The sequence below is a fragment of the Streptomyces sp. NPDC012888 genome (assembly GCF_042900645.1).
Lineage (GTDB): Bacteria > Actinomycetota > Actinomycetes > Streptomycetales > Streptomycetaceae > Streptomyces.
In genome coordinates, this window is record NZ_JBIBBM010000006.1 from 1 (window position 1) to 54,787 (window position 54,787).

The following is a 54,787-nucleotide window of genomic DNA, read 5'->3' on the forward strand; positions in this document are numbered from 1 at the left end:
TAAGCCTTTCAGCGCCGATGGTACTGCAGGGGGGACCCTGTGGGAGAGTAGGACGCCGCCGAACAATCATTGCGGGAAGCCCCGTACCGATCGAGAGATCTGGTACGGGGCTTTTCTGCGTTTAGGGTCTGGTCATGGCATACGAGCTGATCATCTTCGACAACGACGGCGTGCTGGTGGACAGCGAGCCGCTCGCCAACACCATCCTGGCCGGGTACCTGACCGAGCTGGGACACCCGACCTCCTACGAGGACTCCCTGCGGGACTACATGGGCTCCGCGGTGCACCGGGTGCACGACCTCGTGCACCAGCGGACCGGCCGGCGGCTGCCCGCCGACTTCGAGGAGACCCTGCTCGCCAGGACCCTCGCCGCCTTCGAGCGCGAACTGCGGCCGGTGGCAGGCATCCAGGACGTCCTCGCCGGCCTCCGCGACGCGGGAACCCCCTACTGCGTGGCCTCCTCCTCCAGCCACCGGCGGATCCGCGCCGGACACCGGGCGGCGGGCCTCGGCGAATGGTTCGACGAGGCCGTCCTGTTCAGCGCCGAGGACGTCGGCAAGGGCAAGCCCGCCCCCGACCTGTTCCTCCACGCCGCCCGGGAGATGGGCGTGCCGCCCGAGCGCTGCGCCGTGGTCGAGGACAGCCCCCTCGGTGTGCAGGCCGCCGTCGCCGCGGAGATGGACGTGTACGGGTACACGGCGATGACCGCCGCCGACCGACTCGCCGACGCCAACGGTCTGTTCGGGGACATGAAGGAACTTCTCGGTCTGATCTCTACCCCCCGGTAGCCACCGGGCCTACGCTGTGCCGCCATGACCATGGCCATGACCACCACGGTGATGCGGCGCGGGCGCCGGTCCCTGGGCCTCGCCTTCTTCGTCCAGGGCGTCACCTTCGCCCTGCTGGTGACCCGCATCCCCGCCATCCAGGAGCGGTACGGGATATCCGACGGCCTGCTGCCCGTGTTCCTGGCCGCCGTGCCGGTACTCGCCGGGGTCTCCAGCGTGGCGACCGAGCGGATGGTGAGGAGGGTGCCGCCGAGCGCCGTGCTGCGGTGGTCCCAGCCGGTGGTGCTGCTCTCCCTGCTCGGCGTCGGTTCGGGCTCGCGGATGTGGCACGTGGCCCTCGCCCTGGGTGCGTTCGGGCTGGCCGTCGGCGCCCTCGACGCGTCCATGAACATGCTCGGCGTCAGCCTCCAGCAGGAGTACGGGCGCAGCATCATGCTCGGTTTCCACGCCGCCTACAGCCTGGGCGGGATCGTCGGGGCCTCGGCGGCCTGGGCGGGCGCGCACTGGCGGCTGGGACTGGGCGCCTCCTACCTGCCGGCCGTCGCCCTGCTGCTGCCGGTGGTGCTGGCCGGGAGCCGGTACTACGTCGACCGGCGCCCGGTCGTGGACCAGGAGGGCGGCGCGGGCACCGGGTCGGTCGGCTTCCGGGCGCTGTGGCCGCTGTGCCTGGTGATGGCGTGCGCGTACATCGGGGACTCGACCGTCGCGAACTGGAGCGCCAAGTACCTCCAGGACGTGCTCGGCAGCTCCGAGCAGATGGCGACCGTCCCCTACAACGTCTACATGGTGACGACGCTGGCCGGGCGGGCCGTCGGCGACCTCGGGGTGCGCCGGTTCGGAGCGGCGGCCGTCGTCCGGGCCGGCACGCTGCTGGCTGCCGGCGGGTTCGCCGTGGTGGCTGCCGCCCCCGGGGCTTGGGTGGGCATGGTGGGGTTCACGCTGCTCGGGTTCGGGCTGTGCGTGATCGTTCCGCAAACCTTCGCCGCGGCCGGCCGGCAGGCCTCCGACAGCCACGGGCCCGGCGCGTCGGACACCGCGATCGCCCGGCTGAACATCTTCAACTACGTCGGCTTCCTGATCGGTTCGCCGCTGGTCGGTGCCCTCGGAGACGCCTGGAGCTACCGCGGGGCGATGCTCGTGCCGATGGTCCTGGTCCTGCTGACGCTCGTCCACGCCCGCTCGTTCGGGAAGGAAGGCGCCCGCTACGGTGTGGGTCATGAGCGGCCGCGGGTTGTTGATGTGGGACGAGGCGGTGACGGGGTATGACTTCGGCCCCGGCCACCCGATGGATCCGGTGCGCCTGGCGCTGACGATGGGGCTGGTCCGCGCCTTCGGGCTGGACCGGGAGGTCGAGGTCCGGTCGGGCAGGCGGGCCGGGGAGTCCACGCTGCGGCTCGTCCACCGGGAGGACTACGTCGACGCCGTCCGCGAGGTGTCCGCCGACCCGGGGATCGCCGACGGCTCGTACGGGCTCGGCACCGTCGACGACCCCGCCTTCCACGGGATGCACGAGGCGGCCGCCCTGATCGCCGGCCAGTCCGTCGCCGGGGCGGAAGCGGTGTGGCGGGGCGAGGCAGAGCACGCCGTGAACTTCGCAGGCGGCCTGCACCACGCCATGCCCGGCGGGGCGGCCGGGTTCTGCGTGTACAACGACGCGGCGATCGCGATCGCCCGGCTGCTGGAACTGGGGGCCGAACGCGTCGCCTACGTGGACGTGGACGTGCACCACGGCGACGGCGTACAGGCTGCGTTCTGGGACGACCCGCGGGTGCTCACCGTCTCCCTGCACGAGCACCCCCGCACGCTGTTCCCGCAGACCGGGTGGCCGGAGGAGACGGGCGGCGCGGCCGCCGAGGGCAGCGCGGTGAACGTGGCGCTGCCGGCCGGGACCGGTGACGAGGGCTGGCTGCGGGCCTTCCACGCGACCGTCCCCGAACTGCTCGCGGACTTCCGGCCCGAGGTGCTCGTCACCCAGCACGGGGCCGACACCCACTTCGAGGACCCGCTCGCGCACCTGGCGGTGTCGCTGGACGCGCAGCGGGCCGTGCAGGAGTCCTGCCACGCGCTGGCGCACGAGCACGCCGGGGGGCGCTGGCTGGCGCTGGGCGGCGGCGGGTACGCGGTGGTGGACGTGGTCCCCAGGTCGTGGACGCACCTGGTCGGGATCGCCGCGCACCGGCCCGTCGACCCGGAGTCCGCCGTGCCGGCCTCCTGGCGGGACGAGGTGTACGCGCGGACCCGGCAGCTGGCGCCGGGCCGGATGACGGACGGGCGGAGCGTCTCGTGGCGGTCGTGGGACGCGGGGTACGACCCGGCGGACCGTACGGATCAGGCCGTTCTCGCGGCACGGCGGGCGGTGTTCCCGCTGCGCGGGATGCTGGTGTGACGGAGCGTCGGCTTTGGTCTCCGGGAGGGGCGGGTTAGCCCGACTGTGGGGACCTGGCGGGTATGTGGTGACCCGTCAGGGGGCGTGCGGCAGCATCGGAGGGTGCTGAGTACCGGCGCCCTGCGCGCGCACCTGCTGGCGGCCAGGCTGGCCGGACCCGTGGCCACTTCGCGTGAGGAGAGCCTGCGCAGCTACCGGCTGTTCGCCGCCCGTGACCCGAGGGTGTTGCTGGGTCTGGATCCGGAACGGGGCTGGCGGGAACGGGACTTGTTAGGGCTCATGGCCGACAGGTGCGGGGTTTCCGGTGATCCGGGGCATGTGAGCGGGCCCGACGTCATCGATCCGGAACGGACGCTGGCGGCGCTCGACGCGTTCGCGGGGCGGCTGCGGAGGGCGGGCGAGGCCCGTGCGCCGGTGCTGTTCGGCACCGGACACCCCCATCGGCTCCTGGGTTTCTACGCAGCATTGGCGGAGGCGTTGTCGGCGGCGGGCTGTGTTGTCCTCACCCCGGCGCAGGGCCGCCGTGTGGACATGGTGGGGCGGTTCGGCGTACGCACCTACCGCCTCGACTACGTACGGGGGGTCGCGCTGGTGCGGGAAGAAGGCGCGCGGCCGGCGGCGGGTGCGACCGGCGCGCACTCGCATTCCCCGCTGCCGGTTCGGATCGCCCTGGGGGCGCTCGCGGAGGCCGGGGGGCCGCTGCCGGAGCTGGTGGTGGGGGATCACGGGTGGGTCTGCGGGGCAGGTCAGCTGGGTTTCGAGGCCATCGGGCTGGCCGACACGGATGATCCCGCGTTGTTCGTGGGGGAAGCGGAGGGGAGCGTGGCGGTGGCAGTTCCGCTTGATGACGGGGTGCGGCCGGACTACTACCGGCCCCTCGTCGGCTATGTGCTCCACCGGGCGGGCCTGCCCCGCTGAGGGCGGGTCGCGGTCGGTGGCCGCTGCACCTCTTCCCCACTCGTATCACCCGCCCCTAACCTGTGGAGTGAGCGTGCGACGACGTGGAGTAACCGGAGGGGAAGCCGGTGCCCCGTCATGCGCGGAAGGTCAGGTGTGACATGGCTGCTGGCGAGAGGCCTCTCAGTGAGGTTCAGTTCCTGACCGTGGCGGAGGTCGCCTCGGTGATGCGAGTGTCGAAGATGACCGTGTACCGCTTGGTGCACAACGGTCATCTGCCCGCGATCAGGGTGGGCCGGTCCTTCCGGGTCCCCGAGAACGCGGTCCACGAGTACCTTCGGGAGTCGTTTGTGGGGGTGGAGTCGGCCTGAAGACGGATCCCGGGTGACCCTCGGATTACAAGCACGGTGCTCTGGCGGGTAGGCTAGGCCGACGTAGGTCGTGTGGGCCCAGACGCCCCGCACCAAGAGAGTAGAAGTGAGCGAGGGTAGTCGTGGGCTCTGTTATCAAGAAGCGGCGCAAGCGGATGGCCAAGAAGAAGCACCGCAAGCTGCTCAAGCGCACCCGCGTTCAGCGCCGTAACAAGAAGTAGACGGCAGCTGTACGTGTTCTCCGCAGCCCCTCCACCATCATGGTGGGGGGGCTGCGGTGTAGTCGGGTCCGGATGAGGAGGCGCGGGGCTGTGGGGAAGGTCGTGCTCGTGACCGGGGCTGCCCGGCAGCTGGGAGGCCGCTTCGTACGCCGGATACAGCGTGATCCGGACGTCGATCGGGTGATCGCGGTGGACGCGGTGGTCCCGCCGCACCGGCTGGGTTCGGCCGAGTTCGTCCGTACCGACATCAGGCAGTCGTCCATCGCCCGGGTGCTCGCCGAGCACGCCGTGGACACGGTGGTCCATCTGGCGGTCACCGGCGGCGGCCCGGGGATGACGGGCGGCGCGCGCAGCGCCGTCAAGGAGACCAACGTCATCGGGACCATGCAGCTGCTGGGTGCGTGCCAGAAGTCGCCGACGGTGCGGCGGCTGGTGGTGAAGTCCAGTACGAGCGTGTACGGCGGCACCTCGAAGGACCCGGCCGTGTTCACGGAGACCAGCCAGCCCAAGGCGCTGCCGGTGGGCGGGTTCGCGAAGGACGCCGTCGAGGTCGAGGGGTACGTACGGGGCTTCGCGCGGCGCCGCCCGGACGTGGCGGTGTGCGTGCTGCGGTTCGCGAACATCCTGGGGCCGCATCCGGATTCGGCGCTCGCCGAGTACTTCTCGATGCCGGTGATGCCGACGGTGCTCGGCTACGACCCGCGGCTGCAGTTCGTGCACGAGGACGACGTGCTGGACGTGCTGCGGCTGGCGGCGGGGGAGCCGCGGCGGGGCACGCTGAACAGCGGGACCTTCAACATCGCCGGCGACGGGGTGCTGTTGCTGTCGCAGTGTTCGCGGCGGCTGGGTCGGCCGACGGTGCCGCTGCTGATGCCGGCGGTGACGTGGTTGGGGTCGGCGCTGCGGGCCGTGGGCGCGACGGACTTCTCGCCGGAGCAGATAAGACTGCTGACGCACGGGCGGGTCGTGGAGACCACGCAGATGCGCGAGGTGCTGGGCTTCGAGCCGGTGTACACGACGGCGGAGACGTTCGCGGACTTCGCGCGGGGCCGCGGGACCGGGATGCTGCCGCCGGAGCGCATCGGGCGGGCCGTGCACCGGGTGGCGGGCCTGCTGGACGTCGACGTGTCCGATGGAGCTGGAGAGGGAGCGTACCGATAGTGGCCGACGCCAAGGTCATTCCGTTCGACGAGGACCGGCCGCGGCGGCGTGCCGCCGGCCGCCGGGCGCGTCCCGTGGCGGTGCCGGACCCGGCCGTGGAGGCGGCCGGCGACGCGTACGGGGAGGCGTACGGTCCGTCCGGGCCGGAGCCGGAGCCGGTGCCCGCGGGACGGGCCGGAGCGGGCGGCGGGGGCCGCAGCCTGGACGCGCGGATCGCGGGGGGCCTCGCGTTCCTGCGGCGGAGGCTCACCGGTGAGTACGAGGTCGACGAGTTCGGCTACGACGAGGAGCTGACGGACCAGGTCCTGATGTCCTTGCTGCGGCCGCTGTACGACAAGTACTTCCGGGTCGAGGTGAAGGGCATCGAGAACGTCCCGGCGGAGGGCGGTGCGCTGATCGTGGCGAACCACTCGGGGACGCTCCCGCTCGACGGGCTGATGCTCCAGGTGGCGGTGCACGACCGGCATCCGGAGCGGCGGCACCTGCGGCTGCTGGCGGCCGACCTGGTGTTCATGCTGCCGGTGGTGAACGAGCTGGCCCGGAAGGCGGGGCACACGCTGGCCTGCGCGGAGGACGCGCAGCGGCTGCTGGAGGCCGGTGAGCTCGTCGGGGTGATGCCGGAGGGCTTCAAGGGGATAGGGAAGCCGTTCGGGGAGCGGTACAAGCTGCAGCGCTTCGGGCGGGGCGGCTTCGTGTCGACGGCGTTGCGGGCGGGCACGCCGATCGTGCCCTGCTCGATCGTGGGCGCGGAGGAGATCTACCCGATGATCGGCAACGCCAAGACGCTGGCGCGGCTGCTGGGGCTCCCGTACTTCCCGATCACGCCGACGTTCCCGTGGCTGGGGCCGCTCGGGGCGGTGCCGTTGCCGACGAAGTGGACGATCCAGTTCGGCGAGCCGATCCCGACGGACGGTTACGCGGCTGAGGCCGCGGAGGATCCCATGCTGATGTTCAACCTGACGGACCAGGTGCGGGAGCAGATCCAGCACACGCTCTACAAGTTGCTGGTGCAGCGTCGGTCGGTCTTCTTCTGACCTGATGTGGTCGTGGTCGTGAACGTGCGCGGGTGGGGCCGGAGTGCCTGAGCACTTCCGGCCCCACCCGGTCGTTCAGCCGGCGTCTTCCTGACTGATGCCCAGGCCCGGGAGGAGACCCGGGAGCAGGGGCGGCAGGGTGATGTCCGGTTGCGGCTCCTGTACGGGGCCGGTCGGGGACGGTGCCGTGCCCACCGGGGGCGGCTTGAGCAGGCCGTCGGTGCCTCCGCCGAGGAGACCGCCGCCGGAGGGCTTTCCGGCGTCGCTGGGCGCTGCCGGGGCCGGGGTGGCGGCACCGGACTGGCCCGGGGTGGACGGCCGGGCGGACGGCTGCGTGCCCGAGGGGCCGTTCTGCTTGGCCGGGGTGCCGCCTCCGCCCGGACTGGAACCGCGGGTCTGCTCCGGTGGCTTCGGCAGCAGGCCCTGCAGCGGGGCGACGTCCTGCTCTATGGCGTCGAAGACCGAGCTGACCTGTTCGCCCACGTCGTTCAGCTGGGGCGGGAGGGTCGAGCGCAGCTTGCCCCAGGCGTCCCGGTGGGAGCGGGAGAAGGCGTTCAGCGCCTGGATGGGTCCCAGGGAGCCGTCCCGTTCGTAGGCCAGGTGGAGCAGGCGGTGGGCTTCGGCGGCGTCGTGCTTGACGCCGGCGAGGGCGCGCCGGATCTCGCTCAGGTCCTCGTGGTCCAGTTGGCCGGACTTGCCGCGGTCCATCAGCCGGCGGGCCTCGGAGAGCCGCGTCGAGGCCTGGGTGAGGTAGAGCTCGCCCCGGTCCGAGTCGTCGTCGGCCATGCCGCGTTTGATGTCCTCCATGCCCCGCTTGAGGGGATAGAGGGTCTCACCCGGCAGGGCGTCGGAACTGGCAGCGGCCACTCCGCTGAAGGCCCCTGCGGCCACACCCACGGTGAGACCGCCCGCCGCGATGCCCTTGGACCAGCGGGAGCGGGGCCGCATCTTCCGGAGCGGGCTCGCCCGGTGGGCGCCGCGGCCGGTCCGCTGCTCGGGCACCTGAGGGTCCGAGGCGGCACCGCCCCCGGCCCTCTCCTCCATCACCATGGCCTCCATGGCGGCCACGAGCTGGGCTCGCTGCACCACCTTGGCCTGTGGGTCCATCTCCGGGCGCGGCAGTTCGCCGAGCGCGCTCGCCAGGGCCAACAGCCGACCGTGCTCGGCAGTTTCGGCAGGCGCCTCGGGCTGCTCGGCCGCCGGTTCCGGTTCCGAAAGGCCGGACGGTGTCCGATCCTCCAGGGCCTGGGCGAAGGCGTTCGCCCGCCGGTGGGGGGAAACGTTCGCGATCACTGGCGGCACCTCCTCTCGTCATGACGATCGACTCCCCAAGGTGTCCGGAAGGTTGCCTTCCTTGAGCACATCCACACTTTCGAGTGAGCGGCTTCGGGCATGGCGTGTCCACAGGGAGCCTGCATCCCGCACAACGAGCGGCGCGGCACTTGGGTTACGGACGAAGGATGATCGGACCACAGCGAAAACGAAGGCATGGGTTCAGAAGTCTTCAGCGGGCGTCGTCCGGCAGGAGGCGGGCCAGGGTCCGGACCGCCCGGTACTGGAGGGTTTTGATGGCTCCCTCGTTCTTCCCCATCACGCGGGCCGTCTCGGCGACCGACAGCCCCTGGAGGAAGCGGAGCGTCACGCACTCCTGCTGCTGCGGGTTGAGCTTGCGCACGGCCTCCAGCAGCGCGGCGTTGGAGAGGGACTCCAGCACCGAGTCCTCGGGGCTGCGCTCCACCTCGTTGGCGTCCAGCATCTCGCCGGTGGTGACCTCCAGACGGAACCGGCTGGACTTGAAGTGGTCCGCGACCAGGTTCCGGGCGATGGTGACCAGCCAGGCGCCGAAGTCGCGGCCCTGCCAGGTGAAGGTGGAGATCCGGCGCAGCGCGCGCAGGAAGGTCTCGCTGGTCAGGTCCTCGGCCGTGGCCTTGCCGCCGACGCGGTAGTAGATGTAGCGGTACACCGTGTCGCTGTACTGGTCGTAGAGGCGGCCGAAGGCCTCGGCCTCGCCGGCCTGGGCCCGCTCGACCAGGTCCATCATGCGGGCGCTGTCGCTGTCCGCGCTGGGGCGGCGGGCGGCCTGGGTGCCGGTGCCCCCGCCACCGGCGGTGCCGCTCGCGGCGGCGGTGCCGCCCGTACGGCCGGTGCCCCGTCTGCCCACGGCCGCCCCACCGTCGGTCAGGGCATAGCAGGGGCCGACCGGGCCGGAGCCGGCAGGGACCGCGGCGGCGAAGGCGGGGACGGCGTACGCGGTGGGGACGAAGCCGCGCAAGTGGTCGATGACCGTTGCGCGCAGCGTGGCCAGGCCCGAGGCGTCAACCCCGACAGGTGGGTACACGGGACTCCCAGAGGCAGAGCTTCCATCACGTGCAGTGCGGGACCGTTCACCCGTCGTGGCGACAGATGGGCGGTGGCATGCGTCTGAGGAGAATAACGCTTCGTACAGGCAGCACTACACCCAGTTGCGAAAATCATCGCTTCCGACACTTCTGTTGCGTGTCGAGGGCATATTCCGTCGCAGACGATGATCGATTGCTGATCGATTTCGCACACGGAATGCGTGGTTCCAGGGCCTGTTGTGGCCGAGTCGGGCATGCCTGAGTGCCGCCCGGGACGGGCGGGTAAGGCTGGGGGAATGTCCGCCCGCTAGCGGCGGCGGCGGTGCAGGGCGATCGCCGCGGCGGCGCCGCCCGCCAGGGCGCCGACTCCGGCCGCCGCGGGGACGCCGACCTTCACGGCCTTCCGGCCGGTCCGGTAGTCGCGCAGGCGCCAGTCGTGTTCGCGGGCATGCCTGCGCAGTTTCGTATCGGGATTGATCGCGTACGGGTGGCCGACCAGCGACAGCATCGGGATGTCGTTGTGCGAATCGCTGTACGCCGCGCAGCGTTCGAGGTCGAGCCCCTCGGCGGCGGCCAGCGCGCGGACGGCCTCCGCCTTGGCCGGGCCGTGCAGCGGCTCGCCGACCAGCCGGCCGGTGTAGACACCGTCCACGGACTCGGCGACGGTGCCCAGGGCTCCGGTCAGGCCCAGCCGGCGGGCGATGATCGTCGCGGTCTCCACGGGCGCGGCGGTGACCAGCCAGACCTTCTGCCCGGCGTCGAGGTGCGCCTGGGCCAGGGCGCGGGTGCCCGGCCAGATCCGCTCCGCCATGTACTCGTCGTAGATCTCCTCGCCGATGGCCATCAGTTCGGAGACCTGGTGGCCCTTGACGATGGAGAGGGCGCTGTCGCGGGCGTCCTGCATGTGCTCGGGGTCCTCGACCCCGGCCAGGCGGAACCAGGCCTGCTGCCAGGCGAACCGGGCGAGCTCGCGGCGCTGGAAGAACTCCCGCTTGTACAGGCCCCGGCCGAAGTGGAAGATCGCGGCGCCCTGCATGACGGTGTTGTCGAGGTCGAAGAAGGCGGCGGCGCGTTCGTCACCGGCGACGGGGAACTGCTCCTCGGCCTCCGGCTCCGGGGCGCCGGCCGGCGGCTCGACGGCTTCCGGTCCTGCCTGTGCGGTCTTCCGGGCGGCCTCGGCAGAGGCCTCGCCGGCGAGGACGCTGCGCGCGGTGGCGGAGCGCTTGCGGTGGGTGAGCCATCCGGGAGCGGCCATGACGCGAGCATAGCCACTGTGTTCGGTCCGTCCCGAACCGTGGGGATACCTCTGAGTTAACTCTCGGTACGGCGGGACAATGGGCGCATGACTCCGTTGCTGCGCCGCAAGGAAAAGAAGAGCCCCGCCGAGCGGATGGTCACGCTCGTCGGCAAGCCCGGCTGTCATCTGTGTGACGAGGCCGAGGAAGTGGTGGAAAAGGTCTGCGCCGAGACCGGGGCGCGGTGGGAGAAGAAGGACATCTCGCAGGACGAGGAGCTGTACCGGCGGTACTGGGAGCAGATCCCGGTGGTGCTGGTGGACGGTGAACAGCACACCTTCTGGCGGGTGAACCCGGACCGGCTGCGGCGGGCGCTGGAGGGCTGAGCCGGGCAGGGGCGCCCGCCGGATACCATCATGGGCGATTTGGGGGGTCTCGGGGGCATAGCGATGAGGAGCGTGTACGGTTTTGCCCCCTTTGGGATTTGAACGGGTTCGGCGGGCGACTGGTTCCCGTTCTGCCTGTCCGGATCGCGTGACCCCGGTCACTTTGCACGGACAAAGCGGACACAATCTTTGTGCACGCGTTCACAAAGACATAGCCTGCATACGACGGGGCGGTCCTGGGACATCTGGCCGCCTGCAGCCCCGCTCATCCCGCAGGAGCATCGTGGCAACTGGCCGAACTCACCGACCGGCGACCCGCAGCCGAGGCATTCCCGAGGCCACCGTCGCCAGGCTCCCGCTGTACCTGCGGGCCCTCACCGCGCTCTCCGAGCGGTCGGTGCCCACGGTGTCCTCCGAGGAGCTCGCGGCCGCCGCCGGAGTCAACTCCGCGAAGCTGCGCAAGGACTTCTCCTACCTCGGTTCCTACGGCACCCGCGGCGTCGGCTACGACGTCGAGTACCTCGTCTACCAGATCTCCCGCGAGCTGGGCCTCACCCAGGACTGGCCGGTCGTCATCGTCGGTATCGGTAACCTCGGCGCCGCCCTGGCCAACTACGGGGGCTTCGCCTCCCGCGGCTTCCGGGTCGCGGCCCTGATCGACGCCGACCCGGCGATGGCCGGCAAGCCGGTCGCCGGCATGCCCGTGCAGCACACCGACGACCTCGAGAAGATCATCGACGAGAACGGCGTCTCCATCGGCGTCATCGCCACCCCGGCGGGCGCGGCCCAGCAGGTGTGCGACCGCCTGGTCGCGGCCGGCGTCACCTCCATCCTCAACTTCGCGCCCACCGTGCTGTCCGTCCCGGACGGCGTGGACGTGCGCAAGGTCGACCTGTCGATCGAGCTCCAGATCCTCGCGTTCCACGAGCAGCGCAAGGCCGGCGAGGAAGCGGCGTCGGCCGGCCCGGAGGCGGGCGCGCTCGGCGCGGGCGCCGTGGCCGGTTCCGGTTCCGGTTCGGGCGTGCTCGGGGCCGGCGCGGGTGCCCCCGTGCCCCCGGCCGCCCGGGGTGCCGCCGCGCCGCGCAAGGGCGGACCCGAGGGTGACGTCCCGGCGGTGATGCCGGCATGAGTCTGCTCGTCGTAGGGCTGAGCCACCGCAGCGCGCCGGTCAGCGTGCTGGAGCGGGCCGCGCTGTCCGCGGACACCAAGGTGAAGCTGCTGCACGACACGCTGGCCGCCGAGCCGGCGACGGAGGCGGCGGTGCTCGCCACCTGCAACCGCATCGAGCTGTACGCGGACGTCGACAAGTTCCACGCCGGCGTGGCCGAGCTGTCGACGCTGCTCGCGCAGCACAGCGGGGTGGCCCTGGAGGAGCTCACCCCCTACCTCTACGTGCACTACGAGGACCGCGCGGTGCACCACCTGTTCTCCGTGGCGTGCGGCCTGGACTCGATGGTCGTCGGCGAGGGCCAGATCCTCGGCCAGATCAAGGACGCGCTGGCGCTGGGGCAGGAGCTGCACACCGCCGGCCGGCTGATCAACGACCTGTTCCAGCAGGCCCTGCGGGTCGGCAAGCGGGCGCACAGCGAGACCGGCATCGACCGCGCCGGGCAGTCGCTGGTCACCTTCGGCCTGGAGCAGCTGGCGCTGCCCGGCGGCGAGCCGGTGGAGAAGTGGGCCGCGGGCAAGCGGGTGCTGGTCATCGGCGCCGGGTCGATGTCCTCGCTGGCGGCGGCCACGCTGGCGCGCGTCGGCGTGGGCGAGATCGTGGTGGCCAACCGGACGTCTGCGCGGGCCGAGCGGCTGGTGGAGATCCTGGCCGCGACCGGTACGGCCGCCGCTCGGTCGATCCCCATGTCGGCGGTTGCGGAGGAGCTGGGCCGGGTCGACGTGGCGGTGTCCTGCACGGGGGCGACCGGGCTGGTGCTCACCGCGGACGACGTGGCCGCGGCCGTGGCGGGCCCTGCGGGGCCTGCCCCCACCCCGCCCTCCCCCGGCTACCCCTGGGGGGACCCCCGGCCCGGAACCGGCGCTCAGCCCCGGACCCCGTCCCGGGGCTCAGCCCCGGACCCCGCGCCTCGAACGCCGACGGGGCTGGAGACGGCCCCCGCCGGGCTGGAAGCCGCCCCCGCCGGGCCCGGTGGTGCCGAGCTCGACGCGCTCGCGCGGCTCGCCGCCGTGGCGCGGGCCGGGCGGCGGATCGCCGACGCCGGGGCCGCGCGGACCCTCACCGCCGCCGTGGCACCCGAAGGCTGCCCGGTCGGGCCGGACGCGCCCGACGGGCGGGCCGCGCTCGCCGGTGTCGACGCCGGCTCGCTGGAGCTGCACGGGGCCTGGGCCGACCAGGGCGAGGCCGCCGCGCAGCGGCAGCCCAGGCGGGGCGCGGTCGTACGGGCCGGCGCCGACCTCGTCGCGCCGGTCCGGCTGGCACTGCTCGACCTGGCCATGCCCCGCGACATCGACGCCGCCGTGCACCGCATCCCCGGCGTGCGGCTGGTCGACATCGAGAGCCTGGCCGAGGCCAGCGCCGACGCGCCGATGGCCGCGGATGTGGACGCCGTGCGGGGAATCGTGGCGGACGAGGTGGCGGCCTTCGGCGCGGCCCAGCGGGCCGCCCACATCACGCCTACGGTGGTGGCGCTGCGCGCCATGGCCGCCGAGGTCGTCGCCGCCGAGGTGACCCGGCTCGACGGCCGGCTGCCCGAGCTCGACGAACGGCAGCGGGCCGAAGTGACCCAGACCGTGCGCCGCGTGGTCGACAAGCTGCTGCACGCGCCGACGGTGCGCGTGAAGCAGCTGGCGAGCGAACCCGGCGGCGCCGGGTACGCCGACGCGCTGCGCGAACTCTTTGACCTCGACCCGCAGACGGTCGCCGCCGTCAGCCAGGCCGACAAGAACGACGACCCAGGACGGGCATCATGAACACACGTCCCGACCGGCCCCTGCGGCTCGGCACGCGGCGCAGCAAGCTGGCCATGTCCCAGTCCGGCCACGTCGCGGACGCGGTGCGCGCCGTCACCGGCCGCCCCGTGGAACTGGTGGAGATCACCACGTACGGCGACGTCTCGCGGGAGCACCTCGCGCAGATCGGCGGCACGGGTGTCTTCGTGACCGCGCTCCGCGAGGCCCTGCTGCGCGGCGAGGTCGACTTCGCCGTGCACTCGCTGAAGGACCTGCCGACCGCGCAGCCCGCCGAGCTGGTCATCGCCGCCATGCCGCCGCGCGAGGACGCCCGGGACGCCCTGGTCGCCCGGGACGGCCTGACCTTCGAGCAGCTCCCGGACGGCGCCACCGTCGGGACCGGTTCGCCGCGCCGGATGGCGCAGCTGAACGCGTACGCCCGGAGCCTGGGCAAGACGATCCGGACCGTCCCCATCCGCGGGAACGTCGACACCCGGATCGGATACGTCCGCGACGGTGAGCTGGACGCCGTCGTACTGGCCGCCGCCGGGCTCAACCGGATCGGCCGGAGCGACGAAGCGACCGACCACCTCTCGGTCGACCATGTTCTGCCGGCCCCCGGCCAGGGGGCGCTGGCGGTCGAGTGCCTCGCGTCCGACGCGGACCTGATCGCCGCCCTCGGTGAGCTCGACGACCCGGACACCCGGGCCGCCGTCACCGCCGAGCGGTCCCTCCTCGCCGCCCTGGAAGCCGGCTGCAGCGCACCCGTGGGCGCGTTCGCGGACCTGCTCGCCGACGGGGAGATTGTCAACGAAATGCGCCTGCGCGGCGTCGTCGGAACCCTCGACGGCTCGACGCTGGTGCAGCTGTCCACCACCGGTCCCGTGCCCCAGTCGTACGACGAGGCGATGGCGCTCGGCCGCGAACTCGCGGACGAGATGCTCGCCAAGGGCGCGGCCGGTCTGATGGGGGAGCGATCGCTTTGAACCCCTCAAGTCCCAAGCCCTCCGCGTTTCCGGCGGTCGCCGCCCACGGACGCGTCACCTTCCTCGGCGCCGGTCCCGGCGATCCGGGACTGCTGACGCTGCGCGCCGTCGAGGCGCTCGCGGCCGCGGACGTGCTGATCGCGGAGCCCGACGTCCTCGACGTCGTGCGGACGCACGCGCGCACGGGCGTCGACACGCCGCAGCTGACGGTCGCTGACGAGGCGTCAACGGCCGCCGGAGTCCCGGTGATCCGGGATGCCGCCAATCTTGTCATGGAGGCTGCGCGCGCGGGCAGGCGGGTGGTCCGTGCCGTCACGGGCGACCCCGGGCTGGACGGTTCCGCGGCCGAGGAGATGCTGGCCTGCGCCACCGAGGGGATCCCCTTCGAGGTCGTCCCGGGCGTGGCGACGGCCGTCGGCGTGCCCGCGTACGCGGGGGTGCCGCTGCGTGACAAGGCGGGCGCCGACGTGCGCTTCGTCGACGCGCGGACCGCTTCGGCGCGGTGCTGGACCGAGGTCGGCGCGAGCGACGGGACGCTGGTGGTCTCGGCGACGCTGGAGACGGTGGCCGCGGCGGCCGCCGAGCTGGTGGCCGCCGGCCGCAAGCCGGACACCCCGCTGACGGTGACGGTGGCGGGCACCACGACCCGGCAGCGGACCTGGACCGCGACGCTGGGCACCATCGCGCAGGTGTTCAAGCAGGGGAAGGTGCTGCCCTCGCCGGAGGGCGCCCGCCCGGTGATAGCCGTGGTCGGGGAGCACAGTTCCGCCGAGCGCCGCGAGGACCTGGCGTGGTTCGAGTCGAAGCCGCTGTTCGGGTGGCGGGTGCTGGTGCCGCGCACCAAGGAGCAGGCGGCTTCGCTCTCCGACCAGCTGCGCTCGTACGGCGCGGTGCCGCACGAGGTGCCGACCATCGCCGTGGAGCCGCCGCGGACCCCGCAGCAGATGGAGCGCGCGGTCAAGGGCCTGGTGACGGGCCGCTACGAGTGGATCGCCTTCACCTCGGTCAACGCGGTCAAGGCGGTGCGCGAGAAGTTCGAGGAGTACGGGCTCGACGCCCGGGCCTTCGCGGGCATCAAGGTCGCCGCGGTCGGCGAGCAGACCGCCGCCGCGCTGGTCGAGTTCGGCGTCAAGCCGGACCTGGTGCCGAGCGGGGAGCAGTCCGCGGCCGGGCTGCTGGAGGACTGGCCGCCGTACGACCCGGTCTTCGACCCGATCGACCGCGTCTTCCTGCCGCGTGCCGACATCGCGACGGAGACGCTGGTCGCGGGCCTGATAGAGCTCGGGTGGGAGGTCGACGACGTCACCGCCTACCGGACGGTGCGCGCTTCGCCGCCGCCGGCGGACACCCGTGAGGCGATCAAGGGCGGCGGTTTCGACGCCGTTCTCTTCACGTCCAGCTCGACCGTCCGCAACCTGGTCGGCATCGCGGGCAAGCCGCACAACGTGACGGTGATCGCCTGCATCGGCCCGGCCACGGCGAAGACGGCGGAGGAGCACGGCCTGCGGGTCGACGTCCTGTCGCCGGAGCCGAGCGTGTCGAAGCTGGCGGAGGCCCTCGCCGAGTACGGCGCGGCCCGCCGCGACGCGGCGAGGGCGGCCGGCGAGGCGGTGTCCCGCCCGAGCGAACGCCGCCCGGGCGCCAGGCGTCGTCGTACGACGTGACGTGAACCGAGGGGCCGGGTGCGGTGCGCACCCGGCCCCCTGGCATGTTCGGACGCATGGGGCTGGAAGAGGCGGTACGGGCGGGGGACGCCGGACGGGTCCGCGAGCTGCTGGTCGAGGGGGGGGTATGGCCCTGCGGGCCGGCTCCGGGTGGGGCATTCCAGCCCCTCCGGCGTTTGAGGAGCGGGGTGCGGGGCGGAGCCCCGTGTGGCTGGGCGGAGCGTCGGCTGCGTGGCTGTGGGTCCGCCGGTGCCCGCTCAATCGCCGCTCGGGCTGGATGGTGCGGCCCGGCTCCGCATGCGCCCCGGGGCTCCGGCCGGGCCCGCTCAATCGCCGGCGCCGGAAGTGCGGTGGTGCGGGGAGGGTGCGGTACCCAGGCGGAACTGAGTAGCCGACCCGATCCGCGAGGTCCGGGTCGCGGGGTTCAGTGGGGGCATGACCGAGATCGACGAGCGTGACCGCCGGGCCTTCGTCGCCCCGCTGCTCTCCACCCTGCTGACGCTGCCGCTGGGCTTCGCGTCGCTGCTGTTCGCCGGGCTGTCGCCGATGGCGTGCGACTCCTGCGCGGAGGGGGCGTCCGACGCCTTCGACGCGAGCTTCGAGATCGCCTGGCCGGTGTTCGTGGTGGGGCTGGTGGGGGTGCTGGTGCTGCTGGTGTGGTGCTGGGCGCTGCCGTGGCAGGTGCGCAACTCGGCCCGGCGCGTCGGGATCGCCGTCGCCGCGCCCGCCGTGGTGCTGGTGAACGCGGTGGTGTTCTGGGCCCTGCTCGACCTGCCGTAGCCGGCGGGCCGACCGGGCGGCCCGGTTCCCGCACGGGCGGGGCTCTAGGCTTGTCCCGACTGCTGTCGAAGCTCGAAGAGGCGACTGAAGATGAGCGCGTACGGTTCCTTCCCCGGCTCGCGGCCCCGCCGGCTGCGGACCACCCCGGCGATGCGGCGGATGGTCGCGGAGACCCGGCTGCACCCCTCGGACCTGATCCTGCCGGCGTTCGTGCGGGAGGGCATCAGCGAGCCGATCGCCATCAAGGCGATGCCGGGCGTCGTCCAGCACACCCGGGACACCCTGCGGAAGGCCGCGGCCGAGGCGGTGGAGGCGGGCGTCGCGGGCATCATGCTGTTCGGCGTGCCGGCCGACGAGAACAAGGACGCGCTGGGCACGGCGGGCACCGAGCCGGACGGCATCCTCCAGGTCGCGATCCGCGACGTGAAGGCGGAGGTCGGCGACGACCTGGTGATCATGTCGGACCTCTGCCTCGACGAGTACACCGACCACGGGCACTGCGGCGTCCTCGACGCCGACGGCCGCGTCGACAACGACGCCACGCTGGAGCGGTACGCGGAGATGGCCCAGGTCCAGGCCGACGCGGGCGTGCACGTGGTCGGGCCGAGCGGGATGATGGACGGTCAGGTCGGAGTCATCCGCGACGCGCTGGACGAGACCGGACACGAGGACGTGTCGATCCTCGCCTACACCGCCAAGTACTCGTCGGCGTTCTACGGGCCGTTCCGCGAGGCCGTCGCCTCCTCCCTCCAGGGCGACCGCAAGACCTACCAGCAGGATCCGGCGAACGCCCGCGAGTCGATGCGCGAGCTGGCGCTCGACCTGGAGGAGGGCGCCGACATGGTGATGGTCAAGCCGGCCGGCCCCTACCTGGACATCCTGTACCGGGTCGCGCAGGCTGTGGACGTGCCGGTCTCCGCGTACCAGATCAGCGGCGAGTACGCCATGATCGAGGCGGCGGCGGAGAAGGGCTGGGTGGAGCGCGACCGCGCCATCCTGGAGACCCTGACCGGCATCAAGCGGGCCGGCGCGGACACCATCCTCACGTACTGGGCGACCGAGGTCGCGGGCCGGCTGCGCGCCGAGCGCTAGCCGAGCACCAGCCGAGCGCTAGCCGATCGCCTTGAAGAGGGCGGTGATCTCGGCGGGCGTGGCGATCAGGGGGAGCGTGTCGAAGGAGAGCTCCCACTCGCCGTCCGGGCCGAAGCGCTCGACGATGCCGAACGGCACGTCGGTGCCGTCGGGGTCCTCGGCGGTCCTCAGGACGGTGGCCGTGCCGTGCCACTCCACGTACGCGGTGGTGCGGCCGAAGACGGCCTGGCCCGGCGCGAACCGCACGTCGGCCTTGGCGAAGAACCGCTCCAGGTAGGCGCTCTGGCCCGCGCGGGTGGTCAGCGGCGCGTCCAGGCCGGGCCCCGTCAGGCGGGCCCGGCCGGCCGCGCGGCCGAGGAGCGCGGCGACGTCCCCGTCGTTCCAGGCCGCGAGGCGCGACGGGACGTCCCGCGCGCGGAACCGGCCGGCGGCCGGGCCGGCGTACGGGCGGCCGGAGTCGGCGACGCCGTCGAACAGGGGCCGGGGGCGCAGCTCGGGCGCGAGCGGCTCGAAGAGCTCGTAACGGTCGTAGTAGCGGCGGGCCTGGATGGTCTTGCCGTCGTCACCGAGGACGTTGCGGGCGATCTGGGGGTACGCGACCTTCCGGCCCTTGATCGTCACCTCGTTGTGCTGGCCGAAGAACATCGCCGTGCCGTCGGTCACCACCTCCGTGCCCCGGTAGCGCAGGTCGGGGACGAGGGCCAGCGACCTGGTGATCGAGGCCCCGATCGCGGCGTGGCCGCGCTGCGCGGGGCTCCCGGCCTCCCACAGGCTGGCGTCCGCGTCGAAGATGTCCAGGTAGGTGTCGAGCGCGGGAGCCTCGCCGAAGGCGATCTGGCGCCGCATGAAGGCGCACGCGTTCGGCGTGATCCGGCCCTCCAGCAGCTCGACCTTCGGCCGTACCTGCGGGCACTCGCCGCCTTCGGCGGTGGCGGTGGCCGTGCCGGCGCCGGGGGAGCCGGCGACCAGGCCGGCGACCAGGGTGGTGACCACGGTGGCGGCGGCGAGCAGACCGGTGCGGTCTCGGCGGCGGACGTTCATCTCGTACCCCTCGGTTCGTCGGTTCGTCGGTTCGTCGGTTCGACGGGTGAAGCCTCGCGTCCGGCCACCGCGAAATCGATTACCTCCCGGGTAATGCCGTGCAGTTGGATGCCGTGCATGACGACGCACGGATGGCAGTCCCTGACCCTGATGATGTTCCGGCAGGTCCGTGCCGGGCTGGCCGCGGCACTCGCGGAGGCCGGTGACCCGGGCCTGGACCGCCGGCCCGGCGAGGACGGCAACACCGTCGGCTGGCTGGTCTGGCACGTGCTGCGCGGCCAGGACCGCAACCTCTCCGAGGTCGCCGGGGTCCGGCAGCTGTGGCTGACGGGCTGGGCGGAGCGGTTCGGCCGCCCCGCCGACCCCGCCGACACCGGGTACGGGCACAGCCGCGCCGAGGCCGACGCCTTCGCCAGCCCCGGCGGCGCCCGGCTGCTGGAGGCGTACGCCGACGCCGTGCACGCCATGGTCGAGGCCTACCTGGCGGGCGCCCCCGACGCCGACCTGGCCCGGGTGGCGCCGTCCCCGACGCTGGGCGGCGCGGACACCGTCGAGCGGCGGCTGGCCGGGCAGCTCCAGGACTCCTTCGCCCACCTCGGCCAGATCGCGTCCGCCAGGGCCTAGGTGCACCCTGGAAGGACAGGAAAACCCCTGGAGGTGGTGCAGCATGTCCACACTCGTCGGATGGCATGTCGAGATGGAGTTCACCGAGGACGGGCACCGCACCAGCGCGGCCGCCATGGTCAGACTCCCCGACGGCACCGAGATGAAGGCGCGCGGCTACGCCATGCGCCACCCGTCGGACCCGCAGCAGCTCCGGGTGGGCGAGGAGATCGCCGGTGCCCGCGCGCTGATGGACCTCGCGTCCCAGATGCTCTCCAAGGCGCACATGGAGATCGACGAGGCCACGGGCCGGCACTCCTACCCCCTGACCCACTGAGGGCGGGCGGGCAGGGAGAGCCCGGGAAGGTGGTGAGGCGGGGCGCCGGCGGTCGTGAGGACCGCCGGCGCCCCGCAACGCGTGAAACGCCGGGCGCGGGCCACCGGCCCGGGCTAGGGTCCAAAACGCATACCTGTACGGGCAGTTGGGGGGAACGTGCTCACGTACCAGGAAGTGATGACGACGGACTTGGGCCCGCTCGCCACGGCGGCGGCCAAGTGGGACGCCATGGCCGGGGAGCTGCGCAAGGTCGAGGAACGGTACGGCGACAGCGTCCAGAAGATCAGCGGTACGGGCCAGGAGTGGCTGGGCGTGGCCGCCGGCGCCGCCCGGACCAACTCCGGCGTCACCCGTCGTGAGTACGCGTCGGCGCAGACCGAGGCCAGGGCGGTGGCCGCGCTCCTGCGCGAGGCGCACTCCGGCTTCACCGACCTGAGGAAGAAGGTCGAGTCGGCACGCGAGGACGCCGTCGGCGCAGGGATGAAGGTCTCCGCGGACGGCCGGGCCACCTTCGACTTCGACCGGGTGGAGGACCCGGCCCAGGCCCGCCTGATGCGCCGGGACCCCGGCCTGCGGGAGGCGGAGGAGTCCTGGACCTCGCACATCGAGCAGGCGGTACGGGCCGTCGACGAGTTCGACCGCGCGGTGCGCCGGGCCCTGGAGGCCGTCGTCGTCGACGGGAACCCCCTCGACGGGACCATGAACGGCTTCAACGGCACCGCGAAGCCGGTGATCCCGCCGACCGGCCGGGCCCGCAGCGAGGAGAAGTTCACCGACGCCGAGAAGTGGATCTTCGAGGAGATGAAGAAGAACCTCGACTCGGACACCCTCAGGAACCTCCAGGCGCTGCTGCGGAAACCCGAGTGGTACGAGTTCGGCCGCAACTACGGCAACGACGTCAACGCGGCGCTCGTCATGTGGGGCCTCAAGGTCGCCCCCGGCCAGGACTGGGACCACAAACCGCAGCTCCAGGACCGCTACGACCTCCGGCACAAGGACGACTTCTTCTTCAAGCAGCCGGGGCAGAACCGCGAGGTGTTCTACGACATCTACTCCAACGTCCACTACGGCTACATCGGCCGCGCCGCGGGCTTCGACCCGGACACCCTGATCAAAGGGGCGTCGCTCGGGGAGACCCTGCTCACCGGCGACGACGACCAGGGCGACCAGATCACCATGCGGGTCGGGATGGAGCTGTACGACAAGTACGGGGAGGACATGACGCAGGAACAGCTCCGGCAAGGGATCGAGGACGCGTTGGACCGGATGGAACAGGCGAAGCAGGACGGCAAGGACGTCCCCCAGATCAGGACCCCGCGGTGACCCGCGGCACCGCCGGCTGCGTCGCCGCACCCCTGGGCGGCCTGGCGACCGGGGCGGCGGGCGCGGTGCTGCTGTCCGCCGCCTGGCGGGCCTGCGACGTGGGGGTCAACGCCTCGGCGAACTCCTTCGCGCTGCTGCTGTACGTGCCCGTACTGGTGCTGCTCGCGGCCGCCTGGTGGGGGCTGGCCGTCGGCTACGCGGCCCGGTGGAGCCTGCCGGCCGGCCTGCTGGCCGGCCTGCTCGGCTCCGCGGTCATGGTGTGGGTGTTCGTCGCGCTGCTGCGGGAGCCGGGCGGGTACACCTGCTGACCCGGACCGGCCCGGGGGCGGCCGGCCTCAGCGGGTCCGGCGGCGGAACACGACCGCCGTCATGACCAGCGAGGCCGCGGTGATGGCCGCGCACCACGCCAGGGCGACGAACGGGCTGCTCCCGGCGGGCTGGTCCAGCAGCAGCGCCCGGAGGGACTCGATCACCGGGGTGAGGGGCTGGTTCTCGGCGAAGCCGTGCAGCCAGCCCGGCATGGTCCCGATCGGGACGAACGCGCTCGACGGATAGGGCAGGAACATCATCAGGAAGGTGAACCCGCCCGCCGCCTCGGGGGACTTGGCGAGCAGCCCCAGGGAGGCGGCCAGCCAGGAGATCGCCGTGATGTACGAGACCAGCAGCCCGGCCGCGGCAAGGAACCCGAGCGGACCGGCCTGCGGACGGAAGCCGATGGCGAAGGCGACGGCCAGCACCAGCGTGGTCGACAGCAGGTTGCGGAGCACCGAGGCGGTGACGTGTCCGGCGAGGACCGCGACCCCGCCGACGTCGAGCGCGCGGAACCGGTCGATGATCCCGGTCTTCATGTCGTCGGCCACGCTCACCGCGGTGGACGCGGCGCCGAAGCCCGCGCACAGCAGCATCGCGCCGGGCACCACGTAGGTCACGTACGCGGTGCCGGTGTCGATGGCGCCGCCGAAGAAGTACACGAAGATCAGCATCAGCATGACCGGCAGGGCCAGGGCCGTCACCAGGGCGTCCGGGTTGCGGCGGCTGATCCGGACGCACCGGCCGGCCAGCGTCAGGGCGGACGTCCGCGAGCCGGAGGCGCGGTGCGCGGTGGTGGCGGTGGCGGTGGCGGTGGCGGTGGTCATCGGGAGGCTCCCGTCAGGGCGAGGAAGACGTCGTCGAGGGTGGCACCGCGCACCGCGAAGCGGGCCACGGCGGTGCGGTCGGGGTCGAGTTCGTCCAGCAGGTCGCGCACGTGGGCGGCGCTGCCGTCGGTGGGAAGCCCGAGGGTGAGTTCCTCGGGCGCCCGGTACACCGCGTGGTGGACGTCGTGGACGGCGAGCGCGTCGTACGCCTCGCGCGTGGCCAGGGTGAGGTCCAGGCGGTGGCCCGCGACCTTGGACTTGAGCTCGGCGGCGGTGCCCTGGGCGGCGATCCGGCCGGAGTCGAGCACGACGACGCGGTCGGCGAGCCGGTCGGCCTCCTCCAGGTACTGGGTGGTGAGCAGGACCGTGGTGCCGTCGGTGCGCAGCTCGCGCACGACCTCCCACAGCTCCTGGCGGCTGCGCGGGTCCAGTCCGGTGGTCGGCTCGTCGAGGAAGAGCACCTCGGGCCGGCCGACCAGGCTCGCGGCGAGGTCCAGCCGGCGCCTCATGCCGCCGGAGTAGGTCTTCGCGGTTCGGCCGGCGTGCTCGGCGAGACCGAAGCGCTCCAGCAGCTCGTCGGCGCGGGTCCGGGCGGCCCGCCGGGTCAGCCCGGCCAGCCGGCCCATCATCCGCAGCGTCTCGGTGCCGGTCTGCAGCTCGTCCACGGCCGCGAACTGGCCGGTGAGGCTGATCCGCCGGCGCACGGCGGCCCGCTCGGCGGCGATGTCGTGTCCGGCGACGCGCGCGGTGCCGGAGTCGGGCGGGGTGAGGGTGGCGAGGACGCGGACGGTGGTGGTCTTGCCGGCGCCGTTGGGGCCGAGCAGCGCGAGGACGCTGCCCCGGGGCACGGAGAGGTCCACGCCGTCGAGGACGCGCCGGCCGCCGTAGGACTTGGTCAGGGCGACGGCCTCGATGCCGGCCTCGATGCCGAGGGCCTCCTGGGAGGCCCTCGAGGTGGACGCCGGGGCCGTCGGGGGAGCGGAGCGGGCTGCGGGAAGGGCCATGGGCCACACCTTTCGGCTATCTGCGTATGCCTTACGCTCTTCTGTGTAAGTAATACACAGAACTAGGATGGGGTCAACCGACAGTCAGGGAGCAGACACACATGGCGGAGCCCCACGAGCCGGATCCGGAGGCCGGGACCGGACTCCCGGCCAGCCTCGAAATGGCCTGGGGCCTGCGCGACCGCCCCGGCAAGGGGCCACGGCCGGGGCTCACCCTCGACCGGATCGTCGGCGCCGCCGTACACCTCGCGGCCGCCGAGGGGATGACGGCGGTGTCCATGGGCCGCGTCGCCAAGGAACTCGGCGTCTCCACCATGTCGCTCTACCGCTACGTCTCCGCCAAGGACGAGCTCTACGTCCTGATGGCCGACGCCGGCGTCGGCACCCCGCCACCCCTGCCGGACGGCGCCGACACCTGGGGCTGGCGCGAACTCCTGGCGGAATGGGCCCACGCCCAGCTGCGCGTGCTCCTCGCCGCCCCCTGGGTCCTGCGCATCCCCATCACCGCCCCGCCCGCCACCCCCAACCAGGTCGCCTGGATGGAACGCGGCCTGGCCGCGATGGCCGGCACCCGCTGGCCCGAGCAGGCCAAACTCTCCACGCTCATGCTCATCGGAGGCTTCGTCCGCAACACGGCCACGCTCACCGCCGACATGATGGAAGCCATCGTCCTCAGCGGCACCAGCCCCGACCAGCTGGTCACCCGCTACCAGAACACCCTGCGCCGGCTGACCGACCCCCAGCGCCACCCCTCGGTCACCCGCCTGCTGGACTCCGGCGTCCTGAGCGGCGGCGCCGACGAACCCGACTACGAGTTCCGCTTCGGCCTCGACCGCATCCTCGACGGCCTGGCGTCCCTCCCCGAGGACGCCTGAACCGGCCCCGGCCGGCACGACGACGGGCGGGGGCGGACCCTGTGGCCCACCCCCGCCCGGTTCGCCGACCGCGCCGCTACACCGGCTGCTCGGGCGCCTTCGCCGCGATCACCGAGAACACCGCGCCCTGCGGATCCGCCAGCACCGCCATCCGCCCCGCCACCATGTCGAACGGCGGCGCCAGGACCGTCGCACCCGCCCGGACCGCCGCCACGACCACGCCGTCCGGGTCGTCCACGTTGAAGTACGCCATCCAGTGCGGCGGCGTACCCGCAGGCGCCTTCCCCAGGTCCATCAGCCCGCCCACGGCCCGGCCGTCCACCTTCAGCTCGACGTAGCCCTCGGCGCCCTCCACCTCGGACGGCGCGGGCGCGATCGGCAGCACCGAACCGTAGAACCGGCCGGCGGCATCCGGATCACTGGTGTTCAGCTCGTTCCAGATCAGCGCACCGTGCTCGTTCACGATGCCGGCACCGTAGAACTCCCGGGCCTCCCACACCCCGAACACCGCACCCTGCGGATCGGCGAACACCGCCATCCGCCCCAGGTTCATCACGTCCATCGGCGGCATGACCGCCTGCCCGCCGGCATCCCGGACCGCCTTCTCGGTGGCGTCCGCGCTGTCCGTGGCCAGGTACGTCGTCCAGGCCGCCGGCGGCATCGGGTCGGGCGTGCTCCCGTCGGGGTTCATCGCCGCCATGATCCCGGCGACGGGCCGGCCCTTGAGCTGGCAGACCGCGTAACCTCCGGTCTCGGGCGGGCCGACCTCCCCGGTCCAGCCGAAGAGGTCGCTGTAGAAGTCGATCGCCGACTGCTGGTCGGGCACCATCAGGTCGATCCAGCAGGGCGTTCCGGCCTTGTACGGGCCGTTCTTGTCGGGCACGGGGCCTCCACGGGGGCGGGAGTCGGACGGGCCGTCCCCTACCCGGCCCACACGGCCGGAATCGAGCCGTACGGGTGACGCCCCGGTGACCCCCCGTCGCCGCTCGCTACCGCCCGGCGACCCAGCCGGTGAGCGCCGCCCAGGCGGCGGGGGCGAGGTCGAGCACGGGACCGCCGTCGGCGAGGCGCTTGGAGTCGCGGACGTGGACGGTGTGGGGGCAGGCGGCTACCTCTACGCAGTTGCCGCCCTGTTCACTACTGTGGGTGGACTTCCGCCAGGCGTAGGCCACTTCCAGGCACTGGCCGCCCTCGTCGCCGCTGTAGCTGGACTTGAACCACTTCAGTGCGGTGCTCATCGCTCTCCTAGCCACCCGTCCAACAGGCCCTTGGACTCTTCCGGGTTGAGGGCCTGTGAGCGCAGCATCGCATACTTGCGGGACAGGATGCTGACCTCGCTGGGGTCGGAGATGAGCTGGCTACCTCGTTGCGTTTCTGCGTATGCGAGGTGCTGAAGGTCCGGTGTGACGATGAGGACGAAGGGGCCGGAGAGTCCTGCGTGGGTCTGCCTGCCCAGGGTCATGATCTGGATGGTGACGCCGTGCAGGTCTGCGCAGGCGCGAAGGTGCCTGAGGGCTTCCCTGTGAACCTCCGGGCCGCCCAGCTGGTCGCGTAATGCGGCTTCCGAGATCACGTAGCTGAGGTTCGGTGGATCCGCTCGATGCAGGATCCCTTGTCGGGCCATGCGGACAGCCACTCGATCCGCGATCTTCTGCTCGCTCAGGGCCGGGATCTCGTTTGTGAAGACGGCGCGTGCGTACCCTTCGGTCTGGAGCAGGCCAGGGATCAGAAGGTTCTCGTATGACGACAGGTCCACGGCTTCGCGTTCCAGATCGATGAACGCCTCGGCCCACGCTGGTACGTGGTCGACGGCCGGCAGGTGGGCGACCGCAGCGGCGAGCACCCCACCCGACTCCAGCACCCGGTCCATCTCCGCCGCGATGTCAGGCATCAGGGCGCGTCTGCCCTGTTCGATCGAGCCCACCGTCTCCACATCCAGCCCTACAGCATCGGCCAGTTCGCGCTGCGTCAAGCGCTTCAGTCCTCGAAGGACGGCGACCTGCGCCCCGATCATCTTCAGGGCCGTCCCGTTCCTCGGTACTCGTCTCCTCGGCGGCATAGCCAATGCACTCCCCACCTGCGCCGCAGCTGTACCCGTACCCACCCGTACCAATCGATTGGTACGGGTTGGCCCAGTCCCGAACGCTAGTGACGGAACGCGACGATCCGGTCGTGATCCTCCGAACTGAACCCGCATTGATGAGGGAGCGACTGTTCCCGCGTTCCCGTCAAACCGTCTGTGCCGCCAGGGCGTTCACCGCCCAGACGCTCAGCACGTGGGGACTGGACGACCGTCGGGACGATGTGTTGCTGTGCGTGAGCGAACTGGCCACCAACGCGCTTCGGCACGGCACCCCGCCGGGACGCGGGTACCGCGTGCGGCTGCTCGCGTACGAGGGCGGCGTGCGGGTCGAGGTCCACGACAGCGGACCGGGTCTGTCGCGGACCGCGATCGGTTCGGGGTTCGGCCTCCGGATCGTCGCGGCGGTCTCCGACGGGTGGGGTGCGGTGCCGAGATCGCCGGGGAAAGTGGTGTGGTGCGAGTTCGTCACAGGGGGGCGCACAACAGCGCACGCCCGGCGCACGAGCCAGGGTGATGCTTCGACGGAGGCTGGCAGAACGCTTTCAGCAGGACCAGTCTTGGCAGATGGCCACTCTTCACTTGCACGGACTTTCCGCTGAGGTACTCGACGACCTGAAGGCGCGGGCCGCGAGGAACCACCAGTCCCTCCAGACGTACGTGCGCAACCTGCTGGACGACGACCGCGCACGGCAGAAGGCGGACGAAGGCGGCGGCCCCGCCACGCCGAACCGGTAATCGGAGCCGGGGACAGCCGGAATCCACGGGACCGGGGGCGTTGGGTGCGTCGGGGTGGTTGCCCGTCCGTCCCATCGTCCTTCCGGGGCGTGCGTCGGCGTCAAGGGCGCTCCTTCGTCGCGTCGCTGCGCGATGGCCTTCGGCCACCCTTGACCCCGCCGCCCGCCCCGGAAAAACGACAGACGAACGGACAACCCAAAACAAGGGCAAGGGGTGCCCATTCCCTACGGGTCCGCCCGTTAGCGGTCCGGCGCCGGGGGCGGCGGCCCAACCCGCCCTCCGGGCGGAAAGCCCCACCTTCACCCACCCGGAAGGTGCACCAGACGGCCCGCCCAAGGGGCACCCCACACCGCTACACCCTCCACTCGGCAAAGTGTCCCCGTGCGGTCGGTGGCCGGACATAGACCGCCCGAGGGCGGAGGGTCATCGGCTGTATTGGCGGCCCCCGGAGCCGCGTGGGGCCGAGTGCGGCGGTATGGGGTCGTCAGTGAGCGCCAGACGGTCCTGGAATGAGGCAAGGAGACCGGTCGAGCCCAAAGGGCTCGCGATATGCCCTATTTGAGGGGCTTTGCCACCCCTTGCGTCGGCCCACTGGGCGTCTGACTGCAATCCACGACGCGCCAGACGGTCTTTCGTTGCGGACATCGGCCCCGGACGGCCTTTCGGCCGCCGGGACGGCCGGAGCGCGTAGCGATCGATGGCGGTCTATGTCCGGCCACCGACCGGACGGGGACACTTTGCCGAGTGGAGGGTGTAGCGGTGTGGGGTGCCCCTTGGGCGGGCCGTCTGGTGCACCTTCCGGGCGGGTGAAGGTGGGGCTTCCCGCCCGGAGGGCGGATTGGGCCGCCGCCCCCGGCCCCGGCGGGCAGCCGGGCAGGGCCGCATCCTCGGGCGCACCCCTTGCCCTTGTTTTGGGTTGCTCGTTCGTCTGTCGTTTTTCCGGGGACGGCCGCCCTGTCAAGGGTGGCCGAAGGCCATCGCGCAGCGACGCGACGAAGGAGCGCCCTTGACAGGGCGGACGGCCCCGGAAGGACGATGGGACGGACGGGCAACCACCCCGACGGATTCAACGCCACCGGTCCGGTGGGCCCACCCGCCCCCACCCCCGTCGGGGATTCAGGTCCCGCCCGAGCGGCCCCGCCCCCGCCCCGCCCCCGTCAGAGGCGTTCCGGCGTGCGGATGCCCAGCAGCGACATGCCCTTCGTCAGGGTGCGGGCCGTCAGGTCGCAGAGGAACAGGCGGTTCTCGACCTGCTCGGGGGTGTCGGCCTTGAGGACCGGGCACTCGGCGTAGAAGGTCGTGTACAGCGACGCCAGCTGGTACAGGTACGCGGCCAGCTTGTGCGGGGCGTACTCCGCCGCCGCCTCCGCCACCAGCTCGCCGAAGGCGTCGAGGTGCAGGCCCAGTGCCCGCTCCGACGGGGTCAGGGCGAGCTCGGCGTGCGCGGCCGGCTTCGCGTCGCCCGACTTGCGGAGGATGGACTGGATGCGGGCGTACGCGTACTGGAGGTACACCGAGGTGTCACCGGTCAGCGACACCATCTGGTCCAGGTCGAACTTGTAGTCGCGGGACGCGGAGGTCGACAGGTCGGCGTACTTCACCGCGCCGATGCCCACCTGGGCGGCACGCTCGATGATCTCTTCCTCGGTGAGGTCCTGCGCCTTCTCCCGGACCACGGCCGCGGCGCGGTCGATCGCCTCGTCCAGCAGGTCCACCAGCCGCACCGTCTCGCCCTCGCGGGTCTTGAACGGCTTGCCGTCGGCGCCCAGCACCGTGCCGAAGGCGAGCTGGTAGGCGTGGGTGTCCTCGTTCAGCCAGCCGGCGCGGCGGGCCGTCTCGAAGACCATCTTGAAGTGAAGCGACTGGCGGGCGTCCACGACGTACACCAGGCTGTTCGCCTTCAGGTTGTTCACCCGGTCGCGGATCGCCGACAGGTCGGTGGCCGCGTACCCGAAGCCGCCGTCCGACTTCTGCACGATCAGCGGGGTCGGCTGGCCGTCCGGGCCCTTGTACTCGTCGAAGAACACGCACAGCGCGCCGTTGGAGCGGACGGCCACGCCCGACTCCTCCAGCAGCCGGCAGGTCTCCACCAGCATGTCGTTGTAGCCGGACTCGCCGACGATGTCGGGGTCCTGGATGTCCATGTCCAGCTTGTCGAAGACCGAGTAGAAGTAGATCTTCGACTCGTCCACGAACCGCTGCCAGAGCGCCAGGGTCTGCTCGTCGCCGGCCTGGAGGTCCACCACCCGGGCGCGGGCCCGCGTCTTGAACTCCTCGTCGGAGTCGAAGAGTGCCCGCGACGCCTTGTAGAGGCGGTTGAGGTTGGACATGGCCTCCGCGCCGGACGCCGCGGTGTCCTCGGTGGCCGACGCCGGCGCGGCCTTGTGGTCGAGCTCGTGCGGGTGCTCCAGCAGGTACTGGATGAGCATGCCGAACTGGGTGCCCCAGTCGCCGATGTGATGGCGCCGGACCACCTTCTCGCCGGTGAACTCCAGGATCTCGACCATCGCGGCACCGATCACCGCGGACCGCAGGTGGCCGACGTGCATCTCCTTGGCCACGTTGGGCTGGGCGTAGTCGATCACCGTGGTGCCGGCGTTCTCGTTCACCGGGACGCCGAGCCGGTCGTCCGTGGCGCGGGCGGCGAGGGTCTCGACGATGGCCCGGTCCGCGATCGTGATGTTGAGGAAGCCGGGGCCGGAGACCTCGATGTCCTCGATGACCCCGCCCTTGTCCAGGCCCTCGACGACCGTGGTCGCCAGCTCGCGCGGGTTGGCCTTCGCCTTCTTCGCGAGCGCCAGGATGCCGTTGGCCTGGAAGTCGGCCCGGTCGCTTCGTCGCAGCAGCGGGTCGGCGGCACCGGCCTCCGGCAGCGCGGAGACGAGGGCGGCGGCGACGCGCTGGTTGACGGACGAAGCGAGGGAAGGGACCGAGGCCATGGGCTGCCGTTCCTGTGAGGTCAGTACACGGGTCTGTACTTGTTGGTTCTGACGAAAGCGAGTATCCCACGCGGCGGCGTGCCGCCCCCACGGCATAAACGGCGGCGGGGAGCAACCCCGGACCGGCACCATCCGTCTGGGAGAATGTTTGAAGCAGCATTCGAGATAGAAGGACGTGTCGTGGCTCAGAGCGCCCAGAGCAGCACCGAGACCGACTGGGTCTCCCGTTTCGCGGACGAGGTCATCGCCGAGGCGGAGCGGCGTGCACCGGGCAAACCTGTCGTCGTCGCGTCCGGACTGTCCCCCTCCGGCCCCATCCACCTGGGCAACCTCCGCGAGGTCATGACCCCGCACCTGGTCGCGGACGAGGTCCGCCGCCGCGGGTACGAGGTCCGCCACGTCCTGTCCTGGGACGACTACGACCGCTACCGGAAGGTGCCGAAGGGCATCCCCGGCGTGACGGAGGAGTCGCACGCCCAGCACATCGGGCGCCCGCTGACCGCCGTCCCGGCGCCCGAGGGCTCGGAGTACCCCAACTGGGCCGAGCACTTCAAGGCCGCCATGGTCGAGTCCCTGGCCGAGCTGGGCGTCGAGTACGACCCGATCAGCCAGACCGAGCAGTACACCTCCGGCGCCTACCGCGAGCAGGTCCTGTTCGCGATGAAGCACCGTGGCGACATCGACGCCGTCCTCGCCCAGTACCGGACCAAGCCGAAGGCCGGGAAGAAGTCGCAGAAGCCGGTCGACGAGGCCGAGCTGGAGGCCGCCGAGGGCTCCGGCGCCGCCGCCGAGGACGACGGCAGCGCCGAGGGCGCGGAGTACTTCCCGTACAAGCCGTACTGCGGCGCGTGCAACAAGGACTTCACCAAGGTCACGTCCTACGACGACGAGACCACGGAGATGACCTACGTCTGCACCGAGGACGAGTTCACCGAGACGGTCAAGCTGTCCGAGTTCAACCGCGGCAAGCTGGTCTGGAAGGTCGACTGGCCGATGCGCTGGGCCTTCGAGGGCGTCGTCTTCGAGCCCTCTGGCGTCGACCACTCCTCGCCCGGCTCGTCCTTCCAGGTCGGCGGGCAGATCGTGCACATCTTCGGCGGCGAGCAGCCGATCGGCCCGATGTACGCCTTCGTCGGCATCAGCGGCATGGCCAAGATGTCCTCGTCGAAGGGCGGGGTCCCGACCCCGGCCGACGCGCTGAAGATCATGGAGCCGCAGCTGCTGCGCTGGCTGTACGCCCGCCGCCGCCCGAACCAGTCCTTCAAGATCGCCTTCGACCAGGAGATCCAGCGCCTCTACGACGAGTGGGACAAGCTGGAGGCCAAGGTCGCGGACGGCTCCGTGCTGCCCGCCGACGCCGCCGCCCACTCCCGCGCGGTACGGGTGGCCTCGCACGAGCTGCCCCGCACCCCGCGCCCGATGTCGTACCGGACCCTCGCGTCCGTCGTCGACATCACCGCCGGGGCCGAGGACCAGACCCTGCGCATCCTCTCCGACCTGGAGCCGGAGCGGCCGCTGGCCTCCCTCGACGAGGTGCGCCCGCGCCTGGACCGCGCCGAGAACTGGATCACCACCCAGGTCCCTGCCGACCAGCGCACCCTGGTCCGCGAGCAGCCCGACACCGAGCTCCTCGCCTCCCTGGACGACGCGGGCCGCCGCTCCCTGGAGCTGCTCCTGGAGGGCCTGGAGTCGCACTGGTCGCTGGACGGCCTGACCACGCTGGTCTACGGCGTCCCGAAGGTGATGGCCGGCCTGGATCCGGACGCCAAGCCGACGCCCGAGCTGAAGGTCGCGCAGCGGGAGTTCTTCGCCCTGCTGTACCGGCTGCTGGTGACCCGGGAGACCGGGCCGCGCCTGCCCACGCTGCTGCTGGCGGTCGGCGCGGACCGGGTGCGCAAGCTCCTGGCGGCCTGACCGGCGCCGCCACCGTACGACGAGGGCCCGCACCCCTGGGGGGTGCGGGCCCTCGCCGTGTCCGCGGTGCGGTGTGGTGCGGTGTGGTGCGGTGTGGTGCGGTGCGCGCCGTGCCGGGGGTGCCGGTCAGGCGATGTGCTCGTTCTCCAGGTCCGTCTGGTAGCGCTGCTTCAGCTGCGGCATCAGGCGGCGGAGCAGGGTCGTGCTGCGCGGGTGGGTGACGCCGTAGCCGTCCGCGAGGTGTATGTCGAGCGCCTCGGGGGTCGGGAAGTCGGCGTGCTCGTCCACGAAGGCGCGGAACACCTTGTACGCCGCCTCCGCGAACTCGATCTCGTCCGGGGTGTGCGGCTCGGGCTCACCGCCCTCGGCGTCCTCGGCGCGCGGGCCCGGTATCGGCAGCTGCCCGCCGGGGTGGACGCCGGCCGGGCCGTACTGGGCGGCGTGCGCGGCCGCCTCGCCGGACTGCGGGTCGTCGGACGGGCCGGCCGGCGGCAGGACCGGGGTCGGCTCCAGCCCCTCGACGTACTGAGGGTTGTAGCCGCCCTCGTAGGCGGTCTGCGGGGCCTTCGGGGCCGCGAACCAGGCGCTGTTGTGCGCCGCCGGCATCGCCGTCGGGTCCACGGCGAACGGGGTGTGCTGGGGCAGCGGCTGCTGGAGGTGCTGCTGCTCCTGCTGGTCCTCGGCGCCCGGAGCGCCGGGGACGCCCGGCGCCGCCTGGGGGCCGGGCGCGCCCTGCGCCGCGCCGGCGCCCGGAACCCCGCCCGGAACCCCGCCGGGGACCGCGCCCGCCGGACGCGGTGCGGCACCGGCGCCGGCCTGGGCGCCGGCCGCGGTCGCGTCCGCGGCACCGGCCCCGCTCCCGGCCCCGTACGGCAGACCCGGCCGCGTCGGCGCCGGGGGCAGCAGCGCCGGGTCGATGCCGGCCGCCGCCAGCCCCTCCGGGGCCGTCTGCGACAGCGGCACACCGATCCGGGCCAGCCGCAGCGGCATCAGCGCCTCCACCGGGGCCTTCCGCCGCCAGGCCCGCCCGTACCGGGCCTGCAGCCGCGCCTGGTAGATCAGCCGGTCCTGCTCCATGACGACGGCCTGCTCGTACGAACGCAGCTCCCACAGCTTCATCCGCCGCCACAGCTTGAACGTCGGCACCGGCGACAGCAGCCAGCGGGTCAGGCGGACGCCCTCCATGTGCCGGTCGGCGGTGATGTCCGCGATCCGGCCCACGGCGTGCCGCGCGGCCTCGACGGTCACCACGAACAGCACCGGGATCACCGCGTGCATGCCCACGCCCAGCGGGTCCGGCCACGCGGCCGCACCGTTGAACGCGATCGTCGCCGCCGTGAGCAGCCACGCCGTCTGGCGCAGCAGCGGGAACGGGATCCGGATCCACGTCAGCAGCAGGTCCAGCGCGAGCAGCACGCAGATACCGGCGTCGATGCCGATGGGGAAGACGAGCGAGAAGTCGCCGAACCCTTTCTTCAACGCCAGCTCGCGCACGGCGGCGTACGAACCGGCGAAACCGATCGCCGCGATGACCACCGCGCCGGCGATCACGACGCCGATCAGAATCCGGTGCGTCCGAGTCAGCTGCATCGCGGCCACCCGCGATCCCCTCCCTAGTCGAGCCTGGCAGGGCCAGAGTACGGGTGACCGCCCGGAGTTACTGCTGCGGCTGCGGGCTTTGCTGGTTCTGCTGGTTCTGCTGGTTCTGCTGGTCGCCCTGCGGCTGGTTCGCCGCGCCGACCGCGCCCACGGCCTCCTTGGCCGCCGCGACGGCCGATTCGAGCAGCTTCCCGTGGTCGGGGGCCTTGGCGCCCTCGTACGCGGCACCGTTGTAGTCGAGCGTGATCACCACGTTGTGGGTGCGGGCCACGACGGTGGTGTTGAAGAAGTCCACGTCCTTCTTCACCGTGTACGTCACGCTCGTCGCCGCGTCGGCGCCGGCGCCCGGCGCGTCCTGCGCCTTCACGTCGTTCGCGCCCTCGGCGGCCTTCGCCGCCTCCACCTGCTTGGTGTACTGCTCCTCGGCGCGCTTGTTGCCGCTGCCCAGCGAGGCGTGCGAGTCGTAGCGGACCAGCGAGACCGCGAGCCAGTGGTAGTTCGACCCCTTGAGGCCGTCCTCGTCCAGACCGTTCCAGGAGCAGCCCGCCCGGTTGTCCAGGTCGTTGGAGTTGGTCGCCTTGCCGTTCTTCTCCTTGACCTCGGGCACCAGGGCCTCGATGGTGGCCGCCGGGATCACCTTGCAGGGGTCCGGCAGCTTCTCCACGGCCACCTTCTCCAGCTCCTTGGCGCCCGGCTTGCCGCTCGGCGCGCTGGAGGAGGAAGAGGACGAACCGGACTTCTTCTTGTCGCCGTCGGAGCCCGAGCCCTTTCCGGAGCCGGAGTCGGAGGAGCAGCCGGCCACGGTGAGGATCACCGGGACGGCAGCGCAGGCGAGAACGCGGGTGAGGCGCGAGGCTGAACGGTGCATGTTTCCTTCAAAGCTCGTCGGCGGGACCCGGCAACGGTAGCCCGACCCGGGACCGCTCCGCAGTGCGGACCGTCACGCGGGCCCCGGCCACCGCACCGCTCAGTCGCTGAAACGCTCGGCCAGCGCCTCCGCCAACTCCTGCGCCCACTCCTGGGTTTCCTCCGCCTCCGGCACGGCGCCGGGCACCGAGGGCTGCACGCTGTAATCCACCGTGACGATCACGTTGGAGGTGCGGAACACGATCCGTACGGTCCGGGACTGCGCCGCCGTCGTCCCGGCGGCCGCGCCCAGCTCGTCGTGCAGGAAGGCCTCGCTGCCGAGCGCGTCCAGCCGCCGCGAGCCGAGGGTCGGCGACGGGGAGCCGCTCGGGGTCCCCGCCTGGCTGCCCGACGGGGCCCCGGGCGGGGAGCTCTGGACCGGCGTGCCGGGAGTGGTGGTGGGGGCCGGGGTGCCGGGAGTGGCCGTGGGGGAGGGCGACGCGCCGGAAGTTCCGGACGGGGCGGACGGGCTCGGGGTGGCGGCCGCCGGCAGCCCGGCGCCGACGAGCTGCCGCTCGTACACCTGGTGGGCCTTGTCGTCGTCGCTGCTGGTGGCGCGGTCGTAGGACACCACCCGCTCGAAGCCGACGTGGAGCAGGCGGGTGGCCTCGGCGTCCTGCGCCTTCCAGCGGCAGCCGACGCGGCGGTCGCCGTCGTAGGAGGTGTCGGCGTCGCCGGCGTAGAGCCGGTTCCTCTGGTCCGTGGGCAGCTCGGGGTCGGTGGGCAGCATGGCGCGCAGCTTCTTGCCGTCGACGGCCTTGCAGGGCATCGGAAGGCTCTGGTACTTGCCGGGCGGCGCGGGGGTGGGCGCGTTGCCGCCGCCCTTGGCGTCCCCGGTGCCGCCACCGGTCCCGCCGCCCCCGGTGCACCCGGTGACGAGCGCGACGGCCATCGCGATGCCCGTCAGGGCGGGCCGTACTGCCTTGCGCTGCACGTCCTGTGGCTCCCTCGCTCGAAAAACCCGTTGCCGCGGTGTGGCGGCGGATGGACACAATGTCTACCGCACGCGCTGGTGCTGACGCCGGTCCCCTGTCCTTCTTTGGGGGCAAGAGCGAGGCTTTTTGCGTAATCAGATCTATCTTAGTTTTGCGGGGGTTCACGGGCTGTGGGGACGATATGTCTTATGTAGAGGTGCCTGGGGAGCGGGTTCCGATCCGGATGTGGGCCGATCCGGCCTCGGTCGAGGACCAGGCGATGCAGCAGCTCCGCAACACCGCGACCCTCCCGTGGATCAAGGGCCTGGCGGTCATGCCGGACGTGCACTACGGGAAGGGCGCGACGGTCGGCTCGGTGATCGCGATGAAGGACGCGATCTGTCCGGCGGCGGTCGGCGTCGACATCGGCTGCGGCATGTCGGCGGTCAGGACCTCGCTGACGGCGAACGACCTGCCGGGCGACCTGTCCAAGCTCCGCTCGAAGATCGAGCAGGCCATCCCGGTGGGTACGGGCATGCACCGCGAGGCGGTGGACCCGGCACGGCTCTACGGGTTCGGGGCGACGGCGTTCGACGACCTGTGGACGCGGTTCGACTACCTCGCCGATTCGGTCAAATTCCGTCATGACCGAGCGATGAAGCAGCTCGGAACGCTCGGAAGCGGCAATCACTTCGTCGAGTTCTGTCTCGACGAGTCGGGTTCGGTCTGGCTGATGCTGCACTCCGGTTCCCGGGGCATCGGCAACGAGCTCGCCTCGCACCACATCTCGGTGGCCCGCGGCCTCGCGCACAACCAGGGCCTGCTCGACCGGGACCTGGCGGTGTTCCTCGCGGCGACGCCGGAGATGGACGCCTACCGCAGCGACCTGTTCTGGGCGCAGGAGTACGCCAAGTACAACCGGGCCGTGATGATGAGCCTGTTCAAGGAGGTCGTCCGGCGGGAGTTCCGCAAGGCGAAGGTCTCCTTCACGCAGGAGATCAACTGCCACCACAACTACGTGGCCGAGGAGCGCTACGACGGGATGGACCTGCTGGTCACCCGCAAGGGCGCGATCCGGGCCGGCGGCGGCGAGTACGGGATCATCCCCGGTTCGATGGGCACGGGCTCGTACATCGTGAAGGGCCTCGGCAACGAGAAGTCCTTCAACTCCGCCTCCCACGGGGCGGGCCGGAAGATGAGCCGGACCGCGGCGAAGAAGCGGTTCTCGGCGCGGGACCTCGCGGAGCAGACGCGGGGCGTGGAGTGCCGCAAGGACGCGGGCGTCGTGGACGAGATCCCGGGCGCGTACAAGTCGATCGAGCAGGTCATCGACCAGCAGACCGATCTGGTCGAGGTCGTGGCCAAGCTCAGGCAGGTCATCTGCGTGAAGGGCTGACGCCCGCCCGCAGTTGTCGGGGGAGTGGAGGGGCCCCGGACCGGTTCACGCCGGCCCGGGGCCCCTCCGCGTGCGTCAGTCGAGCAGCATGTCCACGGGCAGTTCGACGCTTACGCCGAGGTGTTCGGGGAGGGTGACCGAAGTGCCCCGTTTGAAGGTCCGGCGCAGACGGTAGGCCGTCGCACGTGGGTCCGTGTACATCACCACCTCGTCGTGGTGGCGGTCCGCGACGACGTACACCGGGACATCGGCCTTGGCGTAGTGCTCCACCTTGGCGCCGATGTCGTCGGACCAGTTCGAGGACGTGATCTCCACGATCAGACGGAAGACGTCCGGCCGGTAGCAGTTCTTGGTGACCTTGTGGTCCAGGAAGTCACCTTCCACGAGTGAGAAATCCGGAACGGCGTAGTCATCGGCGCCGGTAGGGAGCCAGATGCCAATGCCCTGGACGAATTCCAGGCCGGCCTTCTCCGCCCCGGCTTCGTGGAACGCGACGGTCAGCCGGGTCAGTGTGCGCGCGTGCCGCCCGTCGGCGGGTGGGGTCACGATGAGCCTCCCCTGGAGAATCTCCACCTTGTGCCCGGGAAGCTCTCGGGAGAGACGATCGGCGGCGTCCGCGATCGTGGTCTCGTGCAGTATCACGGCCATAGCTTCCTCCTTTTCGAGGCTCACGCTCCCGTGAGCGTATCCGCGGGAGTCGACATTCCGTGTGGATTCACCCATAGGGGCGCCGGGGATGCGGAGGGGCAACTGTCTCTTCGGGGGCGGGGATTGACCCTGCGTTTGGTCTAGACCAAAGTGGCGCCATGAGGAGATCACGTGTGGTCGCAGCCGTGCTCGCGTCGCTGGCGATCGGGTTCGGGACGGTCGGGTCCGCGCAGGCCGGGGTGGGCTTGCCGCCCGTCGTGGCGCAGGTGCCGACCCAGGAGAAGGTCGTGTTCATCACCATCGACGACGGGTGGTACCACGACCCGGCCGTCGCGCAGACGCTGATCGACAAGCGGGTGCCCGCGTCGCTGTTCCTGCTGCCCGGGGCGACCTCGTACGACACCGGGTACTTCACCCGGCTCACCGGGGAGGGGCGGGCGACGGTGGAGAACCACACCGTCAACCACCCCGACCTGACGACCCTCGACGCGGTCGGCAAGGACGCCGAGGTGTGCGGCGCCGGGGAGCGCTTGCAGGAGACGTTCGGGCGGACGCCGAAGCTGTTGCGGCCGCCGTACGGGGCCGTCAACGACGAGGTGCGGCTGGCCGCCAAGGCCTGCGGGATCAAGGCGCTGGTGACCTGGACGCACGACTTCACCACCTGGGGGGACGCGCCGCCGCCCACGCCGCAGCTCGAGGCGGGGGACGTGGTGCTGCTGCACTTCACCCCGACGCTCGGCGCGGACCTGGAACGGGCCCTGGGCGCGGCGAAGGCGGCCGGACTCAGGCCGGCCGCCCTGATGCCCCATCTCCGGGCGGCCGGGCTGGTCTGAGGGCCGGGCCCACGGCTCCTACGGCTCGCGGTGGACCTTCGTGTTCGAGGCCTGGGCGCGGGGACGGACCACCAGGAGGTCGATGTTGACGTGGCTGGGACGGGTCACCGCCCAGCTGATGGTGTCGGCCACGTCGTCGGCGGTGAGGGGTTCGGCGACGCCCGCGTAGACCCTGGCGGCCTTGTCCGTGTCGCCGCGGAAGCGGGTGGTGGCGAACTCCTCGGTCTTGACCATGCCGGGTGCGATCTCGATGACCCGGACCGGGCTGCCGACGATCTCCAGGCGGAGGGTCTCGGCGAGGACGCGGGCGCCGTTCTTGGCGGCGACGTAGCCGGCGCCGCCCTCGTAGGTGGCGTGGCCGGCGGTGGAGGAGAGGACGACGACCGTGCCGTCGCCGGAGGCGGTGAGCGCGGGCAGCAGCGCCTGGGTCACGTGCAGGGTGCCGATGACGTTGACCTCGTACATGGTGCGCCAGTCGGCGGGGTCGCCGGTGGCGACCGGGTCGGCGCCGAGCGCCCCGCCGGCGTTGTTGACCAGCACGTCGCAGCGGTCGAGGGAGGCGGCGAGGGCGTCGACGGCGGCGCGGTCGGTGACGTCGAGCGCGTGGGCGGCGGCCGAGTGGCCGGCGGCGCGGATCTCCTCGGCGAGGGCCTCGACGCGGTCCTTCCGGCGGGCGGTGAGGACGACGTGGTAGCCGGCTGCGGCGAGCTGCCGTGCCGTGGCCGCGCCGATGCCGCTGCTCGCGCCGGTGACCACTGCGGTTCGGGTGGCCGTGCTCATGTCCTGGCTCCTCGGGTCCCTCGTATGTACGTACGGTCCTGTTCCGGCCAGCATAGGCAGCCGGTCAGCGGCCGCGCGGCGCGTACATGATCACGGCGACTCCGGCCAGGCAGACCAGGGCGCCGGCGACGTCCCAGCGGTCGGGCCGGTAGCCGTCGGCGACCATGCCCCAGACGAGGGAGCCGGCGATGAAGACGCCGCCGTACGCGGCGAGGACGCGGGCGAAATCGCCCTGCGGCTGGAGGGTGGCGGCGAAGCCGTACAGGCCGAGGGCGATGGTGCCGGCGCCGATCCAGATCCACCCCTTGTGTTCGCGCACGCCCTGCCAGACGAGCCAGGCGCCGCCGATCTCCAGGAGGGCGGCGAGGACGAACAGGGCGGCGGAGCGGAGGATCAGCATGCCGGCCAGCCTGCCATGCGGCAGATGGCGGCCGGCCCGCCCACGTTCGTGTGATGGTCCGACCTTCGGGGCGGGCGGGTGGCTAGCGTCGCCGGGGTGGAGGTGGTGGCGGTGCGCCGTGGTGGTGTCGTCGTACGGAGTGCAGCAGTGGCGGCCGGGGTGCTGCTCGCGGTGGGAGCGGGGGCGGGGGCCGCGGGGACGGCCGCCGCGGCCGGGCCCGGGACCGGGGCGGGTCCGGAAGCCGATGTGGCGTACCACGGCCGGGTCTCCCTCACGCAGGGCCGGCTCGGTGTCCTGCTGGTCCCGGCCAACGACGGGCCCGCCGCCCTCCCGAACGCGACCGTCCGGCTCCGCCTGTCCGCCGAGCTCGCCGACGAGCAGTCCCTGCCCGAGGGCTGCGCGCGGGCCGGTGCCGGCCAGGTGGTGTGCGAGACGGGTCGGCTGCCGGAGCACGGGCAGGGCCGGCACATCGGGATGTGGCTGCGGCTGAAGGAGCGGCCGAGCGAGGTGACGCTGCGGATCGACACCCTGTGGAACGGCGGGGCGACGGACCGGAACATCAGCAACAACGAGCACGTCGTCCTGGCCCTGGACACCGGCGACGCCTACGCGTTCTAGCCGGCCCGGCCCCCGGCGGGGCCGCCGAGCCAGGTGGCGAGGGCACGGGTGAGGTCGGCGGGGGAGGGGTCCTCCGCCGACCAGGCGACGTAGCCGTCGGGGCGGATCAGGGCGTGGGTGGTGCGGCGTGGGTCGCGCCAGTGGCCCCGGCGGAGGTACGGCACTTCGGCGGCGGCGGCGGCGGCCGGGCCGGCGGCGGCGGTGGCCGGGCCGGCGGCGGCGGTGGCCGGGCCGTTGGCGCCGGCCGGGGCCAGCAGGACGAAGGTGCCGGCCCTCAGCAGCTCGTAGAGCCGGCCGCCGTCCGCGGTGGCGACGTCCGGGGCCCGCCGGCCGGCCGGCCGGCGGGATCCGGGCGGGGCGGCATAGGCGATGCCGATGCCGGTGATCAGGCCGGTGGCGCGGTCCCGGAGGGCGGGCACCGTGGCGAAGGCGACGCCGCCGAGGGTCCGCGCGGCGCGTACGGCCGGGGACCCGGCGACGATCATGCGGATCAGGGCGCCGCTGCTGCGGAGCACCATGTGGCCGACCGGGTGGCGTTCCCGGTCGTAACTGTCGAGCAGGGCCTCGGGGTCCGGTGCGCGGCCGGTCAGCGCGGCGGCGAGTTTCCAGGAGAGGTTGGCGGCGTCCTGCATGCCGGTGTTCATGCCCTGGCCGCCGGCGGGGGTGTGGACGTGGGCGGCGTCGCCGGCGAGGAAGGCGCGGCCGACGCGGTAGCGGGGGACCTGGCGTTCGTCGCTGTGGAAGCGGGAGATCCAGCGGACCTCCCGCATGCCGTGGTCGGTGCCGAGCGCGTCGAGCATGATCGCGCGGAGTTCGCCCAGCTCGACGGGGGTGTCGTCGGGCGGCTGGTGGTCGCGGTCCCAGGCGATGGCGCGGTGCCAGCCGTCGCCGAACGGGACGAGGAAGGCGAAGCACCGGCCGTTGCCGGTGAAGGCGAGCACGTCGGCGGGCGGATCGTCGAGCCGTACGTCGGCCAGGACCACGGAACGGATGGCCGCGCGGCCGGGGAACGGCAGGCCGAGGGAGCGGCGGACGGTGGACCGGTGGCCGTCGGCGCCGACGAGGTGGCGGGCGGTCAGGTTCCGGGTGTGGCCGTCCGGCCCGCGCACGGCGAGCTCGACCGCGTCGCCGGTGTCCTGACGCAGGCCCAGCAGTTCGGTGTCGTAGCGGAAGTCCACACCTGTGGACAGTGCGCGGCGCTCCAGCAGGCGTTCCGTCTCGTACTGCGGGGTGACCAGTACGAAGGGGAAGCGGGTGCGCGGGGCCAGCGCGTCGAGGTCGACCGAGAGCCCGCCGCCGAGCCCGATGCGGCGGACGGCGGTGCCGGTCGCGACGAGTTCCGCGGCGAGGCCGCGCGCGTCGAGGAGTTCGAGGGTGCGGGCGTGCACGGCGAACGCCCGGGTGAGGTTGGCGGCGGTGCGCGGCCGTCGTTCGAGGAGGGCCACGGACAGTCCGGCGGCGGCGAGGTCGCCGGCGAGCAGCAGGCCGGTGGGGCCGGCGCCCACGACGGCGACGTCGACGTCCGCGGCGGGGGTGGCGGTCATGCCACGGCAGTCTGCCAGCCGGCGGGCCCCGCGGGCGTCAGGCGGGACCGGGGGAGCGGACGAGGCGGCCGAACCTGCCGAACTCCTCGACCGCCTCGGAGACGATGCGCTCCAGGCGGGCGTGGTGGGCGCCGCGCCAGTAGACGCGTTCGCAGTCGGCGCACTGCGCGAAGACGTCGTACGAGCGGTGCGTGCCGCCCTCCAGCCGGTCGCCGACGCTCTCCTTGTCGGCGGCGCGCAGCGTGCCGTTGCAGGCGGTGCAGCGGGTCCACGGGTCCAGGGCGGGCGCGAACCGGCTGAGTACGTCGCGGAGTTGCTCGTCGGGGTTGTCGCTGTAGACGTATGCGCCGGCCCAGATCTCGCGGCGGCGCAGCAGCCCGCGGTCGCGGGAGAGCAGTACGCGGCGCTCGGTCGCGGAGAGGGTGGCCAGGGCCGGGTCGCCGATGTCCTCGTTCTCGTACGCGGCGTCCACGCCGAGCAGGCGCAGGCGGCGGGCGAGGGTGCCGAGGTGCACGTCGAGCAGGAAGCGGAGCGGGGCCCCGGGGACCTCCTGGGGGCGGCTGACGCCCCGCACCTCGATGTGCTCGCCGTCCTGCGGCACGTACGAGACGGGCACCTCGCGGCCGTCGACCAGCAGCCGGCCGACCTCGGTGAGCGGTACCCCGGCCGATTCCACGACGTGGCCGAGGCTGGAGGAGCCGTCGGTGGGCGTGGGGATGCGGTCGGCGCGCCGGCTGGGCGGGGCGAAGAGCCGCAGTTCGGGCGCGAGGGTCAGCTGGATTCCGGGTCCGTTCACGGCCTCAGCATGCCATTGCGGGGGCCGGGGCGGGCGGGGTTTTCCGGGCGGGCGGCCGGCGGGGCGGCCGGCGGGGCGCGGGCCGGGCGGGGCGCCCGGGCGGCCGCCCGGGGCCCGGGCGGCGTTCAGGCGGCCCCGGAGACCGCCGTTCCCTCCTCCGCGGCGCGGTCGCGGTCGTAGGCCTCGCGGGCGGCGTGGATCTCGCCGAAGTGGCCGTCGGCCCAGTCCTTCACGGCGGCCAGCAGGTCGCCGAGGCCCTCGCCGAGGGGGGTCAGCGCGTAGTCGACGCGGGCGGGCACGGACGGGGTCACGGTGCGGGAGACCAGGCCGTCCCGCTCCAGCGAGCGGAGGGTCTGGGTGAGCATCTTCTGGCTGACGCCCGGGATGGCCCGGCCCAGGTCGCTGTAGCGCAGGCCGGTACCGCCGGAGTCGCGCAGCACGCCCACCACCAGGCCGACCCACTTGTCGCCGATCCGCGCCATCAGCAGGCTGGTGGGGCAGTCGCGGAGGAACGCGTCGTAGGCGGAACGGGCCTCGGCGCGGCGGGCCGCGGCGGTCATGGTGGCCATCGGGTCCTCCGCACTTCCGGGTCCGGTACGCACCTTCAAGTGCGTACTTACGGAAAGAAAGTAGCTCTCCCTACGTTGGTGCGCATCCGACGACGAGGGAGTAAGTCAGATGAGCCAGAACATGGACGCGGTGGTCGTGGACGGTGCCTTCGGCGGGCCCGAGGCCGTGCGGGTGGCGCGGGTGCCGGTGCCGGAGCCGGCCGCCGGGCAGGTCCGGGTCAAGGTCCGCGCGGCGGGCCTCAACCCGGTCGACGGGGCGGTCCGGGCCGGGGTCTTCGGCGGCGGCGGGCAGCGGATCGGGCTCGGCTGGGACCTGGCGGGCGAGATAGACGCGGTGGGAGCGGGGGTGACCGGCTGGGCGGCCGGGCAGCGGGTGATCGGCCTGCACTACGGGCCGGTCAAGCCGCTGGGCACGCACGCCGAGTATGCCGTCCTGGACGCGGCCGCGCTGGCGCCCGCGCCGGCCACGGTGGACGACACGGCGGCCGCCGTACTCCCGCTGAGCGGGCTGACGGCCGCCCGGGCGGTGGAACTGCTGGGGCTGGAGCCCGGCTCGACGGTGCTGGTGACCGGCGCCGCCGGGATGGTCGGCGGCTTCGCGGTGCAACTCGCCGTACGCGCCGGGCTGGTGGTGACCGCGCTGGCGGGCGCGGAGGACGAGGCGCTGGTCCGGGAGCTGGGCGCGGTGGACTTCGTACCGCGCGGGATGCGGCCGGTCGATGCGGTGGACGGGGTGCTGGACGCGGCGGCGCTCGGGGCGGCGGCGCTGGAACCCGTCCGGGACGGCGGGGTGTACGTCGGGCTGCACCCGGGGGCGGCTCCGGCGGCGGTGCGGGGGATCCGTGTGGTCGAGCAGGAGGTCGCGGCGGACGGGGCGCAGCTGGGGCGGCTGGCGGCGCTGGTGGACCGGGGGGAGCTGGTGCTCCGCGTGGGCGGTACGTATCCGCTGGCCGCGGCGGCGGAGGCGCACGCGGCGCTCGCCCGCCCCGGCCTCCGCGGCCGCGTGGTCCTCACCCCGTAGCCCGGCCCGCCCGGCTTTTTGCGCGGGCCCGGCGGGGGCTCCGCCCGACCTACGGGGCTCCGCCCCGCACCCCGCGCCTCAATCGCCGGCGGGGCTGGATTTGCCGGGCGGCGCCGGTCGGCCGGGCCGTGCCCGCCCGGTGCGGGCCGCACGGCCACACCGGGGTCGGCCCTTCCAGCCCGAGCGGCGTTTGAGCGGGCCCGGCGGGGGCTCCGCCCGACCTACGGGGCTCCGCCCCGCACCCCGCGCCTCAATCGCCGGCGGGGCTGGGTTTGCCGGGCGGCGCCGGTCGGCCGGGCCGTGCCTGCCCGGTGCGGGACCGCTCGCCCGGGCCGGGCACGTCCCGGGCGGGGCCGGGCTGTCAGGCCGGGAGCGGCGGGCCGGGGGTCAGGGCCAGACCAGGCAGTAGGGCTGGTGGCCGGCTTCGTGTAGGCGTTGGCTGAAGTCCTGCCATTCGTGCAGCAACTGGTACACGTTGAACGCGTCGCTCGGCCCGCCCCGGTCCGGCACCGTCGACCAGATGAAGGCCGCCGCGCCCACCGACTCCTCGCCGATGCCGCGCAGCGGGTCGACGACGGTCGTCGGGAGCTTGACCACCGCGTAGTCGGGGTGCAGGACGACCAGCTCCAGCGGGGGCACCTTGTGCAGGGGTATGCCCTCGATGCCGGTCAGGACCATCGCGGCCACCGTCTCCGGCTTGATCTTGGTGAACAGGCCGCCCATGCCGAGTTCGTCGCCGCCGAGCTCCTCGGGGCGCATGGAGATCGGCACCCGGGCCGCGGTGGCGCCGTCCGGGGCGCCGAAGTACTTGTACGTCACTCCCATGCCGCGTCCCACCGTGCCGCCGGTGGGCTCGTCCGCCGGCTGCAGGGGCGCGGGCGGTCCGGGCGTGGGCGGGACGGGTACCGGTGGTACGGGCGCCGGTGGTACGGGCGCGGGTGCCGGGCCGTACACCGGGCCTGCCGTGGGCGCGGGCCCCGGCGCCGGCCCCGGCGTCGGGCCCGGTGTGGAGTCGGCCGGCTCCGTCGAGGCGCGGCGGTGCCTGCCGCGCCGGCGGGCTTCCCGGGCTTCGCGGGCGCGCTTCGGGTCCAGGCCGTCCGTACCCTCGCCCGGTCCACCACCGCGTTGCATATCTCCACCCGACTGGTCTTGCCTGCGTCTGCCCCGGCCCCGCGGCCCCCGCCACGCAGCCTGATCATCATGGCAGTGACCTCCCCCGCGCCGCAGCGGTGAAACGCCCGTCCGCAAGTGAAGTCGCGGCCTGATGAGACCATGGCTGGTGTGAGCTACCCGTACACGTATGAAGCCCCAGTTTCGCAGACGCTCTTCGAGCGCGCGTCCCTTGTGACCCCCGGCGGCGTGAACTCTCCGGTCCGTGCGTTCCGAGCCGTGGGTGGTACGCCCCGGTTCATGGTGTCCGGTACCGGTCCGTACCTCACCGACGCCGACGGCCGGGAGTACGTCGACCTCGTGTGCTCCTGGGGTCCGATGATCCTCGGGCATGCGCACCCCGAGGTGATCGCGGCCGTGCAGGAGGCCGTGGCCCGCGGGACCTCCTTCGGCACTCCCGGCGAGGGCGAGGTCGCGCTCGCCGAGGAGATCGTCGCCCGGGTCGAGCCGGTCGAGCAGGTCCGGCTGGTGTCCTCCGGCACCGAGGCGACCATGTCGGCGATCCGGCTGGCCCGCGGCTTCACCGGCCGCGCCAAGGTCGTGAAGTTCGCCGGCTGCTACCACGGCCACGTGGACGCCCTGCTGGCCGCGGCCGGCTCCGGCCTGGCGACGTTCGCGCTGCCGGACACCCCGGGCGTGACGGGCGCGCAGGCCGGCGACACGATCGTGCTGCCGTACAACGACCTCGACGCGGTGCGGGCGGCGTTCGCGGCCCACCCGGGCGAGATCGCCTGCGTGATCACGGAGGCGGCCCCGGGCAACATGGGCGTGGTGACTCCGGCTGCCGGTTTCAACCAGGGCCTGGCGGACCTGTGCCGGGAGAACGGCGCGCTGTACATCTCGGACGAGGTCATGACGGGCTTCCGGACCTCGCGGGCCGGCTGGTACGGGGTCGACGGGGTCAAGCCCGACCTGATGACCTTCGGCAAGGTGATGGGCGGCGGCTTCCCGGCGGCGGCGTTCGGCGGCCGCGCCGACGTCATGGCGTACCTGGCTCCGGCGGGTCCGGTCTACCAGGCGGGCACGCTGTCCGGTAACCCGGTCGCGACGGCCGCCGGGCTGGCGCAGCTGCGGCTGCTGGACGACGCCGCGTACGAGAAGGTGAACGCCGTGTCGGCCGCGGTCCAGGGCCTGGTGACCGAGGCGCTGACCAAGGAGGGCGTGGCGCACCGGCTCCAGACCGCCTCGAACATGTTCTCGGTGTTCTTCACCCCCGACGAGGTGCGGAACTACGAGGACGCCAAGCGGCAGGAGAGCTTCCGCTTCACCGCGTTCTTCCACTCGATGCTGTCGAACGGCGTGTACCTGCCGCCGTCGGCCTTCGAGTCCTGGTTCGTCTCGACCGCGCACGACGAGGCCGCGGTGGAGCGGATCGCGGCGGCGCTGCCGGCCGCCGCCCGGGCCGCCGCGGAGGCGACCGCGTGAGCGCCGCCGACATCACCGTCGTCCACCTGCTGCGGCACGGCGAGGTGCACAACCCGGACGGGGTGCTGTACGGGCGCCGGGCCGGCTACCACCTCTCGGACCTGGGCCGGCAGATGGCGGACCGGGTGGCCGAGCACCTGGAGCGCCGGGACGTCGCGTACGTGGTGTCCTCGCCGCTGGAGCGGGCGCAGGAGACCGCGGAGCCGGTGGCCAAGAGCCACGGACTGGGCGTGGCGACCGACGCGCGGCTGCTGGAGGCGGAGAACGTCTTCGAGGGCAAGACCTTCGGGGTGGGCGACGGGGCGCTGCGCAAGCCGGCGAACTGGAAGCACCTGACGAACCCGTTCCGGCCGTCCTGGGGCGAGCCGTACGTCGAGCAGGTGGTGCGGATGATGGGCGCGCTGGACGCGGCGCGCGACGCGGCCCGGGGGCGCGAGGCGGTCTGCGTGAGCCACCAGCTGCCGATCTGGATCGTGCGCAGCTTCGTGGAGAAGCGGCGGCTGTGGCACGACCCGCGGCGCCGGCAGTGCACGCTGGCCTCGCTCACCTCGTTCACGTACCAGGGCGACAGGATCGTGTCGGTGGGGTACAGCGAGCCGGCCCGGGACCTGGTCCCGGCGCACCTGCTGGCCGGGGCCAAGCCGGTGAAGGGCAAGTCCAAGGCCTTTGGTGCGTAGCTGTTACGGCTCCGCCCAGATAACTGCGGGTCGCGCGGGAATCTCCGTCCCAGGACACAACTCCTTGTGAGCAGGGGCGGTGACATGCGCGACTTCAGTCGAAGGGGTGCTCTGGGTCTGGGGCTCGGCGCCGCGGCCGCGGCGGGCCTGGCCGGTTGCGGTGGCGGTGGTTCCGGGGGCGGGAAGCCGGGGCCGTCGGGTACCGGGCCGGGGGACGGGCGGCCGGCGGCGAGGCCGATCGGCGACGGGTCCACCGCGGACACCGGGCCGCAGCCGGGCCAGCCGGCGCCGCCGGTGCCGCTGGAACCCGGTGAGACGCCGCCGCAGTTCGTGGTGTTCAGCTGGGACGGCGCGGGCGAGATAGGCAACGGCCTCTTCCCGCGCTTCCTGAAGCTCGCCCGGGACCACCACGCGGCCATGACCTTCTTCCTCTCGGGGATCTACCTCCTGCCGGAGTCGAAGAAGGACCTCTACGAGCCGCCGGGGAACCCGGTGGGCGCGTCCGACATCGGTTACCTCAAGGACGAGAACATCCGCCTGACCCTGCGGAACCTCCGGCAGGCGTGGCTGGACGGGCACGAGGTGGGCACCCACTTCAACGGCCACTTCTGCGGCGGCTCCGGGTCCGTCGGCAGGTGGACGGCGGCCGACTGGCGCAGCGAGACGGAGCAGGCGGTCTCCTTCGTCACGAACTGGCGGACCAACACCGGTTTCACCGACCTGCCGCCGCTGCCCTTCGACTACCGCAAGGAGCTGGTCGGCGGTCGCACCCCCTGCCTGCTGGGCCAGGAACGGCTGCTGCCCACCGCGCGCGAGCTGGGCTGGCGCTACGACGCGAGCTCCCCCGGGGGCCTGCAGCAGTGGCCGGCGAAGAAGGGCGGGGTCTGGGACCTCCCGCTGCAGTCGGTGCCCTTCCCCGGGCATTCCTTCGAGGTGCTGTCGATGGACTACAACATCCTCGCCAACCAGTCGCGGAACACCACCCGTGGTGTCCCCGCCAACTACCCCGGCTGGCGCACCCAGGCGACCGGCGCCTACCTGGCCGGGTTCAAGCGGGCCTACGAGACGAACCGGGCGCCGCTCTTCATCGGCAACCACTTCGAGGAGTGGAACGGCGGCATCTACATGGACGCGGTCGAGGAAGCCCTCAAGGCCATGTCGGACAAAAGGGATGTAAGGCTCGTTTCTTTCCGGCAGTTGGTGGACTGGCTCGACGCGCAGGACCCGGCCGTCCTCGCCCGGATGCGGACCCTGGCCCCCGGCAAGGCCCCCGCCGGCGGCTGGAAGACCTTCCTCACGGCCGCCTGATCAGCGGTTAAGCGGAGCCCCGGGGGGCGCGGAAGATCCCGATTCCGCCCATGCGAAACTTTTCACATGAGAATCGGCCGCGCCCCCATCCTGCTGACCGCGGTGACCCTCGCGAGCGCCCTGACCCTGACGGCGTGCAGCGACGGCGGCAAGACCACCGGCTCCGCCGGCGGCAACTACGTCACGGGCCCCAGCGGAATCTCCACCGTCGCCAGGGGCGAACGCGTGGAGGCGCCGAAGCTCGACGGCGAGACCGTCGACGGCAAGACCCTCGACACCTCCACCCTCAAGGGCAAGGTCGTCGTACTCAACGTCTGGGGCTCCTGGTGCCCGCCCTGCCGCGGCGAGGCCCCGTACTTCAAGAAGGTCTCCGACGAGCTGGCCGCCGCCGGCAAGGACGTCGCCTTCGTCGGGATCAACACCCGCGACAACAGCAAGCAGAACGCGATCAACTTCGAGCAGGACTACGGCATCACCTACCCGAGCCTGTTCGACCCCGACGGCAAGCTGATGCTCCGCTTCCCCAAGGGCACGCTCAACCCCCAGGCCATCCCCTCGACCATCGTGGTCGACAAGGAGGGCAAGATCGCCGCCCGCGCCCTGGTCGCCGTCAACGAGAAGCAGCTCCGGCAGATGATCGACCCGCTCCTCGCGGAGAAGTGATCCCGTGATGCTGCTCGCCGCCGAGGACCTCGGCGTGAACCAGACCGTCCTGAGCGGCGGACTGCTGCTCGCCGTGCCCATCGCCCTGGTCGCCGGACTGGTCTCCTTCTTCTCGCCGTGCGTCCTGCCGCTCGTCCCCGGCTACCTCTCGTACGTCACCGGGGCCAGCGGCGCGGACCTCGCCGAGGCCCGCCGCGGCCGGCTGTTCGCCGGAGCCCTGCTCTTCGTCCTCGGCTTCACCGCCGTGTTCGTCTCCACCGGGGCGCTCTTCGGACAGTTCGGGACCACCCTCCAGGGCAACCGGGAGACGATCTCCCGGATCATGGGCGTCCTGGTGATCCTCCTCGGCGTGTACTTCATGGGCTGGATCCCCGGCCTGACGATGCGCGAGTTCCGCTTCCACAAGAAGCCCGCGGCCGGCCTCGTCGGCGCCCCGTTCCTCGGCGTGCTGTTCGGCATCGGCTGGGCCCCCTGCACCGGACCCACCCTCGGTGCGCTCGCCACCCTCTCCATCAACGAGGCCAGCGCCGTCCGCGGCGCCGCGCTCACCGCCGTCTACTGCCTGGGCCTGGGCCTGCCCTTCATCCTCACCGCGGTGGCCTTCCGCAAGGCGCTCGGCGCGTTCGGATGGGTGAAGAAGCACTACGCGTGGGTGATGCGGATCGGCGGCGGCATGCTGATCCTCACCGGCCTGCTGCTCGTCACAGGAATCTGGGACAGCATCGTGTGGGAAATGCAGGGCTGGGCCGGCTCCTTCACGGTCGGGATCTGAGGACGACAGGCACATGACTACGACGGACAACACCACCGGAACCGGCACCGGAACCGGCACCGGACCCGACCCGGGCGACAGGCTGTCCACCGCCCCGGTGGACGACGCGCCCGACGCGCCCGGCGGTCCCGCCGCCGGCATCGGCGCCCTCGGCTGGGCCCGCTGGTTCTGGCGGCAGCTCACCTCCATGCGGGTGGCGCTGATCCTGCTGCTCCTGCTCTCCCTGGGCTCCATCCCGGGCTCCCTGGTCCCGCAGACCCAGGTCGACCCCCTCAAGGTCGAGCAGTGGAAGCGCGACCACGACTTCTGGGTGCCGGCAGCGGAGAAGCTCCAGCTCTTCGACGTCTACACCTCCTTCTGGTTCTCCGCGATCTACCTACTGCTGTTCGTCTCGCTGATCGGCTGCATCGTCCCCCGCACCTGGCAGTTCGTCGGGCAGCTGCGCGGCCGCCCGCCGCGCGCCCCCCAGCGGATGAAGCGGATGCCCGTCTACGCCACCTGGCGCACCGGGGCCGACCCGGACGCCGTCCTCGCCCACGCGGCGACCCTCCTCGGCGGACGCCGGTACCGGACCGAGGCCTCCGCCGACTCCGTCGCCGCCGAGAAGGGCTACGTCCGCGAAGCCGGCAACCTGCTCTTCCACATCGCCCTGATCGTGATGCTCGTCGCCTTCGCCACGGGCCAGCTGTTCAAGTCCGAGGGCGGCAAGCTGGTCCTGCGCGGCAAGGGCTTCTCGAACACGCTCACCCAGTACGACGACTTCAAGTCCGGCAGCCTGTTCGACGTCGACGACCTCCCGAAGTTCTCCTTCAGCCTCGACCGGTTCGACGCCACCTTCGAGAAGACCGGCCCGCAGAAGGGCACCCCCCGCGACTTCAAGGCGTACGTCACCGTCAGCGAGGGTGCCGACGGCGCGCCCCGGAAGTCCGAGATCGAGGTCAACGAGCCGCTCGACGTGGCCGGCGCCAAGATCTACCTGCTGGGCCACGGCTACGCGCCGGTCCTCTCCGTGACCGACCGCTCCGGCAAGGTGATCTTCAAGGACGCCGTGCCGATGCTGCCGCAGGACTCCAACCTGACCTCCTCCGGCGCCGTCAAGGTCACCGACGGCTACCGCGACAAGGAGGGCAAGAAGACCCAGCTGGGCTTCGCCGCCTGGTTCGTGCCCACCTTCGCCGGCCAGAACAAGGGGAACATGTTCTCCCAGTTCCCGGCCCTGGACTACCCGGTGCTCGCGCTCAGCGCGTACCACGGCAGCCTCGGCGTGGACTCCGGCCTGCCGCAGAACGTCTACCAGCTCGACACCCGCAAGATGAACAAGTTCCTCGGCGCGGACGGCGAGCTGTTCAAGCAGATGCTCCGCCCCGGCGAGACGATGACCCTGCCCGACGGGGCCGGCTCCGTGAAGTTCGAGGGCATCGAGCGCTGGGCCACCTTCCAGGTATCCCAGCAGCCCGGCAACGGCCTCGCCCTCGGCGGCGCCATCGCCGCCATCGCGGGCCTGGCCGCCTCGCTGTTCGTCCAGCGCCGCCGGATCTGGGTGCGGGCCGTGCCCGGCCCCGACGGGGTGACCGTGGTCGAGCTGGCCGGCCTGGGCCGCAGCGAGTCCCCCCGCCTGCCGGAGGAGCTCGCGGAACTGGCCGCCACGCTGCACGAGAAGGCGCCCACCGCGCCGGACCCCGTCGAAGAAACCGTTGAAGGAGAGCGTGCATGACACCGCTCGCAGTCGCAGCCAACGAGGACCTGGCGCAGATCAGCAACTACCTGATCTATTCGTCGATGGCGGTCTACACGCTCGCCTTCCTCGCCCACATCGCCGAGTGGGTCTTCGGCAGCCGCAGCAAGGTCGGCCGGACGGCGGCCGCCCTGACCGCGCAAGCCGGGGCGAAGGCCAAGGCCCCCGCGGTGCAGGTCCGCACCCAGGGCGGCGGAACCGCCGTACTCGACAAGCCGCAGGTCGTCACCCGGTCGGCGACCGGCGACCGCGACGTCCCGGACGGCCCCGGCGCGGCCGGCGGCACCGAGCAGGGCGACCTGTACGGGCGGATCGCCGTCTCCCTGACCGTGCTCGGCTTCCTGATCGAGGCGGCCGGCGTGGTCACCCGCGCCCTGTCGGTGCAGCGCGCCCCCTGGGGCAACATGTACGAGTTCTCGATCACCTTCTCCACGGTGGCCGTCGGCGCGTACCTGGCACTGCTCGCGGCGAAGAAGAACGTCCGCTGGCTCGGTCTGATCCTGGTCACCACCGTCCTGCTGGACCTCGGCATCGCCACCAAGTGGCTCTACACCGACAGCGACCAGCTGGTCCCGGCCCTGGACTCGTACTGGCTGTGGATCCACGTCTCCACGGCCATCTTCTGCGGTGCGGTCTTCTACATCGGCGCGGCCGGCACGGTGCTCTACCTCTTCCGCGACTCCTACGAGGCCAAGCTCGCGCGGGGCGACAAGCCGGGCGGCTTCGCCTCCTCGGTGCTGGAGCGCTTCCCGTCCGCCGCCTCGCTGGACAAGTTCGCGTACCGGATCAACGCGGCTGTGTTCCCGCTGTGGACCTTCACGATCGTGGCGGGCGCGATCTGGGCGGGCGACGCCTGGGGCCGGTTCTGGGGCTGGGACCCCAAGGAGGTCTGGTCCTTCGTGACCTGGGTGGCGTACGCCTGCTACCTGCACGCCCGGGCCACGGCCGGCTGGAAGGGCCGCAAGGCCGCCTACCTCGCGCTGTTCGCCTTCGCCTGCTGGATCTGGAACTACTACGGCGTGAACATCCTGCTCAACGGCAAGCACTCGTACGCGGGCGTCTGAGCGGACGGAGTGGGACGCTGGTGTCATGCCCCCTGTGAGCCATGGCACCAGCGAGCGCCGCCCCGGCGACGCCGACCACTGGCTGCTGCACTTCGCACCGCACCTGGCCCACGCCTACACGGAGGTCTGGCCCGCCCTGACCACGGCGGACGGCCTGCGCGGCTGGCTCGCCTCGGCGGAGGTCCTGGAACGGCACCTCGGCGGGGAGGTCCGCCTGCGCTGGCTGAACGGGCCGGGCACCACGGCCACCGGCCACGTCACCGCGTGGGACGTGGAACGGGTCGTCGAATACACCCTCTCGGAACACGGACGGATCCGCTTCCACCTCGAACCCCTCGGCACCGACTCCACCCTGATCCGCTTCACCAACGAGCGGCGCGGCACGGAGGCCGACCGGCTGGACTGCCTGGCCGGCTGGCACGAGCACTTCCTGCTGCTGGAGGACCACCTGGCCGGCGCCCCCGCGGACTGGCCCTCCCGGACCGCCAACCGCTGGTCGGCGCTGCGCGACAGCTACGCCGCCCAGCTCCACCGCGCCAGCCGCTAGTCCCGGTCGGGGCCCTTCTCCTCGTCGTCCTGCCGCTTGCGCCTGCGCTGCTCCTCGCGGAGCGAGTCGAGGAAGTCCGGGTTGTCGTCCGGCGCCACCCACTGGTCGCGGCCACGAGCCCGTCCGGCCGCGCCACCGCCGGCTGCGGCCCGCTTCCTGCCCGCGAACAGCCACACCACCGGCCCCACGATCGAGAACAGCAGGATGATGATCACCCACACCACCTTCGGGAGGTGCTTGACCTCCTCCTCGGGGGTGTTCAGGCAGTCGATGAAGGCGTAGACGGTCAGCGCGATGATCAGCAGGAACGGCAGGTAGCGCAGCACGGTGTGGGACCGACCCCCAAGGAGTGGCGGCGGGCCGCGGCGGGCCCCGGTGACGGTTCCAGGGTAGTGCGTGGCAGATACTGGACGGCATGGCTTACGACGATCTCCGCTCGCTGCTCCGGGCCCTGGAGCGGGAGGGCGACCTCAAGCGCATCAAGGCCGAAGTCGACCCGTACCTGGAGGTCGGGGAGATCGTCGACAGAGTGAACAAGGCGGGCGGCCCGGCGCTGCTGTTCGAGAACGTCAAGGGCTCGGACATGCCCCTGGCGATGAACGTCTTCGGCACCGACCGCCGCCTCCTGAAGGCCCTCGGCCTGAAGTCGTACGGCGAGATCAGCGACAAGATCGGCGGGCTGCTCAGGCCCGAGCTCCCCCAGGGCTTCGTCGGCGTCCGCGAGGCGTTCGGCAAGCTCGGCTCGATGGTGCACGTGCCGCCGAAGAAGGTGAAGGGCGACTCCGCGCCCGTCCAGGAGGTCGTCCTCACCGGGGACGACGTGGACCTGGACCGGCTGCCGGCGCTGTTCACCTGGCCCAAGGACGGCGGCTCCTTCTTCAACCTGGGGCTCACCCACACCAAGCACCCCGAGACGGGCGTGCGGAACCTCGGCCTGTACCGGCTCCAGCGCCACGACAAGCGCACCATCGGCATGCACTGGCAGATCCACAAGGACAGCCGCAACCACTACGCGGTGGCGGCGGCCCGCGGCGAACGGCTGCCGGTGGCGATCGCCTTCGGCTGCCCGCCGTCCGTGACGTACGCGTCGACGGCCCCGCTGCCGGGCGACATCGACGAGTACCTGTTCGCCGGCTTCGTCGCGGGCAAGCGCATCGAGATGGTCGACTGC

The 54,787-nt window shown here is 72.3% G+C and carries 57 protein-coding genes (1 of these 57 cut by a window edge); 36 read left to right on the forward strand and 21 right to left on the reverse strand.

Annotated features, from left to right (window positions below; all coding sequences use genetic code 11):
* The first annotated feature begins 134 nt into the window (after positions 1-134).
* The 8 genes from ACFY61_RS12220 to ACFY61_RS12255 all read left to right on the forward strand — a co-directional run bounded on the left by ACFY61_RS12220 (position 135) and on the right by ACFY61_RS12255 (position 6,858).
* The gene (locus tag ACFY61_RS12220) at positions 135-788 is read left to right on the forward strand and encodes an HAD family hydrolase (protein ID WP_389470441.1); all 654 of its coding nucleotides are present in this window, start codon (positions 135-137) and stop codon (positions 786-788) included.
* Positions 789-839: 51 nt separating this feature from the next.
* Complete coding sequence (locus tag ACFY61_RS12225; RefSeq protein ID WP_389471265.1) at positions 840-2,054, forward strand: MFS transporter; 1,215 nt, start codon at positions 840-842, stop codon at positions 2,052-2,054.
* On the forward strand, positions 2,005-3,174 hold the full coding sequence (locus ACFY61_RS12230) for an acetoin utilization protein AcuC (protein ID WP_389470444.1): 1,170 nt from the start codon (positions 2,005-2,007) through the stop codon (positions 3,172-3,174). Before ACFY61_RS12225 ends, ACFY61_RS12230 begins: the two co-directional genes overlap by 50 nt.
* Positions 3,175-3,276: 102 nt before the next feature.
* Positions 3,277-4,092, forward strand: a complete 816-nt coding sequence (locus tag ACFY61_RS12235; protein WP_389470446.1) for a phosphatase — start codon at positions 3,277-3,279, stop codon at positions 4,090-4,092.
* A gap of 140 nt (positions 4,093-4,232) precedes the next feature.
* Positions 4,233-4,442 carry a helix-turn-helix domain-containing protein gene (locus tag ACFY61_RS12240; protein WP_162688852.1) on the forward strand — a complete coding sequence of 70 codons (210 nt, stop codon included), beginning with the start codon at positions 4,233-4,235 and terminating at the stop codon, positions 4,440-4,442.
* Between the two features lie 122 nt (positions 4,443-4,564).
* Positions 4,565-4,663 carry a 30S ribosomal protein bS22 gene (locus ACFY61_RS12245; protein WP_003948845.1) on the forward strand — a complete coding sequence of 33 codons (99 nt, stop codon included), beginning with the start codon at positions 4,565-4,567 and terminating at the stop codon, positions 4,661-4,663.
* A 90-nt stretch (positions 4,664-4,753) separates the two neighbouring features.
* Complete coding sequence (locus tag ACFY61_RS12250) at positions 4,754-5,824, forward strand: NAD-dependent epimerase/dehydratase family protein (RefSeq protein WP_389470449.1); 1,071 nt, start codon at positions 4,754-4,756, stop codon at positions 5,822-5,824.
* Positions 5,824-6,858: a lysophospholipid acyltransferase family protein gene (locus ACFY61_RS12255; RefSeq protein ID WP_389470452.1), complete on the forward strand. Its 1,035-nt coding sequence runs from the start codon at positions 5,824-5,826 to the stop codon at positions 6,856-6,858. Before ACFY61_RS12250 ends, ACFY61_RS12255 begins: the two co-directional genes overlap by 1 nt.
* 75 nt (positions 6,859-6,933) lie before the next feature.
* Here the strand turns inward: ACFY61_RS12255 and ACFY61_RS12260 are convergent, their stop codons facing one another.
* From ACFY61_RS12260 to ACFY61_RS12270, 3 genes are all read right to left on the reverse strand, one after another.
* The gene (locus tag ACFY61_RS12260; protein ID WP_389470453.1) at positions 6,934-8,151 is read right to left on the reverse strand and encodes a DUF5667 domain-containing protein; all 1,218 of its coding nucleotides are present in this window, start codon (positions 8,149-8,151) and stop codon (positions 6,934-6,936) included.
* 211 nt (positions 8,152-8,362) lie between these two features.
* The gene (locus tag ACFY61_RS12265) at positions 8,363-9,196 is read right to left on the reverse strand and encodes an ECF subfamily RNA polymerase sigma factor, BldN family (RefSeq protein ID WP_389470455.1); all 834 of its coding nucleotides are present in this window, start codon (positions 9,194-9,196) and stop codon (positions 8,363-8,365) included.
* Between the two features lie 308 nt (positions 9,197-9,504).
* Positions 9,505-10,452, reverse strand: coding sequence for an HAD family hydrolase (locus ACFY61_RS12270; protein ID WP_389470458.1), 948 nt, complete (start codon positions 10,450-10,452; stop codon positions 9,505-9,507).
* 87 nt (positions 10,453-10,539) lie between these two features.
* Here ACFY61_RS12270 and ACFY61_RS12275 point away from each other — a divergent pair, with 87 nt between their 5' ends.
* The 7 genes from ACFY61_RS12275 to hemB all read left to right on the forward strand — a co-directional run bounded on the left by ACFY61_RS12275 (position 10,540) and on the right by hemB (position 18,241).
* Positions 10,540-10,818, forward strand: coding sequence for a glutaredoxin family protein (locus ACFY61_RS12275; RefSeq protein ID WP_389470460.1), 279 nt, complete (start codon positions 10,540-10,542; stop codon positions 10,816-10,818).
* Between the two features lie 283 nt (positions 10,819-11,101).
* Positions 11,102-11,947 carry a redox-sensing transcriptional repressor Rex gene (locus tag ACFY61_RS12280; RefSeq protein ID WP_389470463.1) on the forward strand — a complete coding sequence of 282 codons (846 nt, stop codon included), beginning with the start codon at positions 11,102-11,104 and terminating at the stop codon, positions 11,945-11,947.
* Positions 11,944-13,740: a glutamyl-tRNA reductase gene (locus ACFY61_RS12285; RefSeq protein ID WP_389470465.1), complete on the forward strand. Its 1,797-nt coding sequence runs from the start codon at positions 11,944-11,946 to the stop codon at positions 13,738-13,740. Before ACFY61_RS12280 ends, ACFY61_RS12285 begins: the two co-directional genes overlap by 4 nt.
* On the forward strand, positions 13,737-14,705 hold the full coding sequence (hemC, locus tag ACFY61_RS12290; RefSeq protein WP_389470468.1) for a hydroxymethylbilane synthase: 969 nt from the start codon (positions 13,737-13,739) through the stop codon (positions 14,703-14,705). Before ACFY61_RS12285 ends, hemC begins: the two co-directional genes overlap by 4 nt.
* Positions 14,702-16,369, forward strand: a complete 1,668-nt coding sequence (locus tag ACFY61_RS12295; protein ID WP_389470470.1) for a uroporphyrinogen-III synthase — start codon at positions 14,702-14,704, stop codon at positions 16,367-16,369. Before hemC ends, ACFY61_RS12295 begins: the two co-directional genes overlap by 4 nt.
* Before the next feature lie 435 nt (positions 16,370-16,804).
* The gene (locus ACFY61_RS12300; RefSeq protein ID WP_389470473.1) at positions 16,805-17,149 is read left to right on the forward strand and encodes a hypothetical protein; all 345 of its coding nucleotides are present in this window, start codon (positions 16,805-16,807) and stop codon (positions 17,147-17,149) included.
* Positions 17,150-17,239: 90 nt separating this feature from the next.
* Complete coding sequence (hemB, locus tag ACFY61_RS12305) at positions 17,240-18,241, forward strand: porphobilinogen synthase (RefSeq protein WP_389470475.1); 1,002 nt, start codon at positions 17,240-17,242, stop codon at positions 18,239-18,241.
* Positions 18,242-18,259: 18 nt separating this feature from the next.
* Here hemB and ACFY61_RS12310 read toward each other — a convergent pair whose 3' ends face one another.
* Positions 18,260-19,282, reverse strand: coding sequence for a nuclear transport factor 2 family protein (locus tag ACFY61_RS12310; protein ID WP_389470477.1), 1,023 nt, complete (start codon positions 19,280-19,282; stop codon positions 18,260-18,262).
* 117 nt (positions 19,283-19,399) lie between these two features.
* Between ACFY61_RS12310 and ACFY61_RS12315 the strand changes: the two genes are divergently transcribed.
* The 4 genes from ACFY61_RS12315 to ACFY61_RS12330 all read left to right on the forward strand — a co-directional run bounded on the left by ACFY61_RS12315 (position 19,400) and on the right by ACFY61_RS12330 (position 21,853).
* The gene (locus ACFY61_RS12315; RefSeq protein WP_389470480.1) at positions 19,400-19,906 is read left to right on the forward strand and encodes a DinB family protein; all 507 of its coding nucleotides are present in this window, start codon (positions 19,400-19,402) and stop codon (positions 19,904-19,906) included.
* Between the two features lie 43 nt (positions 19,907-19,949).
* Complete coding sequence (locus tag ACFY61_RS12320; RefSeq protein WP_389470483.1) at positions 19,950-20,222, forward strand: DUF1876 domain-containing protein; 273 nt, start codon at positions 19,950-19,952, stop codon at positions 20,220-20,222.
* A 177-nt stretch (positions 20,223-20,399) separates the two neighbouring features.
* Positions 20,400-21,545, forward strand: a complete 1,146-nt coding sequence (locus tag ACFY61_RS12325; protein ID WP_389470486.1) for a polymorphic toxin type 44 domain-containing protein — start codon at positions 20,400-20,402, stop codon at positions 21,543-21,545.
* On the forward strand, positions 21,542-21,853 hold the full coding sequence (locus ACFY61_RS12330) for a hypothetical protein (protein ID WP_389470488.1): 312 nt from the start codon (positions 21,542-21,544) through the stop codon (positions 21,851-21,853). Before ACFY61_RS12325 ends, ACFY61_RS12330 begins: the two co-directional genes overlap by 4 nt.
* Positions 21,854-21,880: 27 nt before the next feature.
* On the opposite strand, the gene ACFY61_RS12335 is transcribed toward ACFY61_RS12330, so the two are convergent.
* Together ACFY61_RS12335 and ACFY61_RS12340 are read right to left on the reverse strand one after the other, a co-directional pair.
* Positions 21,881-22,681 carry an ABC transporter permease gene (locus ACFY61_RS12335; protein WP_389470489.1) on the reverse strand — a complete coding sequence of 267 codons (801 nt, stop codon included), beginning with the start codon at positions 22,679-22,681 and terminating at the stop codon, positions 21,881-21,883.
* Positions 22,678-23,685 (reverse strand): ATP-binding cassette domain-containing protein, encoded by a 1,008-nt coding sequence (locus tag ACFY61_RS12340; protein ID WP_389470492.1) that lies wholly within the window; start codon positions 23,683-23,685, stop codon positions 22,678-22,680. Before ACFY61_RS12340 ends, ACFY61_RS12335 begins: the two co-directional genes overlap by 4 nt.
* 101 nt (positions 23,686-23,786) lie before the next feature.
* Between ACFY61_RS12340 and ACFY61_RS12345 the strand changes: the two genes are divergently transcribed.
* Positions 23,787-24,560, forward strand: coding sequence for a TetR/AcrR family transcriptional regulator (locus tag ACFY61_RS12345; RefSeq protein WP_389470494.1), 774 nt, complete (start codon positions 23,787-23,789; stop codon positions 24,558-24,560).
* A gap of 76 nt (positions 24,561-24,636) precedes the next feature.
* Here the strand turns inward: ACFY61_RS12345 and ACFY61_RS12350 are convergent, their stop codons facing one another.
* From ACFY61_RS12350 to ACFY61_RS12360, 3 genes are all read right to left on the reverse strand, one after another.
* The gene (locus tag ACFY61_RS12350) at positions 24,637-25,443 is read right to left on the reverse strand and encodes a VOC family protein (protein WP_389470496.1); all 807 of its coding nucleotides are present in this window, start codon (positions 25,441-25,443) and stop codon (positions 24,637-24,639) included.
* A gap of 106 nt (positions 25,444-25,549) precedes the next feature.
* Positions 25,550-25,798, reverse strand: a complete 249-nt coding sequence (locus ACFY61_RS12355; protein ID WP_389470498.1) for a DUF397 domain-containing protein — start codon at positions 25,796-25,798, stop codon at positions 25,550-25,552.
* The gene (locus ACFY61_RS12360; RefSeq protein WP_389470500.1) at positions 25,795-26,532 is read right to left on the reverse strand and encodes a helix-turn-helix transcriptional regulator; all 738 of its coding nucleotides are present in this window, start codon (positions 26,530-26,532) and stop codon (positions 25,795-25,797) included. The genes ACFY61_RS12355 and ACFY61_RS12360 overlap by 4 nt, the downstream gene beginning before the upstream one ends.
* A gap of 227 nt (positions 26,533-26,759) precedes the next feature.
* On the opposite strand from ACFY61_RS12360, the gene ACFY61_RS12365 reads away from it, so the two are divergent.
* Positions 26,760-27,242 carry an ATP-binding protein gene (locus ACFY61_RS12365; protein ID WP_389471267.1) on the forward strand — a complete coding sequence of 161 codons (483 nt, stop codon included), beginning with the start codon at positions 26,760-26,762 and terminating at the stop codon, positions 27,240-27,242.
* Positions 27,208-27,378 carry a hypothetical protein gene (locus ACFY61_RS12370; protein WP_389470503.1) on the forward strand — a complete coding sequence of 57 codons (171 nt, stop codon included), beginning with the start codon at positions 27,208-27,210 and terminating at the stop codon, positions 27,376-27,378. The genes ACFY61_RS12365 and ACFY61_RS12370 overlap by 35 nt, the downstream gene beginning before the upstream one ends.
* 1,157 nt (positions 27,379-28,535) lie before the next feature.
* On the opposite strand, the gene argS is transcribed toward ACFY61_RS12370, so the two are convergent.
* The gene (gene argS, locus ACFY61_RS12375; protein ID WP_389470506.1) at positions 28,536-30,317 is read right to left on the reverse strand and encodes an arginine--tRNA ligase; all 1,782 of its coding nucleotides are present in this window, start codon (positions 30,315-30,317) and stop codon (positions 28,536-28,538) included.
* A 180-nt stretch (positions 30,318-30,497) separates the two neighbouring features.
* On the opposite strand from argS, the gene lysS reads away from it, so the two are divergent.
* On the forward strand, positions 30,498-32,231 hold the full coding sequence (lysS, locus tag ACFY61_RS12380; RefSeq protein ID WP_389470509.1) for a lysine--tRNA ligase: 1,734 nt from the start codon (positions 30,498-30,500) through the stop codon (positions 32,229-32,231).
* A 126-nt stretch (positions 32,232-32,357) separates the two neighbouring features.
* Here lysS and ACFY61_RS12385 read toward each other — a convergent pair whose 3' ends face one another.
* From ACFY61_RS12385 to ACFY61_RS12395, 3 genes are all read right to left on the reverse strand, one after another.
* Entirely contained in the window at positions 32,358-33,830 is a 1,473-nt protein-coding gene (locus tag ACFY61_RS12385; RefSeq protein ID WP_389470511.1) for a DUF2637 domain-containing protein, read from the reverse strand.
* Between the two features lie 58 nt (positions 33,831-33,888).
* Positions 33,889-34,698 carry a DUF3558 family protein gene (locus ACFY61_RS12390; RefSeq protein ID WP_389470513.1) on the reverse strand — a complete coding sequence of 270 codons (810 nt, stop codon included), beginning with the start codon at positions 34,696-34,698 and terminating at the stop codon, positions 33,889-33,891.
* Between the two features lie 99 nt (positions 34,699-34,797).
* Positions 34,798-35,670, reverse strand: coding sequence for a DUF3558 domain-containing protein (locus tag ACFY61_RS12395; RefSeq protein WP_389470516.1), 873 nt, complete (start codon positions 35,668-35,670; stop codon positions 34,798-34,800).
* A 182-nt stretch (positions 35,671-35,852) separates the two neighbouring features.
* Here ACFY61_RS12395 and ACFY61_RS12400 point away from each other — a divergent pair, with 182 nt between their 5' ends.
* Positions 35,853-37,046: an RtcB family protein gene (locus tag ACFY61_RS12400; protein ID WP_389470518.1), complete on the forward strand. Its 1,194-nt coding sequence runs from the start codon at positions 35,853-35,855 to the stop codon at positions 37,044-37,046.
* A 75-nt stretch (positions 37,047-37,121) separates the two neighbouring features.
* Here ACFY61_RS12400 and ACFY61_RS12405 read toward each other — a convergent pair whose 3' ends face one another.
* Positions 37,122-37,694, reverse strand: coding sequence for a Uma2 family endonuclease (locus ACFY61_RS12405; RefSeq protein WP_389470521.1), 573 nt, complete (start codon positions 37,692-37,694; stop codon positions 37,122-37,124).
* Positions 37,695-37,852: 158 nt separating this feature from the next.
* Between ACFY61_RS12405 and ACFY61_RS12410 the strand changes: the two genes are divergently transcribed.
* Positions 37,853-38,527, forward strand: coding sequence for a polysaccharide deacetylase family protein (locus tag ACFY61_RS12410; protein ID WP_389470524.1), 675 nt, complete (start codon positions 37,853-37,855; stop codon positions 38,525-38,527).
* A gap of 18 nt (positions 38,528-38,545) precedes the next feature.
* Here ACFY61_RS12410 and ACFY61_RS12415 read toward each other — a convergent pair whose 3' ends face one another.
* Together ACFY61_RS12415 and ACFY61_RS12420 are read right to left on the reverse strand one after the other, a co-directional pair.
* A complete protein-coding gene (locus tag ACFY61_RS12415; protein ID WP_389470527.1) occupies positions 38,546-39,307 on the reverse strand; it encodes an SDR family NAD(P)-dependent oxidoreductase in 762 nt (253 codons plus the stop codon).
* Between the two features lie 64 nt (positions 39,308-39,371).
* Entirely contained in the window at positions 39,372-39,707 is a 336-nt protein-coding gene (locus tag ACFY61_RS12420) for a YnfA family protein (RefSeq protein ID WP_389470529.1), read from the reverse strand.
* A gap of 78 nt (positions 39,708-39,785) precedes the next feature.
* Here ACFY61_RS12420 and ACFY61_RS12425 point away from each other — a divergent pair, with 78 nt between their 5' ends.
* Positions 39,786-40,325, forward strand: coding sequence for a hypothetical protein (locus tag ACFY61_RS12425; RefSeq protein WP_389470531.1), 540 nt, complete (start codon positions 39,786-39,788; stop codon positions 40,323-40,325).
* Here the strand turns inward: ACFY61_RS12425 and ACFY61_RS12430 are convergent.
* From ACFY61_RS12430 to ACFY61_RS12440, 3 genes are all read right to left on the reverse strand, one after another.
* Positions 40,322-41,869, reverse strand: a complete 1,548-nt coding sequence (locus ACFY61_RS12430) for an FAD-dependent monooxygenase (RefSeq protein ID WP_389470534.1) — start codon at positions 41,867-41,869, stop codon at positions 40,322-40,324. The genes ACFY61_RS12425 and ACFY61_RS12430 overlap by 4 nt on opposite strands.
* Positions 41,870-41,906: 37 nt before the next feature.
* On the reverse strand, positions 41,907-42,665 hold the full coding sequence (locus ACFY61_RS12435) for a Mut7-C RNAse domain-containing protein (protein WP_389470537.1): 759 nt from the start codon (positions 42,663-42,665) through the stop codon (positions 41,907-41,909).
* A gap of 125 nt (positions 42,666-42,790) precedes the next feature.
* Entirely contained in the window at positions 42,791-43,234 is a 444-nt protein-coding gene (locus ACFY61_RS12440) for a winged helix-turn-helix transcriptional regulator (protein WP_389470540.1), read from the reverse strand.
* Between the two features lie 121 nt (positions 43,235-43,355).
* Here ACFY61_RS12440 and ACFY61_RS12445 point away from each other — a divergent pair, with 121 nt between their 5' ends.
* Positions 43,356-44,255 carry an NADP-dependent oxidoreductase gene (locus ACFY61_RS12445; protein WP_389471270.1) on the forward strand — a complete coding sequence of 300 codons (900 nt, stop codon included), beginning with the start codon at positions 43,356-43,358 and terminating at the stop codon, positions 44,253-44,255.
* Between the two features lie 387 nt (positions 44,256-44,642).
* On the opposite strand, the gene ACFY61_RS12450 is transcribed toward ACFY61_RS12445, so the two are convergent.
* Complete coding sequence (locus ACFY61_RS12450; protein ID WP_389470542.1) at positions 44,643-45,080, reverse strand: hypothetical protein; 438 nt, start codon at positions 45,078-45,080, stop codon at positions 44,643-44,645.
* A gap of 447 nt (positions 45,081-45,527) precedes the next feature.
* Between ACFY61_RS12450 and hemL the strand changes: the two genes are divergently transcribed.
* The 8 genes from hemL to ACFY61_RS12490 all read left to right on the forward strand — a co-directional run bounded on the left by hemL (position 45,528) and on the right by ACFY61_RS12490 (position 53,616).
* Positions 45,528-46,850 (forward strand): glutamate-1-semialdehyde 2,1-aminomutase, encoded by a 1,323-nt coding sequence (gene hemL, locus ACFY61_RS12455; protein ID WP_389470545.1) that lies wholly within the window; start codon positions 45,528-45,530, stop codon positions 46,848-46,850.
* On the forward strand, positions 46,847-47,527 hold the full coding sequence (locus tag ACFY61_RS12460) for a histidine phosphatase family protein (RefSeq protein WP_389470548.1): 681 nt from the start codon (positions 46,847-46,849) through the stop codon (positions 47,525-47,527). The genes hemL and ACFY61_RS12460 overlap by 4 nt, the downstream gene beginning before the upstream one ends.
* Positions 47,528-47,611: 84 nt before the next feature.
* Entirely contained in the window at positions 47,612-48,835 is a 1,224-nt protein-coding gene (locus ACFY61_RS12465) for a hypothetical protein (RefSeq protein WP_389470550.1), read from the forward strand.
* 66 nt (positions 48,836-48,901) lie between these two features.
* Entirely contained in the window at positions 48,902-49,498 is a 597-nt protein-coding gene (locus ACFY61_RS12470; RefSeq protein WP_389470553.1) for a TlpA family protein disulfide reductase, read from the forward strand.
* A gap of 7 nt (positions 49,499-49,505) precedes the next feature.
* Positions 49,506-50,270 (forward strand): cytochrome c biogenesis CcdA family protein, encoded by a 765-nt coding sequence (locus ACFY61_RS12475; RefSeq protein ID WP_389471273.1) that lies wholly within the window; start codon positions 49,506-49,508, stop codon positions 50,268-50,270.
* A 13-nt stretch (positions 50,271-50,283) separates the two neighbouring features.
* Positions 50,284-51,984, forward strand: coding sequence for a cytochrome c biogenesis protein ResB (locus ACFY61_RS12480; RefSeq protein ID WP_389470556.1), 1,701 nt, complete (start codon positions 50,284-50,286; stop codon positions 51,982-51,984).
* A complete protein-coding gene (gene ccsB / locus ACFY61_RS12485) occupies positions 51,981-53,069 on the forward strand; it encodes a c-type cytochrome biogenesis protein CcsB (protein WP_389470559.1) in 1,089 nt (362 codons plus the stop codon). Before ACFY61_RS12480 ends, ccsB begins: the two co-directional genes overlap by 4 nt.
* 25 nt (positions 53,070-53,094) lie before the next feature.
* On the forward strand, positions 53,095-53,616 hold the full coding sequence (locus ACFY61_RS12490; RefSeq protein ID WP_389470561.1) for an SRPBCC domain-containing protein: 522 nt from the start codon (positions 53,095-53,097) through the stop codon (positions 53,614-53,616).
* On the opposite strand, the gene ACFY61_RS12495 is transcribed toward ACFY61_RS12490, so the two are convergent.
* Positions 53,613-53,942 carry a PLD nuclease N-terminal domain-containing protein gene (locus ACFY61_RS12495; RefSeq protein ID WP_389470564.1) on the reverse strand — a complete coding sequence of 110 codons (330 nt, stop codon included), beginning with the start codon at positions 53,940-53,942 and terminating at the stop codon, positions 53,613-53,615. The two genes, ACFY61_RS12490 and ACFY61_RS12495, sit on opposite strands and share 4 nt — an antisense overlap.
* A gap of 89 nt (positions 53,943-54,031) precedes the next feature.
* On the opposite strand from ACFY61_RS12495, the gene ACFY61_RS12500 reads away from it, so the two are divergent.
* Positions 54,032-54,787, forward strand: the 5' portion of a protein-coding gene (locus tag ACFY61_RS12500; protein WP_389470567.1) for a menaquinone biosynthesis decarboxylase. The gene runs 702 nt beyond the window's last position; 756 of the gene's 1,458 nt are visible here — the first part of the coding sequence; the start codon lies at positions 54,032-54,034; its stop codon lies beyond the right edge, outside the window.

Coding starts and splice junctions, on each gene's coding strand:
- ACFY61_RS12240 (WP_162688852.1), top strand. CDS start 4,233: ATGGCTGCTGGCGAGAGGCCTCTCAGTGAGGTTCAGTTCCTGACCGTG.
- ACFY61_RS12315 (WP_389470480.1), top strand. CDS start 19,400: ATGACGACGCACGGATGGCAGTCCCTGACCCTGATGATGTTCCGGCAG.
- ACFY61_RS12345 (WP_389470494.1), top strand. CDS start 23,787: ATGGCGGAGCCCCACGAGCCGGATCCGGAGGCCGGGACCGGACTCCCG.
- ACFY61_RS12470 (WP_389470553.1), top strand. CDS start 48,902: ATGAGAATCGGCCGCGCCCCCATCCTGCTGACCGCGGTGACCCTCGCG.
- ACFY61_RS12325 (WP_389470486.1), top strand. CDS start 20,400: ATGACGACGGACTTGGGCCCGCTCGCCACGGCGGCGGCCAAGTGGGAC.
- ACFY61_RS12300 (WP_389470473.1), top strand. CDS start 16,805: ATGACCGAGATCGACGAGCGTGACCGCCGGGCCTTCGTCGCCCCGCTG.
- ACFY61_RS12275 (WP_389470460.1), top strand. CDS start 10,540: ATGACTCCGTTGCTGCGCCGCAAGGAAAAGAAGAGCCCCGCCGAGCGG.
- ACFY61_RS12365 (WP_389471267.1), top strand. CDS start 26,760: ATGAGGGAGCGACTGTTCCCGCGTTCCCGTCAAACCGTCTGTGCCGCC.
- ACFY61_RS12480 (WP_389470556.1), top strand. CDS start 50,284: ATGACTACGACGGACAACACCACCGGAACCGGCACCGGAACCGGCACC.
- ACFY61_RS12450 (WP_389470542.1), bottom strand. CDS start 45,080: ATGGGAGTGACGTACAAGTACTTCGGCGCCCCGGACGGCGCCACCGCG.
- ACFY61_RS12220 (WP_389470441.1), top strand. CDS start 135: ATGGCATACGAGCTGATCATCTTCGACAACGACGGCGTGCTGGTGGAC.
- ACFY61_RS12415 (WP_389470527.1), bottom strand. CDS start 39,307: ATGAGCACGGCCACCCGAACCGCAGTGGTCACCGGCGCGAGCAGCGGC.
- ACFY61_RS12370 (WP_389470503.1), top strand. CDS start 27,208: ATGGCCACTCTTCACTTGCACGGACTTTCCGCTGAGGTACTCGACGAC.
- argS (WP_389470506.1), bottom strand. CDS start 30,317: ATGGCCTCGGTCCCTTCCCTCGCTTCGTCCGTCAACCAGCGCGTCGCC.
- ccsB (WP_389470559.1), top strand. CDS start 51,981: ATGACACCGCTCGCAGTCGCAGCCAACGAGGACCTGGCGCAGATCAGC.
- hemC (WP_389470468.1), top strand. CDS start 13,737: ATGAACACACGTCCCGACCGGCCCCTGCGGCTCGGCACGCGGCGCAGC.
- ACFY61_RS12405 (WP_389470521.1), bottom strand. CDS start 37,694: ATGGCCGTGATACTGCACGAGACCACGATCGCGGACGCCGCCGATCGT.
- ACFY61_RS12390 (WP_389470513.1), bottom strand. CDS start 34,698: ATGCACCGTTCAGCCTCGCGCCTCACCCGCGTTCTCGCCTGCGCTGCC.
- ACFY61_RS12285 (WP_389470465.1), top strand. CDS start 11,944: ATGAGTCTGCTCGTCGTAGGGCTGAGCCACCGCAGCGCGCCGGTCAGC.
- hemL (WP_389470545.1), top strand. CDS start 45,528: ATGGCTGGTGTGAGCTACCCGTACACGTATGAAGCCCCAGTTTCGCAG.
- ACFY61_RS12355 (WP_389470498.1), bottom strand. CDS start 25,798: ATGAGCACCGCACTGAAGTGGTTCAAGTCCAGCTACAGCGGCGACGAG.
- hemB (WP_389470475.1), top strand. CDS start 17,240: ATGAGCGCGTACGGTTCCTTCCCCGGCTCGCGGCCCCGCCGGCTGCGG.
- ACFY61_RS12340 (WP_389470492.1), bottom strand. CDS start 23,685: ATGGCCCTTCCCGCAGCCCGCTCCGCTCCCCCGACGGCCCCGGCGTCC.
- ACFY61_RS12440 (WP_389470540.1), bottom strand. CDS start 43,234: ATGGCCACCATGACCGCCGCGGCCCGCCGCGCCGAGGCCCGTTCCGCC.
- ACFY61_RS12475 (WP_389471273.1), top strand. CDS start 49,506: ATGCTGCTCGCCGCCGAGGACCTCGGCGTGAACCAGACCGTCCTGAGC.
- ACFY61_RS12230 (WP_389470444.1), top strand. CDS start 2,005: ATGAGCGGCCGCGGGTTGTTGATGTGGGACGAGGCGGTGACGGGGTAT.
- ACFY61_RS12465 (WP_389470550.1), top strand. CDS start 47,612: ATGCGCGACTTCAGTCGAAGGGGTGCTCTGGGTCTGGGGCTCGGCGCC.
- ACFY61_RS12310 (WP_389470477.1), bottom strand. CDS start 19,282: ATGAACGTCCGCCGCCGAGACCGCACCGGTCTGCTCGCCGCCGCCACC.
- ACFY61_RS12490 (WP_389470561.1), top strand. CDS start 53,095: ATGCCCCCTGTGAGCCATGGCACCAGCGAGCGCCGCCCCGGCGACGCC.
- ACFY61_RS12430 (WP_389470534.1), bottom strand. CDS start 41,869: ATGACCGCCACCCCCGCCGCGGACGTCGACGTCGCCGTCGTGGGCGCC.
- ACFY61_RS12400 (WP_389470518.1), top strand. CDS start 35,853: ATGTCTTATGTAGAGGTGCCTGGGGAGCGGGTTCCGATCCGGATGTGG.
- ACFY61_RS12225 (WP_389471265.1), top strand. CDS start 840: ATGCGGCGCGGGCGCCGGTCCCTGGGCCTCGCCTTCTTCGTCCAGGGC.
- ACFY61_RS12270 (WP_389470458.1), bottom strand. CDS start 10,452: ATGGCCGCTCCCGGATGGCTCACCCACCGCAAGCGCTCCGCCACCGCG.
- ACFY61_RS12420 (WP_389470529.1), bottom strand. CDS start 39,707: ATGCTGATCCTCCGCTCCGCCGCCCTGTTCGTCCTCGCCGCCCTCCTG.
- ACFY61_RS12410 (WP_389470524.1), top strand. CDS start 37,853: ATGAGGAGATCACGTGTGGTCGCAGCCGTGCTCGCGTCGCTGGCGATC.
- ACFY61_RS12445 (WP_389471270.1), top strand. CDS start 43,356: ATGGACGCGGTGGTCGTGGACGGTGCCTTCGGCGGGCCCGAGGCCGTG.
- ACFY61_RS12335 (WP_389470489.1), bottom strand. CDS start 22,681: ATGACCACCGCCACCGCCACCGCCACCGCCACCACCGCGCACCGCGCC.
- ACFY61_RS12320 (WP_389470483.1), top strand. CDS start 19,950: ATGTCCACACTCGTCGGATGGCATGTCGAGATGGAGTTCACCGAGGAC.